Here is a 54,955-nt window from a genome sequence, read left to right as displayed (position 1 = left end):
GAAGCACTCGGTCTTGTGGAAGTACGCCGCGGCCTCGGCCGGGGTGATGCTGGGGATGGCTTGCGCACTCATCGGCCGGTCGGTCGGGTTATGGGCGATGAAGATCATCTGGTTCACCGCACCCGGGTTGACCTCCAACTGGTCGGCGGTGGAGTAGAAGTCCCAGACCATGTCGCTGGCATTGGTCGACATGAACTGCACCCGCACCGAACGCGTCGGGTCGCTGACCTGGCTGCCTTCGTACTGCCCTCCGGTCTTGCCGTTGATGCCGAAGGCCTTGCACATCACGTCATAGATAGGCACCAGGGCGAAGCCGAAGGCGAACATCACCACCGTCAGCATCAACAGGCGCAACACCAGACGTTTCAGCGAAAGGCCGTTCATGGCACGGTTCCTATTTCACTTCCGGTGGCGTCTGGAAGGTGTGGTAGGGCGCAGGCGAAGGGATCGACCACTCCAGGCCCTCGGCGCCATCCCATGGCTTGGCCGGTGCCGGCGCGCCGCCGCGGATGCACTTGATGACGATGAACAGGAAGAAGATCTGCGTGGCGCCGAACATGAACGCGCCGATCGACGACACCATGTTGAAGTCGGCGAACTGCAGGTTGTAGTCGGGGATTCGCCGTGGCATGCCGGCCAGCCCCACGAAGTGCATGGGGAAGAAGGCCATGTTCATGCCGACGAACGATAGCCAGAAGTGCAGCTTGCCAAGGGTTTCGTCGTACATGTGGCCGGTCCATTTCGGCAGCCAGTAGTAGGCCGAGGCGAAGATGCCGAAGATCGCCCCAGGCACCAGCACATAGTGGAAGTGCGCCACCACGAAGTAGGTGTCGTGGTACTGGAAGTCTGCCGGAGCGATGGCAAGCATCAACCCGCTGAAACCGCCGATGGTGAACAAGATGACGAAGGCGATGGCGAACAGCATCGGCGTTTCGAAGGTCAGCGAGCCTTCCCACATGGTGCTGACCCAGTTGAACACCTTCACCCCGGTAGGCACGGCGATCAGCATGGTGGCGTACATGAAGAACAGCTCGCCGACCACGGGAATACCGACCACGAACATGTGGTGGGCCCAGACGATGAACGACAGGAAGGCGATGGCGCCGGTGGCGTACACCATCGAGGTGTAGCCGAACAGCGGCTTGCGCGAGAACGCCGGGATGATCGAGCTGACCGCGCCGAAGGCCGGCAGGATCATGATGTACACCTCGGGGTGGCCGAAGAACCAGAACACGTGCTGGAACAGCACCGGGTCACCACCGCCGGCGGCACTGAAGAAGCTGGTACCGAAGTGGATGTCCATCAGCATCATGGTCACGACGCCGGCCAGCACCGGCATCACCGCAATCAGCAGGAATGCGGTAATCAGCCAGGTCCAGACGAACAGCGGCATCTTCATCAGGGTCATGCCCGGGGCGCGCAGGTTGAGGATGGTGGCGATCACGTTGATCGCGCCCATGATCGAGCTGATGCCCATCAGGTGGATGGCAAAGATGAAGAAGGTGACGCTGGCCGGCGCGTAGGTGGTGGACAGCGGGGCGTAGAAGGTCCAGCCGAAGTTGGGCCCGCCGCCCGGGCTGAACAGGGTCGAGACCAGCAGCAGGAAAGCCGCCGGCAGCAGCCAGAAGCTGAAGTTGTTCATCCGCGGCAGGGCCATGTCGGGCGCGCCGATCATCAGCGGGATCATCCAGTTGGCCAGGCCGACGAAGGCCGGCATCACCGCACCGAACACCATGATCAGGCCGTGCATGGTGGTCATCTGGTTGAAGAACTCCGGCTGGACGATCTGCAGGCCGGGCTGGAACAGTTCGGCGCGGATCACCATGGCGAACGAACCGCCGAGCAGGAACATGATGAAGCTGAACCACAGGTACATCGTGCCGATGTCCTTGTGGTTGGTGGTCAGCACCCAGCGCATCAGGCCCTTGGCCGGGCCGTGCGCATGGTCATGGCCGTGGGCGTGGTCGTCGATCACTGCACTCATGTCCTGTCTCCTGCAATCCATTGATTGCCGCGAGTAACCCGGTTCATTGCGCTTCTGCCTGCTTCAGCGCCAGCACGTCCTTCGGCGTGACCATGTCACCCTTGTTGTTGCCCCAGGCGTTGCGCTCGTAGGTGACCACGGCGGCGATGTCGACTTCCGAGAGCTGCTTGCCGAACGCGGCCATGGCAGTACCGGGCTTGCCGTGGAAGACGATGCCCAGGTGGGCTTCCTTCGGCCCGGTGGCGATCTTCGAGCCCTTCAGCGCCGGGAACATCGGCGGCAGGCCCTGGCCTTCGGCCTGGTGACAGGCCACGCAGGTGGTGTGGTAGACCTTGTCACCACGTTCCACCAGCTCCTCCAGGGTCCATTCCTTGCTGGTCAGCTCCTTGAGCTTGGCAGCTTCGGCCTTGCGCTCGCCCAGCCAGGTGTCGTAGTCGGCCTTGGACTTGACCTCGACCACCACCGGCATGAAGCCGTGGTCCTTGCCGCACAGCTCGGTGCACTGGCCGCGGTAGATGCCGGGCTTCTCGATACGGGTCCAGGCTTCGTTGACGAAGCCGGGGATGGCATCACGCTTGACCGCGAAGGCCGGCACCCACCAGGAGTGGATGACGTCGGCGGCAGTCACCAGGAAACGCACCTTGGCGCCCACCGGCAGCACCAGCGGCTGGTCGACTTCGAGCAGGTAGTGCTCGTCCTTGGGTGCCTTGTTGTGGATCTGCTCGGTGGGGGTGGCCAGGTTGCTGAAGAACTCCACGTCCTGGCCCAGGTATTTGTAGTGCCACTTCCACTGGTAGCCGGTAACCTGGATATCGATGTCCGACTCGCTGGCATCGTAGATGTCGATCAGGGTCTTGGTGGCCGGGATGGCCATGGCCACCAGGATCAGGAAGGGGACCACGGTCCAGAGGATTTCCACCCAGGTGTGCTCGTGGAAATGCGCAGCCTGCTGGCCGGTGGAACGGCGGTGGATGACCATGGACCAGAACATCGCGCCAAAGACAACGATGCCGATGATCACGCAGATCCAGAAGATGGTCATGTGCAGGTCGAAGACGGCGTTGGAGACTTCCGTCGCCCCTGGGTGCATGTTCACGGTCCAGGCGGCGTTCGCCTGACCAAAAACCGACCACAACAGGAGGCCCATCCAGACATGTGGATGTCGCATCATTGCGGGTTCCCCTTCTCGTTCTTGTAGTCCCGGAGGCGTGGCCTGCGGCAAGAGGGAACGGTGGTCAAGACTGCCTGGCTTCGACGACCGAGCCCCTGCTAAAAGCAGTTGGGCCTCATCAACGAATCACGTTCACCGGGAGTATAGACAGCGACCAACGGCACGCAACGAAGGCCGTGAAATGAACTTCATGAAAGGGCCGAACGCCCTGAAAACCGCGCGCTTGATAGGGTATGGCGCAATAATGGCATTTCGATATGCCTGAGCATGCACACGTTTGCGCGACTTATAACAAATGCGTCTTAGGTATTCTGTATACCGAGCTAATTTAGTGTCTTCCGTTTGAAACGTAATGTCCCTGGAGTTGTCATGAACATCGCTGCTGTACGCGAGCAGGTAAGCCAAGCCCATCAACACGAAGGCCAGACCGGCCAACTGAAAAAGCGTCTCGAGCTGCAACTGCCCCACCTGCACCCCTCGATCCAACTGCCTGAGCAGGACGCCCAGGGTACTTTGGCGCGCTTCGTCAGCGCCTACATCGACCAGGTTCCGGAACTGCTGGAGGCCGCCCATGAGGTCGCCCGCGAGGCCGGGATCGAATCGCAGATCAAACCTGTACTGAAAATCGCCGAAGCCTACTTCCTGCAGCCGCCCAGCGTGATGCAAGGGCATGTGGGCCTGGACTGCCTGCTGGATGAGGCCTACCTGGCGCACCGCCTGGTGGAAGAGGTGAACGACCTGTACATCCGTCACTTCCAGCAACCGTTGATCCCGGTCGACACCACCGTCGCCAACCTGATTGCCCACCAGTTGATCGGCGAGACGTTTGCCAACCAGCTGGATGAAGTGGTGCACCACTCGGTGGATGAAATGTTGAATGATGAAAGCTTCGCGGTGGAATCGGTGGAGGCCTACCGCGAGAAATTGAGCAGCCCGGAAACAGGCGCGGCATGGAAGCGCTGGCCGTGCCTGTCACGGCAGCTGGGGGTGGAGCTGGGCCAGCCGGCCTGAAGTTCCTGTCCCGGCCTCTTCGCGGGCACGCCCGCTCCCACAGGGAAAGCACATGCCTTGATGACTGTGGATTACCTGTGGGAGCGGGCGTGCCCGCGAAAGGGCCGGCTCATGCAGCAAAGATTCCGGCTCTAGGCCCCAACCCCGGCCGTAGTCCGCATCCGCCCCTCGATCCGCCGCTTCAAGCGCCGCTGCTCGATCAGCAACCGCGACCCATTTGCTGAATTACTGCGGCCCCAATCTTCAAGCAGCTCAAGGCACGAGTGGTCGATATAGCTCAGGTTACCCAGCGGCACATGCAGCGTGGTCCCCGCCGGCACGCTATCCAGCACCTGGGTCAGCGCCGGCACCTTGAGGAAGGTGGCCGCGCCACTAAGCCGCAATTCCATGTGCCCAGCCTTCTCCAGGCTGACCAGGTTGATCTTCAACCGCGCCGCCTTCAGTGCCAGCTTCAGCAAGGTCAGGGCAAAGCCCAGCAATACGCCAGTCAGCAAGTCGGTAAAGATGATCGCCAGCGCCGTCGCCGCGTAGGTGAACATCGGCATGCGGCCATAGCGGCCCAACCCACGAAACGCCTTGAAATCCACCAGTTTGACCCCGGTAAACACCAGCACACCCGCCAGGCTCGCCACCGGGATCTGCTGCAGCACGCTGCTCAGCGCCACCACGAACGCCAGCAGCCACAAGCCATGGAAGATCGCCGAAGCCCGGGTCTGAGCACCCGCCTGCACATTGGCCGAGCTACGCACGATCACCCCGGTCATCGGCAACGCGCCGAGCACCCCGCACAGCATGTTGCCGATGCCCTGGGCCGACAGCTCACGGTCGAAGTCCGAACGCTGGCCGCTGTGCATGCGGTCAACCGCAGCAGCCGACAACAAGGTTTCGGCGCTGGCGATGAAGGCCAGGGCAAAAGCGGCGACCAACAGGGTAGGGTCGGCCAGTTGCATCAGATCACCAGGGCGGATCCAGTCGATGGCCTCGGACAGGTCGGCCGGCACCTGTACGCGGTTCACCGGCAAGGCCAGCCACATGCTGATGGCCGTCATGGCCGACACGCCCAGCAGGGCACCCGGGACGAAGCGCAGCCGCTGCGGCCGCAGGCGCTCCCAGCCCCACATGATGGCGATGGTGCCCAGGCCCAGCGCACCGGCCATCCAACCGGAGCCGGCGCTTTCCTGCGGCAGGGCCGCGGCCACGGTCGCCGGGAACTCCAGCAGGTTCTGCATGCCGGATGGTTGCGGCGCGGTGTCGAACATCACATGCACCTGCGACAGCACGATCAGCACGCCAATCCCCGCCAGCATGCCGTACACCACCGCCGGCGCGGTAACCCGGAACCAGCAGCCCAGGCGCAGGCGCCCGGCCAGCAACTGCAGCAAGCCGGCCAGCAGCAGGATCGGCCCGAGCATGGCCATGCCATGCTGGCGTACCAGCTCGAACACCAATACCGCCAGGCCGGCGGCCGGGCCACTGACCTGCAGCGGCGAACCGGCAAGGAAACCTACGACAATGCCGCCGATAATGCCGGTAATCAGGCCTTTGGCCGGCGGCATGCCCGAGGCGATCGCAATGCCCATGCACAACGGCAGGGCCACCAGGAAGACCACCACCGACGCCAGCAACTCACGCGGCAGGGCCGCTTTCAACTGTGTAATGTTCACCGTGTTTCTCCTTTCTCTGTCACACAGCCATTCCGCTGGCCGTGGGCACGTTTGCCCCTGACGAGCGCGCAGGCGCGGGCCGCCAGCGGGCGTGCCGGCAGGCAGTCAGGGAATTCAAGGCAGCCGAAGGCCGCGCCACACCCCTTCAGGGTGCAGCCGGCTATCAAGGTTCAAGCGGGTGGATGGGTCGCTTAGTAGCGGCCTCTCGGAGTAGCGCAGGGGACCGGCTCGCCAGCAGCCAGGGGCAGGAAGGTATCGCTGGCGGCGTCGTAGGCTTCGATCTTGCTGGTCTCGATGTCGTAGACCCAGCCATGGATGTACAGCTCACCGGCTGCCAGGCGCGAAGCCACCGAAGGGTGGGTGCGCAGGTGATGCAGCTGGGCGATGACGTTTTCCTTGGTCAGCACTTGCATGGTTTCGTGTTCGCTGCCGCACGAGCAGTTGTTCTCGACCACGGTGCGGGCCACTTCGGCGTGGCGCAACCAGGCGGACACGGTCGGCATCTTGGTCAGCGATTGCGGGTTGAGTACCGCGCGCATGGCGCCACAGTCGGAGTGGCCGCAGACGATGATGTGGTGTACGCCCAATGCCAGCACGGCGTATTCGATGGCGCTGGAAACGCCGCCGTTCATCTGGCCATAAGGCGGTACCACGTTACCGACGTTACGGGTCACGAACAGGTCGCCAGGCGAACTCTGGGTGATCAGCTCGGGGACGATGCGCGAGTCGGCGCAGGTGATGAACATGGCACGCGGGGTTTGCGCGGTGGCGAGCTTCTTGAACAGCTCTTGCTGCTCGGGGAATACGTCATGGTGAAAACGCAGGAAGCCGTCGACGATGTGCTTCAGGGCGGCATCGGCGCTCTCCGCGGGGACCTGCGGTACGACCTTGGATGGGTCCTTGACGGGCATGATTCATCCTCTTGACGGTTTGTAGGTAAATCCATTTTACCGGTGAAAGATTCTGGCTATGCAGGGATTTAGATGACACGCACGGGCCATAGATCACAGTCGGTGAAGACTGATTTCCTACGCTAGCGGGGAAAACTTAACTGAAACTTAATTCGAAGGCTCTAGAACGGGTGTTCCAGATAGGAAAGGCGGGTATTGGATAATAGCAAAAAAACATCAACTGCCAAGAGCCATTACTGCAATTATCAACTTGGATTAGTTGCATTGAGGGCTGGCAATGCGCCCCATGCGGGAACCCGGAACCTGCGCAGAACCTGTGGGAGCGGGCGTGCCCGCGAAGGAGGCAACTCGGTACATGGCACCGGCTGCGCCGGTGTTCGCGGGCGCGCCCGCTCCTACAAAGGCCGTGCTCTGCTCAAGCATCAGAACAGCGCCATCTGCCCCCCCGGCGGGCAAAACGCCGAACAATCCAGCGCCTGCGCTTCTCGCCCCTCGAACTCCAGCCGCTTCATGGCCTTGGCAAAGCGCTGCGCCAGCAACTCGGCAAACACGCCTTCACCGCGCATGCGCGCACCAAACCGGCTGTCATACAGTTCGCCGCCGCGACTCTGGCGGATCAGGCTCAATACATGCGCCGCCCGCTGCGGGTAATGGTCCTGCAGCCATTGCTCGAACAACGGTGCCACTTCCAGCGGCAGGCGCAACATCATGTAGGCTGCGCTCTGTGCACCTGCCTCCCTCGCCGCCTCCAGCAGCCGCTCCAGTTCACTGTCGTTGATCATCGGAATCATCGGCGAACACAACACGCCCACCGGCACTCCCGCCTCGCGCAACACGCGGATCGCCCGCAAGCGCGCCTTGGGTGACGCCGCACGCGGTTCCAGCACCCGTTTCAAGTCATCGTCCAGCGTGGTCAGGCTGATCATCACCCGCACCAGGCGCTGGCGAGCCATCTCGGCCAGCAGGTCGAGGTCGCGCAGCACCAGCGACCCCTTGGTGACGATGGTCACCGGGTGGCGAAAACGCAGCAGCACTTCGAGCAGGCGTCGGGTCAGCAGTTGTTCACGTTCGATCGGCTGGTACGGGTCGGTATTGGAACCCAGGTTGATCGGCGCGCACACGTAACCCGGTTTGCTCAGCTGCTGCGCGAGCACCTCGGCGGCGTTGGTCTTGGCAATCAGCTTGGTCTCGAAATCCAGGCCGGGGGAAAGGTCCCAGTAGGCGTGGGAAGGGCGGGCATAGCAGTAGATGCAACCGTGCTCGCAGCCACGGTAAGGGTTGATGGAGCGGTCGAAGGGCAGGTCGGGCGAGGTGTTGCGGCTGATCACCGACTTGGCCGTCTCTACCCGCACCTCGGTGCCCTGGGTTTGCGGCACCTCCTGGTACCAGCCGTCATCCTCCGCCACCGAATGGCTGGGGGCAAAGCGGTTGTGCGGATTGTGCGCCGTGCCACGGCCCTTTTGCGGTGCTGGAGGAATCATGGCCTACCCCGGATACTGTATTCATATACAGTATATTGCCTGCCTGACTCTTTCCAGCACCTCCGGTCAGCGCACCTTCACTTCAGGCCATGCCAACGCAGAAAGGGCCGCTGGCTCGACTGCCGGCCGAGGAACACCTCGATACCTTCACGCAACGGTCGGGATGCCCCTGGGGCAAGCAATGTCTCCTGCAGCGCCCGGCCTGTGGCCCGGTCCAGCAGGCCTTGGGCCTCGAAGCGGGTGAACAGGTCGAAGGCGTGCACGTCCGACCACAGATAGGCGTAGTAACCGGCATCGTAGCCGTTCACCAGATGGTCGAAGGCATGCGCCGGGTGCTCGAAATCGGCCAGGGGCCAGTAGCCACAATGCTCACGGGCATCGCCCAGGCGCTGCTCGAGGGACCGGCCATCGTTCGGCATGCCATGCAGGTCCAGGTCGAACAGCGCCATGCTCAGGTCGCGCGCGGTTTCTTCCACACCTTGCTGCCGCAAGCGGCGCAGGCACTCATCGACCCGGGTCCGGGAAAGTTTGCTGCCATCCTGGAGGGGCGAAGAGATCTCCACCAGGTAATCCGCGTCCCAGACCCAACGTTCGAGCAGCTTGCCGAACAGCTCCACGCCATCGGTACCGAGCTCGGTGACGTTGGACATCACGTGGTTGGTCGTGCGCACCAGCAAATGGTGCAAGGCATGGCCAAACTCATGGAACAGCTTGCGCAGTGACAGATGGTCCAGCAACGGCTGGCTACCCGGCAGCGCTGCAGGCACGTCGCTGTAGACCACCACCGAGGCCGCCTGGAAGATGCCCTCGGCATCGACCCGGCGGTTGCGAATGTAGGTGGTGAACACCGAGTCAGGTTGCTTGCCGGCATGCTGTACGGCGTCGAGGTACAGGAAACCGATCAAGGCGTTGTCCTGCCACACCTCGAACGGTTGCACGCTGTCATCCCAGGTAGCCAGCGGCTTGGCCAGCAGCGTTACGCCAAACAGATTTTCCGCCAACTGCTGCAATGCGCTGACCACGGCACTCAGCGGGAAGTGTTCGCGCAAGGCTTCGGTGGAAAGCACCTCGCGCGACGAGGCTTGCAGGTAGGCAATGTCCCAGGGTTGGACATTCCCCAGCCCTTTGGCTGCGGCCTGATGCTGCATATCTGCACGCCACTGCAGCACGGCCGGCCGCACATGGTCGGCCAGGTCATGAAGAAAGCCGCGCACCTGGGCAACCGAACCTGCGCTCTTCATCTGCAGGCTCTGCTCCAGATGGCTGGCAAAGCCGAGCAGGTGGGCCTTTTCTTCCAGCAGCCTCGCCAGTTGCTCCAGGTGCGAGCGATTATCCTGCTGTTGGCCGAGGCCGACGCCTCGGGTGTTATAAGCCCGGTACACGCGCTCACGCAGTTGCCGGTTGTCAGCATGTTTGAGCACGGCGTCGGTGGTCGCGCTTTCGCATGCAATCAACCAACCCGGCTCACCCGCCTCCTGTGCCCTTGTAGCCAGCTCGTCACGGATGCGTTGAGGTACACCGCTCAGTTCGGATTCATCCGTGATGCTCAGCCCTGGTCGGTTGATGTTGCTGCGAAACGCCTCCCGCGCAGCGCCAATCTGTTTCAGCAGTTCGGCGAGGCGCAGCTTGCCTGCAGGGTCGAGCGATGCACCACTGGAGGCGAACTTGCGCAGATGCCAGCGCAACGTGGCGCGTTTCTGGGCATCCAGCTGCTTGCCGATGTCGCTGTTGGCCAAGCGCTCATACAGGGCCTGCAGTGCGGAATTGGTGAACTTCTGTTCGAACCGCTCCGTGGCCTTGGCGAAGAAGTCGAAAATGGCACCGGCCCAGGCTTCGTCCCGACCAACCAATGGCGAGGCAGCATACAACACCGTCAGAAGCTGACTATCCAGCCCGTCCACCGCCAGCACCATGTCATCCCAGGTGGGCAGTGCCTGCTGGTCGCGGATGATGCGTTCGATGCCTTGCTCGTGCGCCAACAGCACGTGGTCGAAGGCAACTTGCATGTTTTGAAGCGTGATCGACGGATAATCGACGGGGATATGGCTATTTTGCAGAAGGGGGTTGTCCATGGTGCAACACCTTGCTCGTAGAGAAGAGCAGGCGAGCTTGCATGGCCGGCGTGCAGCAGGTGGCCTGACTATCTACCACCCGGGCATGCCGGCCCGGGCACGACGCCCGGGCGGCACGACGGCTTTATTCAGCCGGTTTCTTCAGCTTCGGGTTGGGGAAGAACTGCACCGTCTGTACCTTGGCCGGCGCGGCTTTCGGCTCCAGATGGTTGACCCGGGTGCCGAGTTCCTTCGGCACCGACAAGCCCTGCTCGTTGAGGGTGTCGGTAAAGCCGCAGGCCACGCACTCGCGGTGCGGTACGCCGTCTTCGTTCCACATCATCAGCTTGTCGGTCTCGCTGCACGCCGGGCATACCGCCCCGGCAATGAAGCGTTTCTTGGTCTTGTTCACGGCTACCTCGCTCATGCTGCAGCGTCCTCGCTCAGGCCACTATGGCGCAGCAAGGCATCGATGGAAGGCTCACGGCCACGGAAGTCGACGAACAGCTCCATCGGCTCGCGCGAACCACCGCGTGCCAGGATAGCCTCGCGGAAGGCACGGCCGGTTTCGGCGTTCAGCACGCCTTCTTCCTCGAAGCGCGAGAAGGCGTCGGCCGACAGCACTTCGGCCCACTTGTAGCTGTAGTAGCCCGCGGCATAACCACCAGCGAAGATGTGCGCAAAGCTGTTGGGGAAGCGGTTGTACGCCGGTGGGCGCATGACCGACACCTCGTCGCGCACGCCTTCGAGCACCTGCAACACGCTGCGGCCGTCGCCATGGGTGGCATGCAGCTCGAAGTCGAACAGCGAGAACTCCAGCTGGCGCACCATCATCATGCCCGACTGGAAGTTCTTCGCCGCCAGCATCTTGTCCAGCAGGTCCTGGGGCAGTGGGGCACCGGTTTCGTAGTGGGCGGAGATCAGTGCCAGGCCTTCCGGCTCCCAGCACCAGTTTTCCATGAACTGGCTCGGCAGTTCGACCGCGTCCCAGGCCACGCCGTTGATGCCGGATACACCGGCATGCTCGATGCGGGTCAGCATGTGGTGCAGGCCGTGGCCGAACTCATGGAACAAGGTGGTGACTTCATCGTGGGTCAACAGCGCCGGCTTGCCGGGCGCGGCCGGGGTGAAGTTGCACACCAGGTTGGCCACCGGGCTCTGCAACTGGCCAGCGGCTGTGCGGCGACGGTCACGCGCGCCATCCATCCAGGCGCCGCCACGCTTGTTGGCGCGGGCGTAGAGGTCGAAGAAGAAGCGGCCGACGTGCTGGCCGTTTTCCTTGATCTCGAACAGGCGCACATCCGGGTGCCAGCTGTCGAAGCCCTTGAGTTCGGCGATCTCGATGCCGTACAGGCGCTGCACGATGCTGAACAGGCCACCCAGCACCTTGTCGATCGGGAAGTAGGCGCGCAGGGCCTCCTGCGACACGCTGTAACGTTGTTCGCGCAGCTTCTCGCCGAAGTAGCCGGCGTCCCAGCTGGCCAGTTCAGGGCAGCCCTGCTCGGCGGCGTAGGCCTTGAGCTGCTCCAGGTCCTGTGCGGCGAACGGCTTGGAACGCTTGGCCAGATCACGCAGGAAGCTCAGCACCTGGTCGCTGGACTCGGCCATCTTGGTGGCCAGGCTCAGCTCGGCGTAGTTCTTGTAGCCCAGCAGTTCGGCCAGTTCCTGGCGCAGGCCGAGGATTTCCTGCATCACCGGGCCGTTGTCGAACTGGCCGGCATTCGGGCCCTGGTCCGAGGCGCGGGTGCAGTAGGCGGCGTACAGCTCTTCGCGCAGGGCGCGGTCGCTGGCGTAGGTCATCACCGCGTAGTAGCTGGGGAATTCCAGGGTGATCAGCCAGCCGTCGAGGCCCTTGGCCTGGGCGGCGGCGGCCATCTGCGCCTTGGCCGAGTCGGTCAGGCCGGCCAGCGCGGCTTCGTCGGTAACGTGCTTGGTCCAGGCCTGGGTAGCGTCGAGCAGCTGGTTGGAGAAACGGCTGCCCAGCTCGCTGAGCTTGCTCTGCACTTCGGCGTAGCGTTGCTGTTTATCCGCCGGCAGGTCGATACCCGACAGGCGGAAGTCACGCAGGGCGTGCTCGAGGATAGTCTTTTGCGCCACGTCGAAACCGGCGGCCTCGGGGCTGTTGATCAGCGCCTGGTAGGCTTCGAACAGCGCACGGTTCTGGCCCAGTTCGGTAGAGTAGGCGCTCAGCGCTGGCAGGCACGACTCGTAGGCTTCGCGCAGCTGCGCGCTGTTGCACACCGCATTGAGGTGGCTGACCGGGCTCCAGGCGGCGCCCAGGCGGTCGTTCAGCTCGTCCATGGCCAGCACCAGGCCAGCCCAGGTAGGGTTCTTGCCCTGCTTTTCGAGGATCTCGGCAATGGCTTTACGGTTGTCGGCCAGGATCGCTTCGATTGCCGGCAATACGTGTTCGGCACGGATTTGCGAGAAGGGCGGCAGATCGTAGGACTGCAGAAGCGGGTTGTTCGCACTCACGGTTTGGATACCTTGGCAGAAGAAACACTGCCCCATCTTAATTACAATCGACGCCGACCGCAGCAGGCAGCCTGCCTATCGGCACAGATGAGAGACGCTATCATGGCTATCCGAAGCTTCCAGCAACACACTCCGAAAGTTGGGCCCAGGGCCTTCGTCGACCGATCGGCGGTAGTGCTGGGCGACGTGGAAATCGGTGAAGACAGCTCCGTCTGGCCGTTGACCGTGATACGCGGCGACATGCACCGCATCCGCATTGGCGCGCGTACCAGCGTGCAGGACGGCAGCGTGCTGCACATCACCCATGCCGGCCCGTTCAACCCGGACGGCTTCCCGCTGATCATCGGTGACGAAGTGACCATCGGCCACAAGGTCATGCTGCATGGCTGCACCCTGGGCAACCGCATCCTGGTCGGCATGGGCAGCACCATCATGGACGGCGCCATCGTCGAGGACGAAGTGATCATCGGCGCCGGCAGCCTGGTACCACCGGGCAAGCGCCTGGTCAGTGGCTACCTGTACATGGGCAGCCCGGTGAAACAGGCCAGACTGCTGAACGACCAGGAACACGCATTTTTTGCCTACAGCGCCAGTAACTACGTGAAGCTCAAGGACCAGCACCTGGCCGAAGGCTACGATCAACCGGAATAACCCCTTCGCGGGCGCGCCCGCTCCCACAGGTCTAGCGAAGCCTTCAAGGCCAGTGCCGTACCTGTGGGAGCGGGCAAGCCCGCGAAGAAGGCCACGCAGCACTCAAGTGGAACCCGCAAATGCACCAGCAAAACATCCTCTTCGACCTCGACGGCACCCTGACCGACCCGCGCCAGGGCATCACCCTCTCGATCCAGTATGCCCTGGCCAAACTGGGCATCGACGAGCCGGACCTGACCCGCCTCGAGCACTTCATCGGCCCACCCCTGCTGCAGGCCTTCATGCAGTTCTACAGCTTCGACGAAGCCAAGGCCTGGGAGGCGGTGAACTTCTATCGGGAACGCTTCAGCGTCACCGGCCTGTACGAAAACCTGGTGTTCGAAGGTGTGCCGGAGCTGCTCGAGGCCCTGAACGGCCAAGGTCGCACGCTGTACATCGCCACCTCCAAGCCATGGGAGTTCGCCCGTGAAATCGCCCGGCACTTCGCCTTCGACCACCACTTCAAGGTGATCTATGGCAGTGAACTGGATGGCACGCGCACCAACAAGGTCGAGCTGATTCGCCACCTGCTTGATGAAGAAGGGCTGGACCCGGCGCAGACGCTGATGATCGGCGACCGCAAGCATGACCTGATCGGTGCGCGCAGCAATGGCTTGCAGGCGGTGGCGGTGGGGTACGGGTTTGGTAGCCAGGAAGAACTGATGGCGGAAGAGCCAGCCTACCACTTTGCTACTTTGGCCGAGATGCATCAGGCATTTCTCAAGGCTTGATGGCCATTGGGGCTGCTTTGCAGCCCATCGCCGGCAAGCCAGCTCCCACAGGGGTAGCACATGGCTTGAGGTCAATGCGGTCGAGGTGGGAGCTGGCTTGCCGGCGATGGGCCGCAAGGCGGCCCCAAAATCTCACCGGCTAACCATCAACCGCCGTAACGCCGCCTTCCTCTCATCGATCGGCAACCGCCCCAATTGCTCGACCCGTTGATAAAACCGCGCCCAGTCCCCTCCCACCTCACCGAACACCGCCGCAAACGCCGGTACCCACTGGTCATACAGCCCGAACGGCAGCAACTTGGCATTGCTCATCGGCCCATACATCCAGGCGTCATAGCGCTTGTCACCACCCCACTGGGCATCACGCACTTGCCGGTATTCCCGCCTAAGCCGCTCGAACTCCGCCTGCTTGGCCACCCGCTTCTGCGCATCATCCAGAGGCCCGGCATAAATTGCCTGCAACCGCTCGCGGCTGGCCAGCACCAACCGTACGAATTGCTCACGCTGCTGCCCCTGCTCCCCGCCAGAGGCAGCCAGGCCCCGCGCCACGCGCCATTGCCGCGTGCCTTCCTGCTCGACGAAGGAAGCAAACGACTCGTTGAACTCGGTGTCGTCCTGCACATAGAAGCGCTGGTGGGCCAGCTCATGGAAGATCAGCGTGGCCAGGCGCTCGTCGCTCCAACCCACCATCGACGACAGAATCGGGTCGTCGAACCAGCCCAGGGTCGAATAGGCCTCCACGCCGCCCACGTATACATCCATGCCGTCCTGGCGCATCAACGCCGCCGCCCCACGCGCCGCGCCTTGCTGGTAATAGCCGCGATAGGCCACACACCCTGCGATCGGGAAGCAGTGCGTCACTGGCTGCAACGACAGCTCGGGGGTGGCGAACACATTCCATACCACGTAAGGCCGGCCAAGGTCGGCGTACACCCGGTAGCTGCGGTTGTCCGGCAGCTTCAGCTGCTGGCTGGCAAATGCCCGTGCCTGCTTGGCGTGTTCCAGGCGCGCGCGCAATTGCGCTGAAGTGGCCGGGTTGGCCACTACCTGATCCACCGGCTGCCGTGCGCGTAGCAGCTGCCACTGGCCCTCGGCCAACTGCCCATAGTAGGCGGCGCTGCTGCAACCGTTCAGCAGGAGCACCGCCAGCAGGGGAACCAAACGGGTGAAAACAAGGTCGAGTGGCCCAGGGCCTGAGCGCTGCATAAGAATAAGTCGAAGCATCCGGGACTGTCTGACTCGCTCAAGGCCGATTCACTCCAAGACTATCTCGCCAAGGGGGAGTTTCGCCATGCGTGCACTGTTGGTCACCGGCTCACTGTTGCTGATATCCGCCTGTTCGACCTTGCCAGACCCGGACCCGAACCAGGCCTGGATCGACCTCACGCCCTACGACAACACCTCGCTGCACGCCGTGCAGGTAGATGAGCGCGACTGGGCCGACAGCCGTTACTTCGAAGTACAGCCCGGCAGCCACGAGCTGACCGTGCGCTACCAGTTTCCGGTTACCCCCAGCAATATCGGCCCGGTCGAGGAGCCGTTGTGGCGGGATTGCCAGGTCAAGCTGACCTTCAAGGATTTCAGTGCCGGCCAGCGCTACCAGCTGCAGGCTGGCAGCATCGGTTTCCGCCCCTGGATCAAACTCTACGACCATCAGCAAAAACTGGTTGGCCAGGGCTTGCCTGCAGGCTGCCAGCGCACCTGAAACGCACAAACGGCGCTATGCTTGTAGCCTATGAATCGCAAGTGGGAGTCTTGCCATGCGCCAGCCCATGATGCTGATCGCCCTCAGTGCACTGGGGGCTTGCGCCAGCCCCTTGCCGCCCGTCGACCCCAAGCAGGCCTGGGTCGACCTGTACACCATGACTCCCGGCAGGGTGATCATGGCCGACCGCCTCGACGGCAAGCGCCTGGAGGATGGCCGCTACTTCCAGGTGACGCCAGGCAAGCACGAACTGGTAGTGCGCTTCGATTACGAGATATATGGGGGCGGCCTCATGACCCAGCCCAGGGACCGTACCTGCTACCTGACCGTGCGCTTTGACAACTTCAAGGCCGGTGAACGCTATCGCCTGGAGGCACGGGCGCCGGTGATGGAACCGCAGGTGCTGCTGTATGACGGCAGCCGCAAGGTGGTGGTGAACGAGCCTAGCGAGGTGTTCTGCATTCCTTGACCTGGGGGCTGCATGCTCCTACAGGAGATACGCGATCCCTGTAGGAGCGGCCTTGTGTCGCGATAGGGCCGCAAAGCGGCCCCCAAAATCCTGAACCTACCGATCATTCTTCTGATAAATGATCTTCTTGGTCCCACCATCGCAGGTCCCGACGACCATGTTCTGGTCCTTGACCTCGCTGTTGGGCACGATCTCCAGGGTATAGGACGAAACACCCTGGGCCTGGATCTTGGCCTCGATCTCGGCTTTGAGCTCCTCGCACGGCTTGACCGCCGCCAACGCAGATGTGGCGACCAGGGAAGCCAACACGGTGATTGCTACGCGAATCATGAAACGGCTCCTGAAAGGGCAGCGTGCTGCCGACGCTGTTTAGACTACAACAAACCGCCCTCATTGCACTGCTTCAACCCACCAGCGCCGCATCCAGGCTGATCTTCGCGTTCAGCACCTTGGACACCGGGCACCCGGCCTTGGCCTTGTCGGCGATCTGCAAGAACTGCGCTTCACTCGCCCCAGGCACCTTGGCCCTGAGCACCAGATGCACCGCCGTAATGGCAAAGCCATCAGCTTGCTTGTCGAGTGTCACTTCGGCAGCGGTGTCGATCCTGTCCGGGGTGAAACCCGCTTCGCCCAGCATCATCGACAGTGCCATCGAGAAGCAGCCGGCGTGCGCCGCGCCGATCAGCTCCTCCGGGTTGGTCCCGGGCGAGCCCTCGAAACGGGTATTGAAGCCGTAGGGGTTCTGCTTTAGCGCGCCGCTTTCGGTAGAAAGCAGGCCTTTGCCGTCCTTCAGGCCACCTTGCCAGATCGCCGATGCTGTCTTTTTCATGATGCCTCCTGGTCTCGGGTTACATGCTTATGGCTTCAGAGGTCAGCCGCCTACGGCAAGTTCAGAGCAATCGCACGGCAAGCATTGAATCCGTCGAATGTGCCCATACAGAGTTGAAAAGGCCTGTGGCCAAATACCTTTGCGGAGGCTCCATGACGCAGCTGCGTGACCTGAAGATTTCCACCCTCGACCTGGTGCCAGTACGCGCCGACGCCGGCCCGGCGCAGTCGCTGCGCAACTCGCTGGACCTGGCGCAGCACGTCGAGCGCTTTGGCTACAACCGCTTCTGGGTGGCCGAGCACCACAACATGGACGGCATCGCCAGTTCGGCGACTTCGGTGCTGATCGGCTATCTGGCGGGGGGTACCTCGAGCATTCGCGTGGGCTCTGGCGGGGTCATGCTGCCCAACCATGCGCCGCTGGTGATCGCCGAGCAGTTCGGCACCCTGGCCAGCCTGTACCCGGGGCGCATCGACCTGGGGTTGGGCCGCGCGCCGGGTTCCGACCAGATGACCGCCTACGCCCTGCGCCGCGACCGCGCCGGCGGCCCGGATGACTTCCCGGACGATGTCGAGGAACTGTCACGCTACCTCGGCCCGCGTACCGATGATCAAAAAGTGATCGCCGTACCAGGGCACGACACCGACGTACCGATGTGGCTGCTCGGCTCCAGCCTGTTCAGCGCTCAACTGGCCGGCATGCGCGGCATGCCCTACGCCTTCGCCTCGCACTTTGCGCCGCGCTACATGCACGAGGCGATCCGCGTGTACCGCAACCACTTCAAGCCCTCGACCACATTGGACAAGCCGTATGTGATGCTGGGCATCCCCATGGTGGTGGCGGAAACCGACGAAAAGGCCGAGTACCTGGCCACGTCGGTGTACCAGCGCATCCTCGCGCTGATTCGTGGGCAGAGCCTGATGCAGAAGCCGCCGGTGGAAAGCATGGACGGGTTGTGGCTACCCCATGAACGGGATGCGGTGGGCAGCTTCCTCGGCCTGGCGATGATCGGCAGCCCGCAGAAGGTGCGGGCCAAGGTGGAAGTGCTGCTGGAGCAGACCGGGGCGGATGAGCTGATCTTCACCTGTGATTTGTATGAGCATGCGGACCGTATTCGGTCCTATGAACTGATGGCGCAGGCTCTCAAGACCGCGTGATCTTCTTCGCGGGTAAACCCGCTCCCACAGGTACAGCGTCGCTCTCAGGCCCTGTGATATCCCTGTGGGAGCGGGCGAGCCCGCGAAGAAGCCAGCACATTAGCCGCGCCGGTACACAATCTCCTTGGTACCAGCCTCGCAGCTGCCAATCACCTTGCCGGCCGGGTCGCCCTTGTCGACGATCTCCAGCTTGTAGCCGGTAACACCCTTGGCATCCAGCTTGGCCGCAATCTCTGCCTTGAGTTCCTCGCACGGCTTGCCCGCCGCCAGCGCACCACCGGCCAGGGTCATCAGGCCCAGCGCCAGAATCAGTTTGTTCATCACTCGCTTTCCTTGTGCAGATGAAATCAGAAAGGGCGCCCGCCAAGGCGCCCCCTCCCTAAATACCCCATCATGCCGGGCTCATCCAGCCCGGCAGTGTTTCAGCTATTGGCGATACGGAAGCCGACCTTCAGCGTGACCTGGAAGTGCGCCGCCTTGTTGTCACGGATATGGCCACGGGTATCTATCACTTCGAACCACTCCAGGTGCTTGATGCTCTTGCCGGCTTCGGCCAGGGCATTGTTGATCGCCTCTTCGATGCTGGTGGTCGAAGACCCCACCAGTTCGATCTTCTTGTAGGTGTGATGATCGGTCATGAGCGCTCTCCTCGGATGATGGTGAGATTGAGCCTAGCAGCGCAGGCCTGGTTTACCTGCGAGCGATCACCATTGGCGAAAGTTCGATCGCACTTTCCCGCGGGCCCAAGGTCGCAATCCTTACAGTCCATACTGCAAAGGAGAGTCAACATGCACCGCAATTCGCTGCGTAGAACGTCCCTGGAAAGCATGGAAGCGGAGATCGAGAGCCTTCTGAAAAGCCTGGAAAACCTCAAGCATGATGCGTCGGAGGAGTCCCAGAAATCGGTGAAGGCAATCCGCAGCAACGCCGAGAGTGCCCTGCGTCATTCGCGCCACCTGTTGAGCGATGCCTACGAGGAAGTGAAGCACCGCACCCGCCAGACCGGCATCGCCACCCGCGACTATGCCCAGGAACACCCGTACACCACCGCCGGCGTCGCCATTGGCGCGCTAGGCCTGCTGGCGGCGTACCTGATGTGCAAACGCAACTAAGCGCCCTGTCGCGCCAGCTCTGCCCTTAGCCACTGCGCCAACTGCTCGGCGCGCCCGTCCGCGGCGCGCCTGGGCACCCACAGCGCCAATGCCGCAGGGGTAGGTGAAAAGCCCCACGGCGCACTCAAACGGCCCGCCCGCAGGTCATCAGCGACCAGCGGCTGCGGCGCAATCGCCACACCCAACCCGGCCACCGCAGCTTCCAGCAGGTAATACAGGTGCTCGAAAGCCTGGCCATAGTGCAGGGTCGCCGGCTCCAACCCCTGTTCCAGCGCCCAGGTCGGCCAAGCCTGCGGGCGCGAGGTGGTGTGCAGCAACGCTTCGCCCAGCAAAGCCTTGGCCGGCGCGCCCTGCAAGCGCTCGAAACCGGTGAAATGCGGGCTGAGCACCGGCCCGATGCGCTCCTCGGCCAGCACATGCACCTGCATGTCCGCCGGCCATGGCGGCTCGGCATACACCAGCAGCGCATCCAGCCCTGGCCGCCGCGGGTCCAGGTCGCCTTCACCGGCCGACAGGTGCAAGCGCAGCTCAGGCAAATCCGCCTGCAACCGCCCCAACCGCGGGATGAACCAGCGCGCCAGCAGGCTGCCCGAGCAGCCCAGCACGAACGGCGCCTCGCTGACATCGTGGCTGAGCTCGGTGCACACGCTGCGCAGGCGGTCGAAGGCTTCGCTACTGGCATCGCGCAGGCGTACGCCGGCATCTGTGAGTTTGATGCCACGCCCGTCCTTCACGAACAGCGCGACGCCCAGGTGCTCTTCAAGTACCTTGATCTGCCGGCTGACGGCGCCATGGGTGACGTGCAGCGCTTCGGCCGCCTGGCTGACGCTGTTGAGCCGTGCGGTAGCCTCGAAGGCCCGCAGGGCGTTTAGGGGAGGGAGGTCGTGGGCCATTTTACCTGTGAGTTTTTCTGACAAGTTTGCGCAATCTTATCGGTTTTCAGCCGGGCTTGCCGTGGTTAGAGTAAAGCCCATCACTCATTCATTACGCCCTGGAGCGCCCCATGACCCAGTCCCAATACCGCCCCGGCCCCGACGCCAACGGCCTGTTCGGCTCGTTCGGCGGCCGCTACGTGGCCGAAACCCTGATGCCACTGGTGCTGGACCTGGCCCGCGAATACGAAGCGGCCAAGGCAGACCCCAAGTTCCTCGAAGAGCTGGCCTACTTCCAGCGCGACTACATCGGCCGCCCCAACCCGCTGTACTTCGCCGAGCGCCTGACCGAGCACTGCGGCGGCGCGAAGATCTTCTTCAAGCGTGAAGAACTCAACCACACCGGCGCGCACAAGGTGAACAACTGCATTGGCCAGGTGCTGCTGGCCAAGCGCATGGGCAAGAAGCGCCTGATCGCCGAAACCGGCGCCGGCATGCACGGCGTGGCCACCGCCACCGTCGCTGCCCGCTTCGGCCTGCCTTGCGTGATCTACATGGGCGCCACCGACATCGAGCGCCAGCAGGCCAACGTGTTCCGCATGAAGCTGCTGGGCGCCGAGATCGTCCCGGTCACCGCCGGCACCGGCACCCTGAAGGACGCCATGAACGAGGCCCTGCGCGACTGGGTCACCAACGTCGAAGACACCTTCTACCTGATCGGCACCGTGGCCGGCCCGCACCCGTACCCGGCCATGGTCCGCGACTTCCAGTCGATCATCGGCAAGGAAACCCGCGCCCAGCTGCAAGAGAAGGAAGGCCGCCTGCCAGACAGCCTGGTTGCCTGCGTCGGTGGCGGCTCCAACGCCATGGGCCTGTTCCATGAGTTCCTCGAAGAGCCAAGCGTGCAGATCATCGGCGTCGAAGCCGGTGGCCATGGCGTGAACACCGACAAGCACGCCGCCAGCCTGAACGGCGGGGTACCGGGCGTGCTGCACGGCAACCGCACCTACCTGCTGCAGGACGAAGACGGCCAGATCACCGACGCCCACTCGATTTCCGCCGGCCTGGACTACCCGGGCATCGGCCCGGAGCACGCCTACCTGCACGAAGTTAAGCGTGTCGAGTACGTCAGCATCACCGACAACGAAGCGCTGGATGCGTTCCACGCCACCTGTCGCCTGGAAGGCATCATCCCGGCCCTGGAAAGCTCCCACGCCCTGGCCGAGGCGATCAAGCGCGCACCGAAGCTGCCCAAGGACCACCTGATGGTCGTGTGCCTGTCGGGCCGCGGCGACAAAGACATGCAAACCGTCATGAACCACATGGCCGCCCAGGAGAAACAGGCATGAGCCGTCTTGAACAACGCTTCGCCGAGCTGAAGGCCGAAGGCCGCTCGGCACTGGTCACCTTCGTCACTGCGGGCGACCCGGGCTATGACGCCTCGCTGCAGATCCTCAAAGGCCTGCCGGCAGCCGGTGCCGACGTGATCGAGCTGGGCATGCCGTTCACCGACCCGATGGCAGACGGCGTGGCCATCCAGCTGGCCACCCTGCGTGCCCTGGAAGCCGGCCAGACCCTGGCCAAGACCCTGCAGATGGTTCGCGAATTCCGTGTGGATAACCAGGCCACACCGATCGTACTGATGGGTTACTACAACCCGATCCACCGCTTTGGCGTGGAGAAGTTCGTGGCCGAAGCCAAGCAAGCGGGTGTCGATGGCCTGATCATCGTCGACCTGCCGCCAGAGCACGACGCCGAACTGGCGACCCCGGCCCAGGCTGCGGGTATCGACTTCATCCGCCTGACCACCCCGACCACAGACGACGCGCGCCTGCCGCGCGTGCTGGAGCGCAGCTCCGGGTTCGTCTACTACGTGTCGGTGGCCGGTGTGACCGGCGCCGGCTCGGCGACCACCGAGCACGTGACCGAAGCCATTGCCCGCCTGCGTCGGCATACCGATCTGCCGATCAGCGTTGGTTTCGGCATTCGTACGCCGGAGCAGGCTGCGGCCATTGCCCGCCTGTCGGACGGCGTGGTGGTGGGCTCGGCACTGGTCGACAAGATTGCCCAGGCCAAAGATGCCGATCAGGCCGTGAACGATGTATTGAGCCTGTGCTCGGCACTGGCTGAAGGGGTGCGCGGCGCCCGCCGTTAAACCGCGTCGCCTTCATCGCCGGCAAGCCAGCTCCCACAGGTACAGCGCCGCCCTCAGGCCCTGTGATATCCCTGTGGGAGCTGGCTTGCCGGCGATGAGGCCAGTACAGACCATGAAGATCTAACCCCCGAAAATCGACAGATCCAGCGGCCGCACCGCCCCCATCCAGATCGCATGGTCACGGTGGTCCGCCAGTTCATCACCGGTCAGCGGGTGCATGAACACCACCAACCCCTTCCGATACAGCGCCAACCACGGCAGCACCACCCCCACAAACTCCGGCTCGAAGGCCAGCTGGCAGCTCCAGTCCGGGTGCGGCCCCACCGGTTTCTGGTGCATGCGCCCCATGGTCACGGGAAACAGCCGCGCCGCCTCCTCGCACAGTTCACGGGCCTGGTCCATGGTCGCTGCGTCGTAGTAAACGTGGGCGTGGTAACCCTTGATCCTCTGCACGATAACTCCTGATTGCGGTCCAACCATCACCACCTGCAAAGGGAGTGATGCAGTGAAAAACGCCGAAACCCCAGTGTTCAAACTGGTCCTGTTCGGGCCTGAAAGCAGCCTGGGCAACGCCCTGATGGTAGAGCTGCTGTCGCGCCAGCACGAAGTCACCGCCGTGGTCGACGACCTCAACCGCCACGCGCCGCGCCCCGGCCTGCATTTCAAGATAGGCGGGCTGGGCGATGCCGACCAGGCGGAGCAGGGCGCGGCAGGCGGGTCGGCAGTAATTGCCCTGTTGTCTACGCTGGCGCCGGGCGATCTGCCCGGGCAAGCCCGCATGAGCGAGGCGCTGGTGGCGGGGCTGAAGCGTACGACTATACGCCGGCTGCTGCTGGTGGGCGATTTCGATGTGCTGGATGAGCCGGGCAAGTACAGCGAGGCGGAGCGGGAGTGTGTGGACCAGGTGGTGGACGGGTTACAGCGCAGTGCGTTGCACTGGACGCTGATCAATGCCCCGCAGGAACTGGCCGGGTTGGGGATGGAGCATTTTCGCAGCACCGAAGGTACGCTGGAGCCGGGGTTGGCCGAGCCGTTGCGGCACCTGGCCAGGGTCGCGGCAGGGATGGTGGATATGCTGGAGCTGGATTTGCACCGGGGCGAGCATCTGAACTTCGTGGTCTAGATTGCCGGGGCTGCTGTGCAGCCCATCGCCGGCAAGCCAGCTCCCACAGGGACGGCGCCATGCCCCAGGCTTGTACAGCACCTGTGGGAGCTGGCTTGCCGGCGATGGGCCGCAAAGCGGCCCCGGGGATGTCACAGGCTGCGCTCGCGCTCCAGCCAATCCACAAACCGCTCGATCAACGCCCCACGCCGCTTGCGTGGTGGCAGCACCGCGTAATACCCGCGCGCCGAGCGCAAACTCCCCTCCAACGGCCGGCACAGCAACCCTTGCTCCACCAGCCCATCCACCAAGTGCCCCCAGCCAATCGCCACCCCTTGCCCGGCAATCGCCGCCTGGATCAGCAACGTATAGTTATCAAACCGCAACTGCCCGGCCGGCGGCGGGCTGGCCACACCAAACCCGCGAAACACCCCCGCCCAGTCAAACCAACGGCTAGCCTGCTCGCCCTTCAAGTGCAGCAAGGGCAATCGTTGCAAAGCCACGGCTGACAAGGGTTTGCCATGAATCAGCCGGGGGCTGCACACAGGGAAAACCTCCTCATCGAACAGCCAGCGGCTCTCGCCCTGGTGAAAACGCCCGTCGCCAAACAGCACCGCCACATCGATGTCCGGTCGCAACATGCCCTGGCTGCGCTCACCGGTCACCAGGCTCACGTCCACCTGTGGATAAGCCTCGTGAAAACGCTGCAGCCGTGGCATCAGCCAGAACGCCGCAAAGGCGAAGTCGGTAGCCACCTGCAGCACTTCGCGCTGGCCGCGTCCACTGGCCTGGGCGATGCCGTCCTCCATGGCCTGCAGGCCCTGATGCACCTGTTCGAACAGCACCTGGCCAGCCTCGGTCAGCTCGATACCCCGGTAAATGCGGTCGAACAGGCGCGTGCCCAACTGTGCCTCCAGCCGTTTTACTTGCTGGCTCACCGCTGGTTGCGTGGTACCCAGCTCCAGTGCCGCGGCGGTAAAGCCGCGCAACCGTGCGGCGGCCTCGAACACGCGCAAGGTATCCAGCGACAGCTCGGCAAGGTGCTCAAACATAAGCGTGGCTAATCCCAGTCATTGCCCGCCATGGGCTTTACCCATGTTATCCACAGTCGCATCTTGATAGGCAAGCGGTTCGCATAACCCTCAACGATGGAAGCCACCATGACGCGCCCGAATATCCTGTTCATCATGGCCGACCAGATGGCCGCGCCCTTGCTGCCGATCTACGCCTCTTCGCCGATCCAGATGCCGCACCTGAGCCGCCTTGCCGAACAGGCGGTGGTGTTCGACTCGGCTTACTGCAACAGCCCGTTGTGCGCGCCGTCGCGCTTCACCCTGGTCAGCGGCCAGTTACCCAGTCGCATCGGCGCCTACGACAACGCCGCCGACTTCCCCGCCGACGTGCCGACCTACGCCCACTATCTGCGCCGCCTTGGCTACCGCACCGCGCTGTCGGGCAAGATGCACTTCTGCGGCCCGGACCAACTGCATGGCTACGAAGAACGCCTGACCAGCGATATCTACCCGGCCGACTACGGATGGGCGGTGAACTGGGATGAGCCGGATGTGCGCCCGAGCTGGTATCACAACATGTCCTCGGTACTGCAGGCCGGCCCGTGCGTGCGCACCAACCAGCTGGATTTCGACGAGGAGGTGGTGTTCAAGGCGCGCCAGTACCTGTACGACCATGTGCGCGAAAACGATGGCCGACCGTTCTGCCTGACCGTGTCGATGACCCACCCGCACGACCCCTACACCATCCCCCGGCGCTATTGGGATCGCTACGAGGGTGTGGATATCCCCATGCCCCGCGCCGAATTCGACCAGGCAGAACTCGACCCGCACTCGCAGCGCCTGCTGAAGGTCTACGACTTGTGGAACAAGCCGCTGCCTGTGGACAAGATCCGTGACGCCCGCCGTGCCTACTTCGGCGCCTGCAGCTACATCGATGACAACATCGGCCTGCTGCTGCAGACCCTGGAGGAATGCAACCTGGCCGACGACACCCTGATCGTGTTCTCCGGCGACCACGGCGACATGCTTGGCGAGCGTGGCCTCTGGTACAAGATGCACTGGTTCGAGATGTCGGCGCGGGTGCCGCTGCTGGTGCACGCGCCGAAGCGCTTCGCGCCAGCCCGGGTCAGCGCCTCGGTGTCGACCTGCGACCTGCTGCCGACCCTGGTCGAGCTGGGCGGAGGTGCTGTGGATAACCACCTGCACCTGGATGGCCGCTCGCTGGTCGGCCACCTGCAAGGGCAGGGCGGCCATGACGAAGTGATCGGCGAATACATGGCCGAAGGCACCGTCGGCCCGCTGATGATGATCCGCCGGGGGCCGTACAAGTTCGTGTACAGCGAGGACGACCCATGCCTACTCTATGACCTGAGTCGCGACCCGCACGAGCGGGAGAACCTCACCGGCAGCCCGGAACACAAGGCGCTGCTGCAGGCATTTGTCGATGAAGCACAGCAACGTTGGGATATCCCCAGCCTGCGCCAGCAGGTTCTTGCCAGCCAGCGGCGCCGCCGCCTGGTGGCCGAGGCGCTGGCCATCGGCAAGCTGAAAAGCTGGGACCACCAACCGCTGGTGGACGCCAGCCAACAGTACATGCGCAACCACATCGATCTCGACGACCTCGAGCGCAAGGCACGTTATCCACAGCCCGCCCCCCTGGATTGAGAAGAGAGGCCGCCATGCACAAGTTCTCCGCCGCCGTGTTCGCCCTGGCCCTGAGCCTGGGTACCGCCACGGCCCACGCCGCCGACAGCGACGCGCAATGCACCACCGTGAAGATGGCCGACCCCGGCTGGAGCGACATCGCCACGACCAACGCCTTGGCCCGCCTGCTTCTGGAAAGCCTGGGTTACCAGGTGAAAATCGACAGCCTGGCCGTGCCGATCATCTACGGCGGCCTCAAGGATGGCCGCGTCGATGCCTTCCTCGGCAACTGGATGCCGGCACAGCAGGGCTTTCATGACAAGTTCATCGCCAACGGCGATGTGCAGCAGCTTTCACGCAACCTGGAAGGAACCGAGTTCACCCTGGCAGTGCCCGACTATGTGTGGAATGCCGGGGTGAAGGATTTTGCCGACTTGCAGAAACACGCCGACCAGTTCGACAAGAAGCTGTACGGGATCGGTTCCGGGGCACCGGCCAACCTGTCGTTGAAGGAAATCATCGACAAGAATGAATTCAACCTCGGCCAGTGGAAGCTGGTGGAGTCCAGCGAGCAGGCGATGCTGGCGCAGGTCGACCGGGCGGTGAAGAAACAGCAGTTCATCACCTTCCTCGGCTGGACCCCGCACCCGATGAACGTGAAGCTGAAGATGCATTACCTGAGCGGCGGGGAGAAGTGGTTTGGCAGCAAGGGCGAGGTGTATACCCTGACCCGCAAGGGTTATCCACAAGCCTGCCCGAATGCGGCCAAGCTGCTGGGCAACCTGAAGTTCACGCTGGACATGGAAAACACCATCATGGCCGAAGTTGTGGACAAGAAGATCAGCTTCGATGATGCGGCCAAGGCTTGGCTGAAGGCGCACCCCGAGTTGCTGGAAGGGTGGTTGGCCGGGGTGACGACCAAGGCCGATGGCAATGCGCTGGAGGCCGTCAAAGCCAAACTGTAACCTCACAAGCAAACCTCTATCCCTGTGGGAGCGGGCATGCCCGCGAACACCGGCGAAGCCGGTGCCATCCACCGCGGCGGCTTCTTCGCGGGCGCGCCCGCTCCCACAGGGATTGGCGAAACAGTAAGGAATGTGGATAACCCATGCATCGCCTCACTCACCTGCTGCCCTTCCTCTCCTGGCTCCCCCGCCAATCGGGCCGCAGCCTGCGCCAGGACCTGCTGGTGGGCCTGAGCGGTGCAATCCTCGCCCTGCCGCAATCCATCGCCTACGCCCTGATCGCCGGCCTGCCGGCCGAGTACGGGCTGTACGCCGCCATCGTGCCAGTGCTGATCGCCTGCCTGTGGGGCTCGTCCTGGCACCTGATCTGTGGCCCGACGGCTGCCATCTCCATCGTCCTCTACGCCAGCATCAGCCCGCTGGCCGTGGCCGGCAGCGCCGACTATGTCACCTTGGTGCTGCTGCTGACCTTCGTCGGCGGCATCTTTCAGTTGTTGCTGGGGCTTTTGCGCTTCGGCGCACTGGTCAATTTCGTCTCCCATTCCGTGGTGCTCGGCTTCACCCTGGGCGCCGCTGTCGTCATTGCCCTGGGCCAGCTGCCCAACCTGCTGGGCATGGACCTGCCAAGCCAGGCCACGGCGTTGAAGACCGTGCAGGACCTGGCCAGCCATGCCGGCGAGGTCGACCTGCCTTCCTTGATTCTGGGCCTGGCCACAGTGGCGATCGGCGTGGCCTTCAAGCTCTGGCGCCCACGCTGGCCCAGCCTGTTGATAAGCCTGATTTTGGTAAGCCTGCTGGCCTGGCTGCTGCCTGGGTTCTTTGGCCATGTGCCGCGTGTGCCGGCATTCACCGGCCAGCTGCCACCCTTCAGCCCACTGCCCTTGCTGGATGTGGAACTGATCCTGCGCCTGCTGCCCAGCGCCGTGGCAGTGGGCATGCTCGGGCTGGTCACGAGCCTGTCGATCGCCCGCTCGTTGTCGGCACGTTCGGAGCAGTTGATCGACGCAGACCAGGAAATACGCGCACAGGGCCTGTCGAACATCGTCGGTGCGTTTTTCTCTGGCTACCTGTCTTCCGGCTCCTTCACCCGCTCCGGGCTGAGCTACGACGCCGGCGCCCGCTCGCCCATGGCCGGGGTATTCTCGGCGCTGTGGGTGGCTGTGTTCGCCGTTGCCGGGGCCGGTCTGATCGCGCACCTGCCGATTCCGGCCATGGCCGGCAGCATCCTGCTGATCTGCTGGGGGTTGGTGGACCACCGGGGGATTCGTGCGCTGTTCCGGGTCAGCCGCTCGGAGTTTCTGGTAATGGCGCTGACGGCGGCAGCGACCTTGTTGCTGGAGCTGCAGACGGCGATCTATGCCGGAGTGCTGGCGTCGCTGTTCTTCTATCTGAAGCGCACTTCACGGCCACGGGTACAGCAGAGCCGCGAAGGGGAGGCGGACGTGCTGCGGGTGGGCGGGTCGATCTTCTTTGGTGCGGCGCATTACCTGCAGGTGCGCTTGCAGCGCTGCCAGGGGCCGCATGTGGTGATCGATGCGCGGCAGGTGAACTTCATCGATTACTCGGGTGTGGATATGTTGCACCGCGAGGCGCGGCGGTTGCGGCGGGCGGGGGGGAGTCTGACCCTGCACCGGGCCAGGCCGCAGGTGATCGAGGAGTTGCAGAAGCTGGAAGGGGTGGAGCTGTGCCCGATCCGGTTTGAGGAGTGAGGCTGAGATATTGGGGCTGCTTTGCAGCCCATCGCAGGCAAGCCAGCTCCTACAGGGACAGCGCCGGCCTCAGGCCTTGTGATATCCCTGTGGGAGCTGGCTTGCCTGCGATGGGCCGCAAAGCGGCCCCCAACAATCTCAGCCCCGAGCCAGCTGCCGGCGCAACTCAGCCAACACTGGCGCCGTATCCGGCCGCACCCCACGCCAGATAAAGAAAGCCTCAGCCGCCTGCTCAGCCAGCATCCCCAGCCCATCCAGCACCTTGGCCGCCCCCAGCTTCTCTGCCCACTGGCAAAACGGCGTAGGCTCCTTGCCATACATCATGTCGTAGCAAACCGTGCGCCCCGCCTCGACCAGGCTGTCGGCAATCGGCGGCAACTCACCGGCCAGGCTCGCCGAGGTGGCATTGATGATCACATCCACCGGTTCCTGCAACCAGGCAAACCCGCTGGCTACCACCGGCCCCAGCTCATCGAACTCACGCGCCAGCTGCTCGGCCTTCTCCACAGTCCGGTTGGCAATCACCAGCGACTGCGGCTTGTGCGCCAGGATCGGCTCCAGCACGCCACGCACCGCGCCACCAGCACCCAGGATCAGAATGCGTTTGCCCGCCAGCTCGACCCCCGCATTCACCGTCAGGTCGCGCACCAGGCCAGCGCCATCGGTGTTGTCGCCCTGCAGGCTGCCATCGGCCAGCTTGCTCAGCGTGTTCACCGCGCCAGCGCGCTGGGCACGCGGGGTCAGGCTGTCGCACAGGCGGAAGGCCTCTTCCTTGAACGGCACGGTGACGTTGCCACCGCGGCCTTGCTTGAAGAAGCCGCGCGCGCAGTCGCTGAACTCGTCCAGCGGCGCCAGCAGGGTGGCGTATTCCAGGTCCTGGCCGGTCTGTTCGGCGAACAGGCGATGGATCAGCGGCGACTTGCTGTGGCCGATGGGGTTACCAAAAACGACGTACTGGTCCATGACGGCTCCTTGATTATCCACAGGCTTACTGGCCGAGCCAGTCGCGGTCCTGCAGGAAGTACTCGGTCAGGCGCGCTTCTTCACTGCCGGGCGCGGCCTTCCAGTCGTAGCCCCAGCGCACCTGCGGCGGCAGCGACATGAGGATGGACTCGGTGCGGCCACCGGACTGCAGGCCGAACAGGGTGCCACGGTCGTAGACCAGGTTGAACTCCACGTAGCGGCCACGGCGGTATTCCTGGAACTCACGCTGCTGCGGGGTGTAAGGGGTGTCCTTGCGGCGCTGGATGATCGGCAGGTAGGCGTTGACGTAGGCGTCGCCGATGGCGCGGATGAAGGCGAAGCAGGTGTCGAAGTCCCACTCGTTCAGGTCATCGAAGAACAGGCCACCGATGCCGCGTGGCTCGCCACGGTGCTTGAGGTGGAAGTAGCGGTCGCACCAGGCCTTGTAGCGCGGGTACACGTCGGCGCCGAACGGCGCACAGGCCTGCTCGGCCACACGGTGCCAGTGGATGCAGTCTTCCTCATTGCCATAGTACGGGGTCAGGTCGAAGCCGCCGCCGAACCACCAGACCGCCTCTTCACCTTCCTTTTCGGCGATGAAGAAGCGCACGTTGGCGTGGGAAGTGGGCACATGCGGGTTGTGCGGGTGGATCACCAGCGACACGCCCAGGGCCTCGAAGCCACGGCCCGCCAGCTCGGGGCGGTGGGCACTGGCCGACGGCGGCAGACCAGCGCCGAACACGTGGGAAAAGTTGACCCCGCCTTTCTCGATCACCTTGCCATCGCCGATCACCCGCGTGCGGCCCCCGCCACCGGCTTCGCGCACCCAGGCGTCCTCGACGAAGCGGGCGCCGCCGTCTTCAGCTTCGAGGGCAGAGCAGATGCGGTCTTGCAGGTCGAGCAGGTAGGCTTTCACGGCCTCGGTGCGGCTAGTCATCGGGTCACCAGGAACGGGCAGGGAAGAATTCGCCGCGTAGCATACCACCCCCAGCCCGCGCGCCGCAGTTGACGGCGATCAAGCAAAGGCGTCCGATAGAAGGCCTTTCCCGACCCATACGACAGGAGTGCGAGATGGCCAAGCGTATCCAGTTCAGCCAGCATGGCGGCCCGGAAGTGCTGCAGTTTGTGGAATTCGAACCAGCCCCGCCAGGGCCACAGCAGGTGCGTGTGCGTAACCATGCGATCGGCCTGAACTTCATCGATACCTACTTCCGCAGCGGGCTGTATGCACCGCCATCCCTGCCTTCGGGGCTGGGCACTGAAGCGGCTGGCGTGGTCGAGGCCGTGGGCGAGGGCGTGACCCGGCTGAAAGTGGGTGACCGCGTGGCCCATGCCGGCGGCCCGCTGGGCGCGTACAGCGAGGTGCATACGCTGCCGGAAGCCAACCTGGTGAAGCTGCCCGACAACATCAGCTTCGAGCAGGCGGCGGCGGTGATGCTCAAGGGTTTGACCGTGCAGTACCTGCTGAAGCAGACCTATGAGGTGAAGGCGGGTGACGTGATCCTGTTCCACGCAGCAGCTGGCGGCGTGGGTTCGTTGGCGTGCCAGTGGGCCAAGGCCTTGGGCGCCAAGCTGATCGGGACAGTGAGTTCTGCCGAAAAGGCCGAGCGGGCCAAGGCGCTGGGGGCGTGGGCGACCATCGATTACAGCCGTGAAGACGTGGCCCAGCGGGTGCTGGAGCTGACCGACGGCAAGAAATGCCCGGTGGTGTATGACGGTGTGGGTGCCGACACCTGGCTGACCTCGCTGGACTGCCTGCAGCCGCGCGGATTGATGGTGAGCTTTGGCAATGCCTCGGGGGCAGTGAGCGGGGTGAATCTGGGGATTCTGGCGCAGAAAGGGTCGCTGTATGTGACCCGGCCGACTTTGGCGACCTATGCCAACAATGCCGAGAATACCCAGGCCATGGCCGATGACCTGTTTGCGATGATTGGCAGCGGCAAGCTGGTTGTGGATATCCAACAGCGGTATCCGCTCAGCGAGGCGGCCAAAGCACAGGCGGAGCTGTCGGCTCGGCGGACTGTGGGTTCCACAATTCTGCTTCCTTGAGTTCACTCCCACAGGTACTGCGTCGGCGTTGAATACAGCGCTATCCCTGTGGGAGCGGGCATGCCCGCGAAGCAAGCACCGCGGTGCATGGCACCGGCTGCGCCGGTGTTCGCGGGCGCGCCCGCTCCCACAGGTACTGCGTCGGCCTTGAATATGGCGCTATGCCTGTGGAGGACGGGTGGTTGGCATCGACTCGATACCATCGAGAATCGCCTCCACCAATCCCTCCGCCAATTCAATGGAATGCAGGCTCGACCAATACATGCCACGGCCTTCTTCGCGCAGGTACTCGAGGGCTTTCGAACCCGTTTCGTAGGCGCCTCGCAGATACAGAGCTACATGAACCAAGGCGTCCTCGGCGGAAATGTTCGGGTTTACGGTGAACAGCGGTTCGTGGCCGGCGTCGCAGCGGCCGAAGGGGCGGGTGGATGTGCAGGGTAGGGGTGGATCGGGGACAATCTTCTTCATCACTAGATCTCGCTTCATGGCACCACCCAGTCGTTACCACACGAATAGGTGGCAGCTGTACGCAGGGTGGTAAACCGGGTGGGAGATCTAAAACCCAGCAGGCACGAAGCCTCCTGCGAACAGCCGCCATGGACTGCCAAGATCACCCAGAACCCGGGTTACCACACCCGATCGCCGAGTTATTCGGCGACGGCTGAAGCCTAAGGGCAGAGGTTCCCAGTGAGAAGGTGATGGCAGAGGACGCGGCTCGTAGGATATTTCCCAAGCCGCAAGCTGGACAGCCATTCGAGACAAAATCAGAAAAATCTGCGGGGTTCTGGGGCCGCTTTGCAGCCCAATCGCCGGCAAGCCAGCTCCCACACCGACCGCACCGATTTCAAGTCATGTGCAGTACCTGTGGGAGCTGGCTTGCCGGCGATCGAGGGCGAAGCCCTCGCCAGCGGTATCAGCCCGGGCGAACGACTTCGCCAGTCACCAGGTCACGAATCACACTCGGGTTCTTCCTTCCACCCAACGCCCCACCCAGCACCAGATCCAGCTGGCCATGGAAGTACTGCTCCACCCGCAACCGGGTCTTCGCCGCCGGGCGCCCGCCCGGGTTGCACGAAGTGGAAATCAACGGCCCCACCAACGCACACAGCTCGCGCACCAACGGGTGGTCACTGACCCGCAGTGCCACGGTGTCATGTTGCCCGGTAACCCATTCGGGCAACAGGTCCTGGTGCGGCACCAGCCAGGTGTTCGGCCCCGGCCAGGTGCTGCCCATGCGGTCTATCCAGTCTTCGGGGAAGTCCTCGAACAAGAAGTCGAACTGGCGGATGTTGTCGGCTACCAGGATCAGGCCTTTATCCACAGGCCGCGACTTCAGCGCCAGCAGGCGATACACCGCGTCCTCGTTCCACGGGTCGCAGCCCAGGCCCCAGACCGCTTCCGTCGGGTAGGCGATCACTGCGCCCGCCCGGATCTCACGTGCGGCTTGTTGCACACGAAAACTGCTCACCATTTCTGTTACTCCGCCTATATACCTTGCTTGTGAGCAGTGTACTTAGCCCGCGCGGGCAAACCAACGCCCGGCTTCATTGCTGACCCGGCCTTCCAGCTCCAGTTCGGTCAGCTGCGCCAGCACGTCGGCCAACGGCAGCTCGCTGCAGTGGGCCAGGCTTTCGCTGGTTTGTGGCGCAGCATGCAGCAGGGCGAGCAAGGGATGGTCGAATTTATCCACAACCGCAGGCGGCAGGTTCTGCCAGCCCTGCAGGCTTTCCAATATCTGCTCCACGCTCTCCACCAGCAGCGCACCGTCACGTATCAACTGGTGGCAGCCCTTGGCTCCGGGGTGGTGAATGGAGCCCGGTATGGCATACACCTCGCGGCCTTGCTCGGCAGCCAGGCGTGCGGTGATCAGCGAACCACTGGCCAGGCTGGCCTCTACCACCAGCACGCCCAACGACAGGCCACTGATGATGCGATTGCGCCGCGGGAAGTTGCCGGGCAGCGGCCCGGCATCCAGCGGGTACTCGGAAACCAGCGCGCTACCGTTGTCGATCATCGCTTGCGCGAGCGACTTGTGGCGCTGTGGATAAAGTTTTTGCAACCCCGTACCGAGCACGCCAACCGTGCCCCCACCAGCCTGCAATGCGGCCCGATGAGCGGCACCATCGATGCCCACGGCCAAGCCGCTGGTAATGGTGAAACCGGCCTGCGCCAGGTAGCGGGAAAATGCCGCAGCAGTATCGAGCGCCGGGGGTGAAGCACGCCTGCTGCCCACAATTGCCAGCTGTGGGCGCTCGAGCAAGGCCGGGTTGCCAGCGACGAAAAGCAGCGGAGGGGCATCGTCGATTTCCGCCAATAGTGGCGGGTAGCCAGGGCCGTCCCACATCAGTAAATGCTGGCCCGGGCGCTCTAACCAGGCCATTGCGGCCAGTGCGCCTTCACGTACTTCGGCACTGCGCCGGACATCGATGGTGGCCTGTGGTATGCCCAATGCGCGCCACGCGCCGGCCGGTGCGCACAGTGCCGAAGAGGCACTGCCAAAGGCCTCCAACAAGGTGTTAAAACGACGCAATCCCGTTTCCGGCAGCCGGTGCAGGCGTAATCGCGCCTCCAGTTCGGCAGGCGGAAGAGGCGACGAATGGTAGGTCTGCATGGGGATCATCCTTGATCGAATTGGGGCCATCGACGTGGCACAAACTGTGGATAACTTTGTTGATAACGCTTTGACAACCTGTCCATCGAATGGGCTATAAGCGGCCCTTGAAAACCCTAGCCGAGCTTTGCCAGGTGCTGAAATCCCCGTTTCCCTTTATTATGTGTGCTCAGTTTTCAACCGAACGCACAGTGACTGCCTGACCTTATGGCCATCTTGAACATTCTCGAATTCCCGGACCCGCGCCTGCGCACCATCGCCAAGCCGGTGACGGTGTTCGACGACGCCCTGCGTCAGCTGATCGACGACATGTTTGAAACCATGTACGAAGCCCCTGGCATCGGCCTGGCCGCCACCCAGGTCAACGTGCACCAGCAGGTCGTGGTCATGGACCTCAGTGAAGACCGCAGCGAGCCGCGCGTCTTCATCAACCCCACGGTCGAAGAGCTGACCCATGACATGGGCCAGTACCAGGAAGGCTGCCTGTCGGTACCTGGCTTCTACGAGAACGTCGACCGCCCGCTGCGTGTGCGTGTCAAGGCCCAGGACCGTGAGGGCAAGCCATACGAGCTGGAGTGCGAAGGCCTGCTGGCGGTATGCGTACAGCATGAATTCGATCACCTCAACGGCAAGCTGTTCGTCGACTACCTGTCGCAGCTCAAGCGCGACCGGATCAAGAAAAAGCTGGAAAAGCAGCACCGCCAGCAAGCCTGATCCCCACCTTCCAGAAGGCTTGCTCCGGCAAGCCTTTTTCTTTTTTGAAGCGAGAACTCCATGCGCATCGTCTTTGCAGGCACTCCAGAGTTTGCCGCCGAACACCTCAAGGCCTTGCTCGACAGCCCCTACGAGATCGTGGCCGTCTACACCCAGCCCGACCGCCCGGCCGGCCGCGGCCAGAAGCTGATGCCGAGCGCGGTCAAGCAACTGGCTGTGGCCCATGATATCCCGGTGTTCCAGCCGCCGACCCTGCGCAACGCCGAAGCCCAGGCCGAACTGGCCGCGCTGAAGCCGGACCTGATGGTGGTGGTCGCCTATGGCCTGATCCTGCCGCAGGTGGTGCTGGATATCCCGCGCCTGGGCTGCATCAACAGCCATGCCTCCCTGCTGCCACGCTGGCGCGGTGCCGCACCGATCCAGCGCGCCGTGGAAGCCGGCGACGCCGAGAGCGGTGTGACCGTGATGCGTATGGAAGCGGGCCTGGACACCGGCCCGATGCTGCTCAAGGTGGTCACCCCGATCAGCGCCGAAGACACCGGCGGCAGCCTGCACGACCGCTTGGCCGAGATGGGCCCGCCCGCAGTCGTCCAGGCCATTGCCGGCCTGGCCGACGGTTCGCTGCAAGGCGAAGTGCAGGACGATGCCCTGGCCACCTACGCGCACAAGCTGAACAAGGACGAAGCGCGCATCGACTGGAGCCGCCCGGCCGTCGAGCTGGAACGCCTGATCCGTGCCTTCAACCCGTGGCCGGTTTGCCACAGCACCCTCGATGGCGAAAGTGTGAAAGTGCTGGCCGCCAACTTGTCCACAGCGACAGGCACCCCCGGCGAGATCCTCTCCGCCAGCAAGGACGGCCTGGTGGTCGCCTGCGGTGATCGGGCGCTGAGCCTGACCCGCCTGCAACTGCCCGGCGGCAAGCCGCTGAACTTCAGCGACCTGTTCAACAGCCGTCGCGAGAAATTCGCCAGTGGCAAGGTGCTGGGCCAATGAACCCACGCCTCGCCGCCGCCCGTGCCCTTGCCGCTGTGCTCAGTGGCAAGGCCTCGCTGAACAGCTCGCTGCCGGCGCAACTGGACAAGGTCGATGAACGCGACCGCGGCCTGACCCAGGACCTGGCGTTCGGCACCGCGCGCTGGCAGCCACGCCTCGACCTGCTGGCCGCGCAACTGCTGCAGAAGCCGTTCAAGGCCGCCGATGCCGATGTGCAGGCGCTGCTGCTGGTCGGCCTGTACCAGCTGTTCTACAGCCGTATCCCGGCCCACGCGGCCATTGGCGAGACTGTCGGATGTGCCGACAAGCTGAAGAAGCCGTGGGCCAAGGGCCTGCTCAATGCCGTGCTGCGCCGTGCCCAACGCGAAGGCGAAGAGTTGCTGGCCGGCATGGAGCGCGACCCGGTGGTACGCACCGCCCACCCGCGCTGGCTGCAGAAGTCGCTCAAGGCCTTCTGGCCGGAGCAGTGGGAGGCCATCTGCGCCGCCAACAACGCCCACCCGCCGATGATCCTGCGGGTCAACCGCCGCCACCACAGCCGCGATGCCTACCTGGCACTGCTGGCCGAGGCAGGTGTTGGCGCCAGCGCCTGCCAGTACAGCCGTGACGGTATCGTGTTGGCCGAAGCCTGCGATGTGCGCGGCCTGCCAGGCTTTGCCGAAGGCTGGGTGAGCGTTCAGGACGAAGCCGCGCAACTGTCCGCCGACCTGCTGGAACTGGCCCCCGGCCAGCGCGTGCTCGACGCCTGCTGTGCACCAGGCGGCAAAACCTGCCACCTGCTGGAAGCCGAAGCCGGCCTGGCCCACGTGGTGGCCATCGACCTCGAAGCCAAGCGTCTGACCCGCGTGCGCGAGAACCTCCACCGCCTGCAACTGGACGCCGAGCTGATCGCCTGCGATGCCCGCGACACCGCCAGCTGGTGGGACGGCAAGCCGTTCCAGCGCATCCTCCTCGACGCACCATGCTCGGCCACCGGCGTGATCCGCCGTCACCCGGACATCAAGCTGACCCGTCAGGCCGACGACATCCCGGCCCTGGCCACGCTACAAGGCGAGCTGCTCGATGCCCTGTGGCCGACCCTGGAAGTGGGCGGCATGCTGCTGTACGCCACCTGCTCCAGCCTGCCGACCGAGAACACCGAAGTGATCGATGCCTTCCTCGCCCGCACCCCGGGCGCCCGTGAGCTGGACCTGGCCACCGAAGCCGGCCTGCGCCAGCCCCACGGCCGCCAGTTGCTGGCCCAGGAAGGCGGCCACGACGGTTTCTACTATGCCAAGCTGATCAAGATCGCCGCTTCGCGCGGATAAGAACAAAAGGTAGGGAGTAGCGGATGAAGATCATCATCCTCGGCGCAGGGCAGGTAGGCGGTACGCTGGCGGAGCACCTGGCCAGCGAAGCCAACGACATCACCGTGGTCGACACGGACGGCGACCGCCTGCGCGACCTGGGCGACCGCCTGGACATCCGCACCGTGCAAGGCCGCGGCTCGCTGCCTACGGTGCTGCGCCAGGCCGGTGCCGACGACGCCGACATGCTGGTGGCGGTAACCAACAGTGACGAGACTAACATGGTCGCCTGCCAGGTGGCCTATTCGCTGTTCCACACGCCGACCAAGATCGCCCGGGTGCGCGAGTCGGCCTACCTGACCCGCGAAGAGCTGTTCGACAACGACCATATCCCGGTCGATGTGCTGATCAGCCCCGAGCAGGTAGTGACCAACTACATCAAGCGCCTGATCGAGCACCCGGGCTCGCTGCAGGTGATCGACTTCGCCGAAGGCAAGGCCCAGCTGGTGGCAGTGAAGGCGTACTACGGTGGCCCGCTGGTAGGCCAGCAACTGCGCCAGATCCGCGCGCACATGCCCAACGTCGACACCCGCGTGGCGGCCATCTTCCGCCGCGACCGCCCGATCACCCCGCGGGGCGACACGGTGATCGAAGCCGACGACGAAGTGTTCTTCATCGCCGCGAAGAAGGACATCCGCGCGGTGATGGGTGAGCTGCGCCGTATCGACGAAACCAACAAACGTGTGGTCATCGCCGGTGGCGGGCAGATCGGCGAACGCCTGGCCGAGGCTATCGAAAGCCGCTACCAGGTGAAGATCATCGAGATGAGTCCGGCCCGTTGCCGACACCTTTCCGACACCCTGGAAAGCACCGTGGTGCTGCAGGGCAGCGCCTCGGACAAGGACCTGATGCTGGAGGAGAACATCGCCGACGCCGACATCTTCCTGGCCCTGACCAACGACGACGAGGCCAACATCATGTCGTCGCTGCTGGCCAAGCGCCTGGGTGCGCGCAAGGTGATGACCATCATCAACAACCCGGCCTATGTCGACCTGGTGCAGGGTGGCGACATCGACATCGCCATCAGCCCGCAGCTGGCCACCATCGGCACCTTGCTGGCGCACGTGCGCCGGGGCGACATCGTCAGCGTGCACTCGCTGCGCCGTGGCGCTGCCGAAGCTATCGAAGCGGTGGCGCACGGGGATTCGAAGTCGAGCAAGGTGGTCGGCAAGGCGATCGAAGACATCGCCCTGCCGCCAGGCACTACCATCGGCGCGATCATTCGTGACGAAGAGGTGATGATTGCCCACGACGACACCATGATCGAATCGGGCGACCATGTGATCCTGTTCGTTGTGGATAAAAAGCATATTCGGGATGTGGAGAAGCTGTTCCACGTCGGCTTGAGTTTCTTCTAGGAGCACAGGGCATGCGCGAATCGCTGGAGAAGATGCTGGCCAAGGGTGTGGATAACCCGTTGTTGAGGTTCGGCCTGGGCAAGGCCTGGCTGGACGAAGGCAATGGTGCTGAAGCGGCGGTGCATCTGGCACGGTGCGTGGAACAGGACCCGAAGTACTCGGCGGCGTGGAAGCTGCTGGGCAAGGCGCATCAGCAGCAGGGTGACCTGGCGGCGGCGCGCAAGGCCTGGGAGGAGGGGATCGTGGCGGCGCAGGCCCATGGCGACAAGCAAGCCGAAAAAGAAATGACCGTTTTTCTCAAGAAGCTCAACAAAATATCAGGTTAACGCGGCCCCTGTGGGAGCGGGCGTGCCCGCGAAGAATTCAACGCGGTGACTGGCACCGGCTGCGCCGGTGTTCGCGGGCACGCCCGCTCCCACAGGGTCCCTGCTAAAACAGGCAGAGTTGTATTCAGCCTGCTACAGGGACAGTTGAAATCTCAATACCAGCGCGGCTCGCCAGCCGGGCGCTTCTTGAAGCGTTTCATGCTCCACATGTACTGGCTCGGGTACTCGCGCACATAGCGCTCGACTACCTTGCTCATCGCCGCTGCCGACACGGTCACGTCGGTGCTGTACATCTCTTCCGGCGCCGCCTCCAGGAACACCTTGAAGCCCGAGCCATCCGGCAGCCGCAGGGCATGCAGGAACACCCCCACCGCCTTGCCCCCGGCCAGCATGTTCGGCACGAACTTGCTGGTCAGCGCCTGGGTACCCAGGAACGGCACGAACACCCCCGCCGACTCTGCCGGCTCCGGGTCGGCAGGAATACCCACCTGGCCACCACGGCGCACCTCCTTGATCACGCTGAGGATGCCTTCCTTGGTCGAAGGCGCCACGCGGTTGCCCATCTGCACCCGCTGCTCGCGCAGCAGGTCATCCACCGCCTTCAGCTTCGGCGGGCGGTAGAAGATGATCGGTTTGCACTGGTTGCAGTAGAAGTGGTTCAGCACTTCCCAGTTGCCCAGGTGGCTGGTGATGCCGACCACGCCCTTGCCTGAGGCCAGGGCCTGCTCCAGCACTTCCAGGCCGTGCACTTCCTTGACCAGCTCCAGCGAGCGCTGCGGCGGCCAGATCCAGGCACAGGCACTTTCGACGAAGGATTTACCGATATCCTTCAACGCGCGGCCAACAAGCTGCTCGCGCTCGGCCGGGTCCATCTCCGGGAAGCACTTGGCCAGGTTGATGCGCACGACATTGCGCGAGCCGTTGGGGACCTTCCACATCAGCCAGCCGATACCGGCGCCGACGCGCTGCACAGCGCCCCAGGGCAGCTTGGCAAACAGACGCAGCACCCCGACCATCAGGGCGCCCTTGAACTTTTCCACAGGCGAATTCCTTATTTCAGCAAGGCGCGCATTGTAACCCCTCAGCGCAACAAGGCGGCGTAGCGATCGCAATCGGTGGTGTGGTCCATGACCATGCCGGTGGCCTGCATGAAGGCATAGCAGATGGTCGGGCCAACAAACGTGAAGCCGGCTTTCTGCAGGGCTTTGCTCATCGCCTTGGCTTCATCGGTAACCGCTGGCACCTCGCTGCGGCCCGTGAAGTGGTTGATCTTCGGCGCACCACCAACGAATGACCAGAGCCAGTCGGCGGGGTTGTCCACAGCCAGCCAGGCCTGGGCATTGCGCCTGGCAGCCTTGAGCTTGAGGCGGTTGCGGATGATGCCGGCATCCTGCATCAGCTCCTCGATGCGTTCGTCGCTCATGACGGCGAGTTTCACCGGATCGAAGCCGTGCATCACCTCGCGATAACGCTCGCGTTTACGCAATACAGTGATCCACGAAAGCCCCGCCTGGAACCCTTCGAGCAAAAGCATCTCGAACAGCAACGCCGGGTCACGCTGGGGCGTTCCCCATTCCTGGTCATGGTAGGCCTGGTACAACGGATCGTCGGTACACCAAAAGCAGCGTGGCATAAGGCTCCAATGAGTAGAGGGCGAGGCGAATCAGGTTATACTCCCGCTCTTTACATCCGCATCCCCAGATACAGGTGAATTTCGTGAGCCAGCCTACGCCAGCCGTGCGTACCTTCCAAGACCTGATCCTCGCCCTGCAGAACTACTGGGCCGAGCAAGGTTGTGTGGTGCTTCAGCCCTACGATATGGAAGTAGGCGCCGGCACTTTCCACACCGCTACATTCCTGCGCGCCGTGGGTCCAGAAACCTGGAACGCCGCCTATGTGCAGCCTAGCCGTCGCCCTGCCGACGGGCGGTATGGCGAAAACCCCAACCGCCTGCAGCACTACTACCAGTTCCAGGTGGTACTGAAGCCCAACCCGGCCAACTTCCAGGAGCTGTACCTCGGCTCGCTGAAAGCCATCGGCCTGGACCCGCTGGTCCACGACATTCGCTTCGTCGAAGACAACTGGGAATCGCCGACCCTCGGCGCCTGGGGCCTGGGCTGGGAAATCTGGCTCAACGGCATGGAAGTCACCCAGTTCACCTACTTCCAGCAGGTAGGCGGTATCGAGTGCTACCCGGTCACCGGTGAAATCACCTACGGCCTGGAGCGCCTGGCCATGTACATCCAGGGCGTCGACTCGGTGTACGACCTGGTGTGGGCCGACGGCCCGTTCGGCAAGGTCACCTACGGCGATGTGTTCCACCAGAACGAGGTGGAACAGTCGACCTACAACTTCGAGCACGCCAACGTCGAGAAGCTGTTCGAGCTGTTCGACTTCTACGAAAGCGAAGCCAACCGCCTGATCAAGCTGGACCTGCCGCTGCCGACCTATGAAATGGTGCTGAAGGCCTCGCACACCTTCAACCTGCTGGACGCCCGCCGCGCCATCTCGGTAACCGAGCGCCAGCGCTACATCCTGCGTGTACGTACCCTGGCCCGGGACGTGGCGCAAAGCTATCTGCAAGCCCGCGCACGCCTGGGCTTCCCGATGGCCACCCCTGAACTGCGTGACGAAGTGTTGGCTAAGCTGGAGGCTGCACAATGAGTGCTCAAGATTTCCTGGTAGAACTGGGCACCGAAGAGCTGCCACCGAAGGCCCTCGCCAGCCTCGGCGAAGCCTTCCTGGCTGGTATCGAGAAAGGCCTGCAGGCCGCTGGCCTGAACTACACCGGCAAGCAGGTTTACGCCGCGCCGCGTCGCCTGGCCGTGCTGATCCGCCAGCTGGACGTGCAGCAGCCTGACCGCAGCATCAATATCGACGGCCCGCCCCTGCAGGCTGCTTTCAAAGACGGCGAGCCGACCCAGGCTGCCTTGGGCTTTGCCAAGAAATGCGGTGTGGATCTGTCGGAAATCGACCAGACCGGCGCCAAGCTGCGTTTCTCCCAGCACATCCCGGGCAAGGCCACCGCTGGCCTGCTGCCGACCATCGTCGAAGATTCGCTCAACGACCTGCCGATCCCCAAGCGCATGCGCTGGGCGGCCAGCCGTGAAGAGTTCGTGCGCCCGACCCAATGGCTGGTGATGCTGCTGGGCGACCAGGTGGTCGACTGCACCATCCTGTCGCAGAAGGCCGGCCGTGAATCCCGTGGCCATCGCTTCCACCACCCGGAAAACGTGGTCATCACCACCCCGGCCAACTACGTCGAGGACCTGCGCAAAGCCTACGTGCTGGCCGACTTCGCCGAGCGCCGCGAGCTGATCAGCAAGCGTACCGCCGAACTGGCCATGCAGCAGGAAGGCAGCGCCATCGTGCCGCCGGCACTGCTGGACGAAGTGACCGCCCTGGTCGAGTGGCCAGTGCCGCTGGTGTGCTCGTTCGAGGAGCGTTTCCTCGAAGTGCCACAGGAAGCCCTGATCACCACCATGCAGGACAACCAGAAGTACTTCTGCCTGCTGGACAGCGAAGGCAAGCTGCTGCCGCGCTTCATCACCGTGGCCAACGTCGAGAGCCGCGACCCGAAGCAGATCGTGCAAGGCAACGAGAAGGTCGTGCGCCCACGCCTGACCGACGCCGAGTTCTTCTTCAAGCAGGACAAGAAGCAGCCGCTGGAAACCTTCAACGAGCGCCTGAAGAACGTGGTGTTCCAGGCTCAGTTGGGTACCGTGTACGACAAGGCCGAGCGCGTTTCCAGGCTGGCCGCCTTCATCGCCCCGCTGATCGGCGGCGACGCCCAGCGCGCCGGCCGTGCCGGCCTGCTGTCGAAGTGCGACCTGGCCACCGAGATGGTCGGCGAATTCCCTGAGATGCAGGGTGTTGCCGGTTACTACTACGCGCTCAACGACGGTGAGCCGGAAGACGTGGCCCTGGCCCTGAACGAGCAGTACATGCCGCGCGGTGCCGGCGCCGAGCTGCCGCAGACCCTCACCGGTGCTGCCGTGGCCATCGCCGACAAGCTCGACACCCTGGTCGGCATTTTCGGCATCGGCATGCTGCCTACCGGCAGCAAGGACCCGTACGCCCTGCGCCGTGCCGCCCTGGGCGTGCTGCGTATCCTGATCGAGAAGCAGCTGGACCTGGACCTGACCGGTGCGGTCGAGTTCGCGGTCAAGCAGTTCGGCACCAAGGTCAAGGCCGCCGGCCTGGCCGAACAGGTGCTGGAGTTCATCTTCGACCGCCTGCGTGCGCGTTACGAAGACGAAGGCATCGACGTGGCCACCTACCTGTCGGTACGTGCCCTGCAGCCAGGTTCTGCCCTGGACTTCGACCAGCGCGTGCAGGCTGTACAAGCCTTCCGCAAGCTGCCGGAAGCCGAAGCTCTGGCCGCGGTGAACAAGCGCGTGTCGAACCTGCTGAGCAAGGCCGAAGGCGCCATCGCCGATCACGTCGAGCCGAAGTACTTCGACAACGCCAACGAGTTCTCCCTGTACTCGGCCATCCAGCAGGCCGACCAGGCCGTGCAACCGATGGCTGCTGCACGCCAGTACAGCGAATCGCTGGCCCGCCTGGCGGCCCTGCGTGACCCGGTCGACGCCTTCTTCGAGGCGGTGATGGTCAACGCCGAGGATGCCAAGGTACGCGCCAACCGTTATGCCCTGCTCAGCCGCCTGCGCGGCCTGTTCCTGGGCGTGGCCGACATTTCGCTGCTGGGGTAAGCCTTGAAACTGCTGATTCTCGACCGTGACGGAGTAATCAACTACGACTCCGACGCCTACATCAAGACGCTGGACGAGTGGGTGCCGATCCCTGGCTCGGTCGAAGCGATCGCGCAGTTGAGCAAGGCGGGCTGGACGGTGGCCGTGGCCACCAACCAGTCCGGCATTGCCCGTGGCTACTATGCGCTGGCAACCCTCGAGGCCATGCACGCGCGCCTGCGCGCGCTGGTGGCCGAGCAGGGCGGCGAGGTGGGTCACATCGTGTATTGCCCGCACGGGCCGGACGAAGGCTGCGATTGCCGCAAGCCCAAGCCTGGCATGCTGCGGGCGATCGCCGAGCATTATCAGGTCGGCCTGGAAGGCGTCTGGTTCGTTGGCGACAGCAAAGGTGACCTGGAGGCCGCCCTGGCCGTCGGTGCACAACCCGTGCTGGTGAAAACCGGCAAGGGCGAGCGGACCCTGGAAAAAGGCGTCCCGGAAACTACACTGATTTTCGACGATCTGGCAGCTATCGCCAGAGAACTAATTTAAACAGTGCGCCTTCGGGCGCATTTTTCTCAGGCGGGCATGCCCCGCAATGGTACAAGCCACTATGTCGATCCTGCAGGCGATCAGAATCTTTCTTTTTTACCTGCTGCTGGGCACCAGTTCGCTGCTGTGGTGCTCGCTGAGCTTCTTCGTCGCGCCGTTCCTGTCGTTCCCCAAGCGCTACAAGTTCATCAACGTGTACTGGTGCCGTTGCGCGTTGTTCCTGGTGCGCACCATCCTGGGTATCGACTACAAGATCACTGGCGCCGAGAACGTGCCTGATGAGCCTTGCGTGATCCTGTCCAACCACCAGAGCACCTGGGAAACCTTCTTCCTTTCCCAGTATTTCTCGCCACTGAGCCAGGTGCTCAAGCGCGAGTTGCTGTACGTGCCGTTCTTCGGTTGGGCCATGGCCATGCTGCGGCCGATCGCGATCAACCGCGATAACCCCAAGGAAGCCCTGCGCCAGGTAGCCAGCAAGGGTGACGAGCTGCTCAAGCAGAAGACCTGGGTGCTGATCTTCCCGGAAGGCACCCGCGTGCCATTCGGCACCATGGGCAAGTTCTCCCGTGGCGGTACCGCGCTGGCAGTGAATGCCGGGCTGCCGGTGCTGCCGATTGCCCATAACGCCGGCAAGTTCTGGCCGAAGACCGGTTGGGGCAAGCGCGCTGGCACCATCGAGGTGGTGATTGGCGAACCGATGTACGCCAACGGCACCGGGCCACGGGCCATCGCCGAGCTCAACGACCGCGCTGCGGCGTGGAACGAAGCGACCCAGCGGGCCATGGGTTCGCTGCCGCCAGCAGAGGAAAAACCCCAGGAACAGATGGCCTGACCATCTGTGGATAACTTGTGAACTGTTTTTGGATTAAAAGCCTGAAGTGATAGCTAAGTGTTTGAATTAGCTGTTTATTTCTGTGTATGACATTTTTCTGAAAATCGTGCATAAGTTTTTTTGGGGCATAAGAAAACCGGCTTTTACAGCCGGTTTTTTTATGGGCTCATGCGGGTGTGGGTGATCGGTGTAGGAGCGGCCTTGTGTCGCGATAGGGCTGCAAGGCAGCCCCAGCAATTTGCGCATCACTGCTGATGCCCCGGGGCCGCTTTGCGGCCCTTTCGCGACACAAGGCCGCTCCTACAAGAAGCCCGTGCCAACCGTCAGATCTTGTCGATATCCACGTCCTTGGTTTCCTTCAGGCAGAAGATCCCCACCACCAGGCTGACCCCGGTCACCAGCACCGGGTACCACAGCCCGTAGAAGATATCCCCGGTATACACCACCAGCGCGAACGACACCGTTGGCAGGAAGCCACCGAACCAGCCGTTGCCAATGTGGTAGGGCAGCGACATCGAGGTGTAGCGGATGCGGGTCGGGAACAGCTCGACCATCACCGCCGCCAGCGGGCCATAGGTCATGGTCGCGATCAGGATCATCGCCACGATCAGCACCACCACCATCACCTGGTTGACCTGCCCAGGGTCGGCCTTGGCCGGGTAGCCGGCCTGTTCCACCGCAGCACGCATGGCTGCTTCGTCAAAGCCGTTGATAGTCTTGTCACCGATGTTAACCACCACATCGCTGCCGACCACATCCACAGAGCTGTACGGTAGGCCTTGCTTGACCAGGAAGGTCTTGACCTTGTCGCACGGGCTGTCGAATCGCGCCTTGCCCACCGGGTCGAACTGGAAGGTGCAGCCTTGCGGGTCGGCAGTGACAACGATCGGCGCCTGGCGGCTGGCCGCGTCGATCTGTGGGTTGGCGTAATGGCTCAGCGCCTTGAACAGCGGGAAGTACAGCACCGTGGCCAGGAGCAGGCCGAGCATCAGGATCGGCTTGCGGCCAATACGGTCGGACAACCAGCCGAACAACACGAAGAACGGCGCACCAATGACCACGCTGATGATCAGCAGGGTGTTGGCCTGGGCCGGGTCCATCTTCAGCATCTGGGTCATGAAGAACAGCACGTAGAACTGCGCCGTGTAGAAGGTCACGGCCTGCCCGGCGTTGATGCTGAACAGGGCGGTGAGCACCACTTTAAGGTTCGGCCAGGAGGTGAACGACTCACGGATCGGCGACTTGCTGACCTTGCCCTGGGCCTTCATTTTCACGAAGGCCGGCGACTCGTGCATGCTCATGCGGATCCAGGTGGAAATCGCCAGCAGCACGATCGACAACAGGAACGGCAGGCGCCAACCCCAGGTTTCGAACTGGTCGCCACTGATATAGCGGCTGCCCAGCACCACCACCAGCGACAACAACAGGCCAAGGGTGGCGGTGGACTGGATGAAACCCGTGTGGAAACCGCGCTTGCCGGGCGGCGCATGCTCGGCCACATAGGTGGCCGCACCGCCGTATTCACCACCCAGCGCCAGCCCCTGCAGCATGCGCAGGACCACCAGGATGATCGGTGCCGCGATGCCGATGCTGGCGTAGGTGGGCAACAACCCCACAGCGAAGGTGGACAGGCCCATCAGCACGATGGTGACCAGGAAGGTGTACTTGCGCCCGATCATGTCGCCTAGCCGGCCGAACACAAGCGCACCGAATGGCCGCACCAGGAAGCCGGCGGCAAAGGCCATGAGGGCGAAGATGAAGGCGGTGGTGTCGTTCACGCCAGCGAAGAACTGCTTGCTGATGACCGCTGCCAGCGCACCATAGAGAAAAAAGTCATACCACTCGAAAACTGTCCCGAGGGATGACGCGAAAATGATCTTGCGTTCTTCACGACGGCTGGAGCTGCTGGCCGCCGCACCCTGCTCTTGGATGTAATCCGACATCGTTGCTGTCCTCGGCCCGCAGGCCACAGTGATTATTCTTGTTGTTCCACTGTCGGCAGCTTCTGACCACCAGCTGCCGGTACTGCACGCACCCGGGGTCAGGGCGTCGGTATCGCGTCTTCGTTCAGATAGGTCTGGGTGGCAGCTCCTTTGAGGATCAGTTGCGCCGCCTTCTCGGCGATCATCAGGGTGGGTGAACAGGTATTGCCGGAGGTGATCTGCGGCATGATCGAGGCGTCCGCCACGCGCAGGCCAGGGATGCCGTGTACGCGCAACTGGTTATCCACAACGTCCAGTTCGCCATTGCCCATGCGGCAGGTGCCTACCGGGTGGAAGATGGTGGTGCCGATCTTGCCGGCGGCTTCGAACAGCTCTTGTTCGGTTTGCAGGGCTGGGCCCGGCAGGTATTCCTTTGGGTCGAACGCAGCGAGGGCAGGGGCCTGGACGATCCGCCGGGTAAGGCGAATGGAATCGGCGGCGACGCGCAGGTCCTGGGGGTCGCTGAGGTAGTTGGGGTCGATCAGCGGTGTGCTGTTCATGTCGCTGCTGCGGATATCGATACGCCCGCGGCTGGCCGGGCGCAGGTTGCACACCGAGGCGGTAAAGGCCGGGAACCTGTGCAGTGGCTCGCCGAAGCGTTCAAGTGACAGCGGCTGCACGTGGTACTGCAGGTTGGCAGTGGCCTGCTCCGGGCTCGAACGCACGAACGCGCCCAGTTGGCTCGGCGCCATGGCCAGCGGGCCACTGCGGTCATAGAGGTAGCGCAGGCCCATGCCCATCTTGCCCCACAGGCTGTTGGCCATCTGGTTCAGGGTACGGGTATTGCGGATCTGGTAGATCAGGCGCAGTTGCAGGTGATCCTGCAGGTTGCCGCCAACACCGGGCATGTCGTGACGCACGCCAATGCCCAGGTTTTCCAGTAACTGCCGCGGGCCGATGCCGGAGCGCTGCAGGATACCGGGAGAGCCCACAGCGCCCGCACAGAGGATGATCTCGCGACGTGCCACAAACTCGTGCCAGGCACCCTGCCAGAACGCCTTCACCGCCCGTGCACGGGTGTTGTTGAGCAGCACCTGGTCAACCTGAACGCCGGTCAGCACGGTGAGGTTGGGGCGATCCTTGATCGGCCGCAGGAAAGCCTTGGAAGCGTTCCAGCGCACACCGCTGCGCTGGTTGACCTGGAAATATCCACAGCCCTGGTTGTCGCCGGTATTGAAGTCATCGACCTTGCCGATGCCGCTTTGCTCGGCGGCATCACGGAAGGCATCGAGGATCGGCCAGCTATAGCGCTGGCGCTCGACCCGCCATTCGCCATCACCACCGTGGTGCTCGCTGGCGCCGGCAAAGTGGCTTTCGCTGGCCTTGAACAGCGGCAGTACGTCCTTCCAGCCCCAGCCGTCGTTGCCTTGCTCTGCCCAACGGTCGTAGTCGGCGGCCTGGCCGCGCATGTAGATCATGCCGTTGATCGAGGAGCAGCCACCCAGCACCTTGCCGCGTGGATAACCCAGCGCACGACCGCCCAGGCCGGGCTGCGCCTCGGTCTTGAAGCACCAATCGGTGCGCGGGTTGCCGATGCAATAGAGGTAACCGACGGGGATATGGATCCAGGGATAGTTGTCGCGCCCACCCGCTTCCAGCAGCAGCACTCGGCAGGAAGGGTCGGCGGACAAACGATTGGCCAACAGGCAACCGGCGGGACCGGCCCCTACGACCACGTAGTCGAAGACAGAATCGGCTGATGGCATGTGCAACCTCGGGCCTGATTATTATTCTTGTCCCGATCCATCTTAGTGAGTAATTTCGTGGAGGAAACACGAGATTTCGCGCAGCCGCTGTGCGTTTTAGCACAGTGGTAAGTCTGTACTGGCCTCTTCGCGGGCACGCCCGCTCCCACAAGGTAACGCGATCCCTGTGGGAGCGGGCGTGCCCGCGAAGAGACCGGAACGAACTGCCAAAAAGGATCAGCATGTTCGACTGGAACGATCTGCGGTTTTTCCTCGAGTTGCAGCGCAGCGGCCGCCTGCTTACCGCCGCCAAGCGCCTCAACACCACCCACAGCACCGTGGCCCGGCACATCGAGAGCATCGAGCAAAGCCTGGGTACTGCGCTGTTCGTGCAGCATGCCCAGGGCTATGAACTGACCCCCTCGGGCCAGGCCCTGCTCAAGCACGCCGAAGCCATGGAAAACGTCGCCCTGCTGGCGCAGGAAGAAATCACTCAGGCCATCACGCCGCTGGGCAAGATTCGCCTGGGGGTGACCGAAGGCATCGGCATCATGTTCTTCACCCCGCGCATGAATGCGCTGTTCGACCGCTACCCCGGCCTGGAAGTGGAGTTGGTGGCGGTGCCGCGCTTCGTCAGCATCCTCAACCGCGAGGCGGAGATCAGCATCCACCTGGAACGGCCCAACGCCGACCTGCTGATCACCCGCAAGCTCACCGACTATCGCCTGGCCCTGTACGCCAGCCAGGACTACCTGGATCGCGCGCCCCCGCTGCGCAACCGCGAGGACCTGGCCCGGCACAGCTGGATCGGCTACGTCGACGACTTGCTGTTCAGCCAGGAACTGCTGTTTCTCAACAGCTTCTGCCGGGCCCCCAACGTGGTGTTTCGCAGCACCAGCGTGATCGCCCAGCAAACCGCCGCCCGCGCCGGGTTGGGCATCGCCGTACTGCCCAACTACATGGCCCGCCACGACCCGACACTAGTGCGCGTGCTGCCTGGCGAAACCATCCAGCGCAGCTACTGGATCTGTACCCGCCGCGAACTGCACAAGTCGGTGCGCCTGCGGGTAGTTTGGGACTACCTGCTGGCGCTGTGCGCGGCAGAACAGAGCGAGCTGCTAGCCCAGTAGCGCCTTGCCGGCCAGCAGTAGGGCCGCAGCCCAACCGGCCACGGCAAACATCTGCTGCAAGCGCGGCCCGGCCAGCCTGGCCGCCAATGGCCGCGCCAGCAGCAGGCCGAGCACCGCACCGACGGCGAACGGGGCGCCAACCTGCCAGTGCATGACCCCTGCCAGGCTGGCGCTGACCACACTGCCGGTGGACACCAGCGCGATCACCGCCAGCGAGGTGGAGACGATGCTGGCCATGCGCAGGTTGGTGTAGCGGTTAAGGGCCGGGATGATGACAAAGCCACCGCCCACGCCGAGCAGGCCGGATAGCAGCCCTGACAATGCACCGGTGAAGGCCAAGGCGCGCGCGCAGGGCAGGGTCCAGCGCAAACGGCCGTGCAGCGGGTTCAGCACGCAGGGTTCGATGTAGCGATGGGCATCATTGGCTTCGCCGCGCAGTTCCTTGGCCGCCTTGCGCCAGATGCGCAGGCAGGCATAAACCAGCACCCCGGCGAACACCAACTGCAGTGGCGTGTTCGGCAAGCGGTGCGCCAGCATCAGCCCGAACGGCGCCGCTGCCACACCGATCAATGCGATGAACAGCGCCGCCCGGTAGCGCACCAGGCCCTGACGCAAGCCCAGCACAGCACCCACCGCCGCCGCCATGCCTACGGCCAGCAGGCCGACCGGTGCCGCCTCGACCATCGACAGCCCCAGGCCGAACACCAGCAAAGGCACTGCGAGAATGCCACCGCCGGCACCGGTCAACGCCAGCACGGCACCGATGATCGCGCCCAGGCCCGCTCCCAGTATTTGATGTTCGATCACCGCCGGCCCTCGGTTACCAACGGCTGTGGCCGTGCCAGCCACTCGCGGCCCTTGAGCATGCCTTTCCAGTACAAGGGTGGCAGCACCTGCGCCTTGAGCAACCAGGCCAGACGTGTCGGCTTGCGGCCATCCAGCAACCAGTTGGGGAAGCTTGGAGCCAGCTTGCCGCCATAGGTGAACTCGGCAAGGACGATCTTGCCGCGCTCGACGGTGAGCGGGCACGAGCCATAACCATCGTACTGGGCCAGGGTAGGCAACCTGCCCAGGGCCACCAACACGTTGTTGGCCACGACCGGGGCCTGCTTGCGTGCAGCGGCGGCGGTCTTGGCATTGCTGGTGTTGGTCACGTCCCCAAGGGCATGGACGTTGGTGAAGTGGCGATGGCGCAGGGTGTGCGGGTCGACATCGACCCAACCGGCACTGTCGGCCAACGGGCTTTCACGAATGAAGTCCGGTGCCACCTGCGGCGGTACCACGTGCAGCATGTCGAAGGCCTCGATACGGGTTTCGCTGCTGCCATCGACCAAGGTGCGCACGAAGGTGGCGCGCTTGTTCGGGCCGTCCACGGCGACCAGGCGGTGGGAAAAATTGAGGTCCACGGCGTACTTGTCGATGTACTTCATCAGTGCGGGCACGTAGTCCGCCACTCCGAACAAGACTGCGCCGGCATTGAAGAAACTGGCTTTCACAGCCCCCAGGTGACCGTGCCGCAGCCAGTGGTCGCAAGACAGGTACAACGCCTTCTGCGGCGCGCCTGCGCATTTGATCGGCATGGGCGGCTGGCAAAACAGGGCTCGGCCTTGCTTGAGCTTCTGTACCAGTTCCCAGGTGTAGGGCGCCAGGTCGTAGCGGTAGTTGGAGGTGACGCCGTTGCGGCCCAAGGTCTCGCTGAGGCCATCAATGGCCGCCCAATCCAGCTTGAGGCCGGGGCAGACCACCAACTGTTCATAACTGATGGCGCGGCCGCCTTCGAGGAGGACCAGTTGGCCCAGCGGGTCGAACCCCTGCACACGTGCCTTTATCCAGCGCACGCCGCGCGGAATGGTCGAGGCCATGGTGCGGGCAGTGCTTGGCGCCTTGAACACACCGGCACCGACCATGGTCCAGCCGGGCTGGTAGTAATGCACTTCGGCGGGGTCGATCAAGGTCACATCCAGCGACGGGTCACGGCTGATCAGGCTGGAAGCGGTGGCGATTCCGGCAGCGCCGGCACCGACGATGACCACTTTGTGGTGGTCGGTATTGGCAGGGGACAACAAGGCAGGCATGGCGGTAAATCCTGTAAATCTGGTTATGGGGCAGGGCAGTCATAGCTTGTTCAGCGGAATCTTCAGGTAGCTCACACCGTTATCTTCCGGCGCGGGGAACTGGCCGCTGCGCATGTTCACCTGCACCGAAGGCAGGATCAGCACGGGCATGTCGAGGGTCTTGTCGCGGGCTTCACGCATGGCGACGAAGCTGTCCTCATCGATGCCCTGGTGGATATGAATATTGTTGGCGCGCTGCTCGGCCACGGTGGTGACGTACTGCATGTCACGGCCACCTGGCAGGTAGTCGTGGCACATGAACAGCCGGGTCTGGTCGGGGAAGGCCAGCAGGCGACGGATCGAGCGGTACAGGGTGCGGGCATCGGCCCCAGGGAAGTCGCAACGGGCGGTACCGTAGTCGGGCATGAACAAGGTGTCGCCGACGAACACCGCAGTCTCGCCGGCGTCCTCGATCATGAAGCTCATGCACGCAGGCGTGTGCCCCGGGGTGTGCAACGCGCGGGCATGCAGGTTGCCAATGCGGAAACCTTCCTCGTCCTCGAACAGCACATCGAACTGGCTGCCATCGCGGGCGAAGCCAGGCTCGGCGTTGAACAGGGCACCGAACACTTTCTGTACCTGGGTGATGTGCGCGCCGATGGCGGTATGGCCGCCGAGCTTTTCCTTCAAATAGGCCGCTGCCGAAAGGTGGTCGGCATGCACATGGGTTTCCAGCACCCACTGCACGTCAGCTCGCAGCTCCTTCACCCGGTCAATCAACTGGTCCGCAGAAGCAGTGCAGGTACGCCCCGACTTGGGGTCATAGTCCAGGACACTGTCGATCAACGCACACTTGCGCGTTTCGCAGTCCATGAGCAGGTAGCTGATGGTCGAGGTCGCCTTGTCGTAAAAGGCGTCCACGTGCAGGTTGTTGCCGATGATCATCGCATTCTCCAATTTATCCGCCCAGCCTTGTACAGGCGTAGGCAGTGCCAGGAGGTTTATCAAGATGCATGCCAGGCATTTTCCTACGCTTGGGCCAATAAAACCGGCCCGTTGCTGACAATTGCCGACGACAGTGGCAGCGCAGGTGGCAGTCGACTGTCAGCCAATGGCAGTGTTTGGCAGTCCTTGTTACCCTGCGCCGGTCATCCAATCGGTGCCGTCATGCCTGAAGCCCATCCCCTCATCCTAGCTTTGGTTTCCTATCTTGAGCACGATGCCCTGCCAACCATCGTGCTGGATACCGACTACAACATCCTGGCGGCCAACGCCGCCTATCGCCGCCAGTTCGGTCGCCACGAGCAGGCGCCGCTGGGTGAGAAATGCCACAAGGTCTCGCACCACTATGCCGTGCCTTGCGACCAGGCCGGCGAGCATTGCCCGATGCGCAAGGCGTGGCAAAGCAAGGTTCCGGAGCGGGTGTTGCACATTCATCACACGCCACGCGGCCCCGAGCATGTGGATGTCGAGCTGCGGCCGATCCTGGATGAACAGGGCAGGGTGGTGGCCTTTGTCGAACGCCTGACCAGCATCACCCTCGCGTCGGCGCAGCCTCAGGAACAAGGCCTGGTCGGCCGCGCGCCAGCGTTCAAGGCGGCCCTGGCCAGCCTGCAACGCGCGGCGCCGGCGCAGATCCCGGTGTTGCTGCAGGGTGAGTCAGGTACCGGCAAGGAACTGTTCGCCCGTGCGGTGCACATGGGCAGCCCCAGGGCCAACGGCCCGTTGGTGGTGGTCGACTGTACCGGCCTGACCGAGTCGTTGTTCGAGAGCGAGTTGTTCGGCTACGAGAAGGGCGCGTTCACCGGCGCCAACCAGCGCAAGATCGGCCTGGCTGAAGCGGCGCATGGCGGCACCCTGTTCCTCGATGAAATTGGCGAGGTACCGCTGGCGATGCAGGTGAAGCTGCTGCGCCTGATCGAGTCCGGCAGCTTCCGCCCGGTGGGTAGCCTGCGCACGGTGCATTCGGATTTCCGCCTGGTGTCGGCAACCCATAAACCGCTCAGGCAAATGGTCGCGGACGGCACCTTCCGCGAAGACCTGTACTACCGCATCAGCGGCTTCCCGATCCGTCTGCCGGCGTTGCGCGAACGGGTGGAAGACCTGCCCTTGCTCGCCCAGAGCCTGCTGCAGCGCATGGCAGGCAAGCCGACGCCCAGGCTGAGCGACGATGCCTTGCAGCAGCTTGGGCTGCATCCATTCCCGGGCAACATTCGCGAGCTGCGCAACATTCTGGAAAGGGCGCGCTTGTTTGCCGATGACGGGCTGATCCGGCCCGAGCATTTGCCGGAGGATATCGGCCCGGCGGGGGCGATCACGGCAGGTGGCCGGCGCAATCACCTGGGTGAGCTGGCGCAGGCACTGGAACAGTTCAAGGGCTCGCGCAGTGAACTGGCCCGTCACCTTGGCCTGAGCGAGCGCACGCTGTATCGCCGGTTGAAGGAGCTTGGCCTGAATTGACGCGTTCGGTTAACGCGGTCTACAAGGGCCCGCGTATCCCCGAGGGCAACACACATCCTGTGGGAGCGGGTTCACCCGCGAACACCGGCAAAGCCGGTGCCATCCACCGCGCCTCCTCAGACCTTTACCGGACCTTTACCTCTGTCCTGACATTAAGCGGGAATGATTGTGGTCTGATCAGTTAACCGAACCTGGCAGCCAGTCAGCTCTCGCCAGGCGTCAACATGCAGAGGACCGCAAAATGAAGAAAACCCTGACCGTGATCTGCGCCGCGCTCATGCTCAGCGCCCCCTTGGCCAGTTTCGCGC

At 63.5% G+C, this 54,955-nt stretch carries 55 protein-coding genes (2 of these 55 only partly in view); 26 read left to right on the top strand and 29 right to left on the bottom strand.

Annotated elements, in window-relative coordinates:
- The 3 genes in view from CAG34_RS07005 to coxB are tightly spaced (at most 43 nt apart) and all read right to left on the bottom strand, a layout consistent with a single transcriptional unit that may run on beyond the window.
- Positions 1-384, bottom strand: the 5' portion of a protein-coding gene (locus tag CAG34_RS07005; protein WP_015268464.1) for a cytochrome c oxidase assembly protein. It extends 183 nt beyond the left edge of the window; only the first 384 of its 567 coding nucleotides appear in the window; its start codon is at positions 382-384; its stop codon lies beyond the left edge, outside the window.
- A gap of 10 nt (positions 385-394) precedes the next feature.
- A complete protein-coding gene (gene ctaD / locus CAG34_RS07000) occupies positions 395-1,984 on the bottom strand; it encodes a cytochrome c oxidase subunit I (protein WP_015268463.1) in 1,590 nt (529 codons plus the stop codon).
- A gap of 43 nt (positions 1,985-2,027) precedes the next feature.
- A complete protein-coding gene (gene coxB / locus CAG34_RS06995; protein WP_015268462.1) occupies positions 2,028-3,155 on the bottom strand; it encodes a cytochrome c oxidase subunit II in 1,128 nt (375 codons plus the stop codon).
- 369 nt (positions 3,156-3,524) lie between these two features.
- On the opposite strand from coxB, the gene CAG34_RS06990 reads away from it, so the two are divergent.
- Complete coding sequence (locus CAG34_RS06990; RefSeq protein ID WP_043935172.1) at positions 3,525-4,166, top strand: hypothetical protein; 642 nt, start codon at positions 3,525-3,527, stop codon at positions 4,164-4,166.
- 131 nt (positions 4,167-4,297) lie between these two features.
- Here CAG34_RS06990 and CAG34_RS06980 read toward each other — a convergent pair whose 3' ends face one another.
- The 6 genes from CAG34_RS06980 to prlC form a co-directional block, all read right to left on the bottom strand.
- Positions 4,298-5,830 carry a SulP family inorganic anion transporter gene (locus CAG34_RS06980; protein WP_085588915.1) on the bottom strand — a complete coding sequence of 511 codons (1,533 nt, stop codon included), beginning with the start codon at positions 5,828-5,830 and terminating at the stop codon, positions 4,298-4,300.
- A gap of 191 nt (positions 5,831-6,021) precedes the next feature.
- Complete coding sequence (locus CAG34_RS06975; RefSeq protein WP_085588913.1) at positions 6,022-6,741, bottom strand: carbonic anhydrase; 720 nt, start codon at positions 6,739-6,741, stop codon at positions 6,022-6,024.
- A gap of 422 nt (positions 6,742-7,163) precedes the next feature.
- The gene (locus tag CAG34_RS06970) at positions 7,164-8,222 is read right to left on the bottom strand and encodes a PA0069 family radical SAM protein (protein ID WP_085588911.1); all 1,059 of its coding nucleotides are present in this window, start codon (positions 8,220-8,222) and stop codon (positions 7,164-7,166) included.
- Positions 8,223-8,299: 77 nt separating this feature from the next.
- Entirely contained in the window at positions 8,300-10,294 is a 1,995-nt protein-coding gene (locus CAG34_RS06965; RefSeq protein ID WP_085588908.1) for a M3 family metallopeptidase, read from the bottom strand.
- Positions 10,295-10,418: 124 nt separating this feature from the next.
- Positions 10,419-10,700 (bottom strand): YheV family putative zinc ribbon protein, encoded by a 282-nt coding sequence (locus CAG34_RS06960; protein ID WP_013970292.1) that lies wholly within the window; start codon positions 10,698-10,700, stop codon positions 10,419-10,421.
- The gene (gene prlC, locus CAG34_RS06955) at positions 10,697-12,784 is read right to left on the bottom strand and encodes an oligopeptidase A (RefSeq protein ID WP_085588906.1); all 2,088 of its coding nucleotides are present in this window, start codon (positions 12,782-12,784) and stop codon (positions 10,697-10,699) included. Before prlC ends, CAG34_RS06960 begins: the two co-directional genes overlap by 4 nt.
- Positions 12,785-12,850: 66 nt before the next feature.
- On the opposite strand from prlC, the gene CAG34_RS06950 reads away from it, so the two are divergent.
- Together CAG34_RS06950 and CAG34_RS06945 are read left to right on the top strand one after the other, a co-directional pair.
- Positions 12,851-13,399 (top strand): gamma carbonic anhydrase family protein, encoded by a 549-nt coding sequence (locus CAG34_RS06950; protein WP_003261048.1) that lies wholly within the window; start codon positions 12,851-12,853, stop codon positions 13,397-13,399.
- A 119-nt stretch (positions 13,400-13,518) separates the two neighbouring features.
- A complete protein-coding gene (locus tag CAG34_RS06945; RefSeq protein ID WP_085588904.1) occupies positions 13,519-14,169 on the top strand; it encodes an HAD family hydrolase in 651 nt (216 codons plus the stop codon).
- 132 nt (positions 14,170-14,301) lie between these two features.
- Here CAG34_RS06945 and CAG34_RS06940 read toward each other — a convergent pair whose 3' ends face one another.
- Positions 14,302-15,375 (bottom strand): aminopeptidase, encoded by a 1,074-nt coding sequence (locus tag CAG34_RS06940; protein WP_085588902.1) that lies wholly within the window; start codon positions 15,373-15,375, stop codon positions 14,302-14,304.
- A gap of 85 nt (positions 15,376-15,460) precedes the next feature.
- Between CAG34_RS06940 and CAG34_RS06935 the strand changes: the two genes are divergently transcribed.
- Both CAG34_RS06935 and CAG34_RS06930 read left to right on the top strand, forming a co-directional pair.
- Positions 15,461-15,874: a hypothetical protein gene (locus tag CAG34_RS06935; protein ID WP_015268455.1), complete on the top strand. Its 414-nt coding sequence runs from the start codon at positions 15,461-15,463 to the stop codon at positions 15,872-15,874.
- Between the two features lie 55 nt (positions 15,875-15,929).
- Positions 15,930-16,343 (top strand): hypothetical protein, encoded by a 414-nt coding sequence (locus CAG34_RS06930; RefSeq protein WP_013970286.1) that lies wholly within the window; start codon positions 15,930-15,932, stop codon positions 16,341-16,343.
- A 96-nt stretch (positions 16,344-16,439) separates the two neighbouring features.
- Here the strand turns inward: CAG34_RS06930 and CAG34_RS06925 are convergent, their stop codons facing one another.
- Entirely contained in the window at positions 16,440-16,673 is a 234-nt protein-coding gene (locus tag CAG34_RS06925; protein ID WP_003261043.1) for a DUF1161 domain-containing protein, read from the bottom strand.
- 73 nt (positions 16,674-16,746) lie between these two features.
- Positions 16,747-17,172: an OsmC family protein gene (locus CAG34_RS06920; RefSeq protein WP_013970285.1), complete on the bottom strand. Its 426-nt coding sequence runs from the start codon at positions 17,170-17,172 to the stop codon at positions 16,747-16,749.
- Positions 17,173-17,324: 152 nt separating this feature from the next.
- Here CAG34_RS06920 and CAG34_RS06915 point away from each other — a divergent pair, with 152 nt between their 5' ends.
- On the top strand, positions 17,325-18,329 hold the full coding sequence (locus CAG34_RS06915; protein WP_085588901.1) for an LLM class flavin-dependent oxidoreductase: 1,005 nt from the start codon (positions 17,325-17,327) through the stop codon (positions 18,327-18,329).
- 99 nt (positions 18,330-18,428) lie between these two features.
- Here CAG34_RS06915 and CAG34_RS06910 read toward each other — a convergent pair whose 3' ends face one another.
- Positions 18,429-18,650 carry a DUF1161 domain-containing protein gene (locus CAG34_RS06910; RefSeq protein WP_003261041.1) on the bottom strand — a complete coding sequence of 74 codons (222 nt, stop codon included), beginning with the start codon at positions 18,648-18,650 and terminating at the stop codon, positions 18,429-18,431.
- Between the two features lie 101 nt (positions 18,651-18,751).
- On the bottom strand, positions 18,752-18,967 hold the full coding sequence (locus CAG34_RS06905) for a dodecin (RefSeq protein WP_013970282.1): 216 nt from the start codon (positions 18,965-18,967) through the stop codon (positions 18,752-18,754).
- A gap of 150 nt (positions 18,968-19,117) precedes the next feature.
- Here CAG34_RS06905 and CAG34_RS06900 point away from each other — a divergent pair, with 150 nt between their 5' ends.
- On the top strand, positions 19,118-19,441 hold the full coding sequence (locus tag CAG34_RS06900; RefSeq protein ID WP_003261039.1) for a YqjD family protein: 324 nt from the start codon (positions 19,118-19,120) through the stop codon (positions 19,439-19,441).
- Here the strand turns inward: CAG34_RS06900 and CAG34_RS06895 are convergent.
- Positions 19,438-20,334: a LysR family transcriptional regulator gene (locus tag CAG34_RS06895; protein ID WP_085588900.1), complete on the bottom strand. Its 897-nt coding sequence runs from the start codon at positions 20,332-20,334 to the stop codon at positions 19,438-19,440. The genes CAG34_RS06900 and CAG34_RS06895 overlap by 4 nt on opposite strands.
- 110 nt (positions 20,335-20,444) lie before the next feature.
- Between CAG34_RS06895 and trpB the strand changes: the two genes are divergently transcribed.
- Positions 20,445-21,662: a tryptophan synthase subunit beta gene (gene trpB, locus CAG34_RS06890; protein ID WP_085588899.1), complete on the top strand. Its 1,218-nt coding sequence runs from the start codon at positions 20,445-20,447 to the stop codon at positions 21,660-21,662.
- The gene (gene trpA / locus CAG34_RS06885; protein WP_085588898.1) at positions 21,659-22,468 is read left to right on the top strand and encodes a tryptophan synthase subunit alpha; all 810 of its coding nucleotides are present in this window, start codon (positions 21,659-21,661) and stop codon (positions 22,466-22,468) included. The genes trpB and trpA overlap by 4 nt, the downstream gene beginning before the upstream one ends.
- A gap of 120 nt (positions 22,469-22,588) precedes the next feature.
- On the opposite strand, the gene CAG34_RS06880 is transcribed toward trpA, so the two are convergent.
- Positions 22,589-22,921 carry a DOPA 4,5-dioxygenase family protein gene (locus tag CAG34_RS06880; protein ID WP_013970278.1) on the bottom strand — a complete coding sequence of 111 codons (333 nt, stop codon included), beginning with the start codon at positions 22,919-22,921 and terminating at the stop codon, positions 22,589-22,591.
- Positions 22,922-22,973: 52 nt separating this feature from the next.
- On the opposite strand from CAG34_RS06880, the gene CAG34_RS06875 reads away from it, so the two are divergent.
- A complete protein-coding gene (locus tag CAG34_RS06875; protein ID WP_085588897.1) occupies positions 22,974-23,591 on the top strand; it encodes an NAD(P)-dependent oxidoreductase in 618 nt (205 codons plus the stop codon).
- A gap of 131 nt (positions 23,592-23,722) precedes the next feature.
- On the opposite strand, the gene CAG34_RS06870 is transcribed toward CAG34_RS06875, so the two are convergent.
- The gene (locus CAG34_RS06870) at positions 23,723-24,622 is read right to left on the bottom strand and encodes a LysR family transcriptional regulator (RefSeq protein WP_085588896.1); all 900 of its coding nucleotides are present in this window, start codon (positions 24,620-24,622) and stop codon (positions 23,723-23,725) included.
- 108 nt (positions 24,623-24,730) lie between these two features.
- On the opposite strand from CAG34_RS06870, the gene betC reads away from it, so the two are divergent.
- The 3 genes from betC to CAG34_RS06850 all read left to right on the top strand — a co-directional run bounded on the left by betC (position 24,731) and on the right by CAG34_RS06850 (position 28,901).
- A complete protein-coding gene (gene betC, locus CAG34_RS06865) occupies positions 24,731-26,248 on the top strand; it encodes a choline-sulfatase (RefSeq protein ID WP_085588895.1) in 1,518 nt (505 codons plus the stop codon).
- Positions 26,249-26,262: 14 nt separating this feature from the next.
- A complete protein-coding gene (gene choX / locus CAG34_RS06860) occupies positions 26,263-27,192 on the top strand; it encodes a choline ABC transporter substrate-binding protein (protein ID WP_013970274.1) in 930 nt (309 codons plus the stop codon).
- A 143-nt stretch (positions 27,193-27,335) separates the two neighbouring features.
- Positions 27,336-28,901, top strand: a complete 1,566-nt coding sequence (locus CAG34_RS06850; protein WP_085588894.1) for a SulP family inorganic anion transporter — start codon at positions 27,336-27,338, stop codon at positions 28,899-28,901.
- 138 nt (positions 28,902-29,039) lie between these two features.
- Here the strand turns inward: CAG34_RS06850 and aroE are convergent, their stop codons facing one another.
- Positions 29,040-29,864 (bottom strand): shikimate dehydrogenase, encoded by an 825-nt coding sequence (gene aroE, locus CAG34_RS06845; RefSeq protein WP_025337190.1) that lies wholly within the window; start codon positions 29,862-29,864, stop codon positions 29,040-29,042.
- Between the two features lie 25 nt (positions 29,865-29,889).
- Positions 29,890-30,801, bottom strand: coding sequence for an oxygen-dependent coproporphyrinogen oxidase (hemF, locus tag CAG34_RS06840; RefSeq protein ID WP_019098072.1), 912 nt, complete (start codon positions 30,799-30,801; stop codon positions 29,890-29,892).
- 134 nt (positions 30,802-30,935) lie between these two features.
- Between hemF and CAG34_RS06835 the strand changes: the two genes are divergently transcribed.
- On the top strand, positions 30,936-31,913 hold the full coding sequence (locus CAG34_RS06835; protein ID WP_025337189.1) for an NADPH:quinone reductase: 978 nt from the start codon (positions 30,936-30,938) through the stop codon (positions 31,911-31,913).
- Positions 31,914-32,072: 159 nt separating this feature from the next.
- On the opposite strand, the gene CAG34_RS06825 is transcribed toward CAG34_RS06835, so the two are convergent.
- The 3 genes from CAG34_RS06825 to dprA form a co-directional block, all read right to left on the bottom strand.
- Complete coding sequence (locus CAG34_RS06825; protein ID WP_178076904.1) at positions 32,073-32,381, bottom strand: hypothetical protein; 309 nt, start codon at positions 32,379-32,381, stop codon at positions 32,073-32,075.
- Between the two features lie 445 nt (positions 32,382-32,826).
- Entirely contained in the window at positions 32,827-33,384 is a 558-nt protein-coding gene (locus tag CAG34_RS06820) for an L-threonylcarbamoyladenylate synthase (RefSeq protein WP_085588893.1), read from the bottom strand.
- A gap of 42 nt (positions 33,385-33,426) precedes the next feature.
- The gene (dprA, locus tag CAG34_RS06815; RefSeq protein WP_085588892.1) at positions 33,427-34,524 is read right to left on the bottom strand and encodes a DNA-processing protein DprA; all 1,098 of its coding nucleotides are present in this window, start codon (positions 34,522-34,524) and stop codon (positions 33,427-33,429) included.
- 207 nt (positions 34,525-34,731) lie between these two features.
- Between dprA and def the strand changes: the two genes are divergently transcribed.
- From def to CAG34_RS06790, 5 genes are read left to right on the top strand one after another with little or no spacing between them, the layout of a single operon-like run.
- Positions 34,732-35,238 (top strand): peptide deformylase, encoded by a 507-nt coding sequence (gene def / locus CAG34_RS06810; protein ID WP_085588891.1) that lies wholly within the window; start codon positions 34,732-34,734, stop codon positions 35,236-35,238.
- Positions 35,239-35,298: 60 nt separating this feature from the next.
- Positions 35,299-36,231 (top strand): methionyl-tRNA formyltransferase, encoded by a 933-nt coding sequence (gene fmt / locus CAG34_RS06805; protein WP_085588890.1) that lies wholly within the window; start codon positions 35,299-35,301, stop codon positions 36,229-36,231.
- Complete coding sequence (gene rsmB, locus CAG34_RS06800; RefSeq protein ID WP_085588889.1) at positions 36,228-37,538, top strand: 16S rRNA (cytosine(967)-C(5))-methyltransferase RsmB; 1,311 nt, start codon at positions 36,228-36,230, stop codon at positions 37,536-37,538. The genes fmt and rsmB overlap by 4 nt, the downstream gene beginning before the upstream one ends.
- Positions 37,539-37,561: 23 nt before the next feature.
- Positions 37,562-38,935 carry a Trk system potassium transporter TrkA gene (gene trkA, locus CAG34_RS06795; RefSeq protein ID WP_013970264.1) on the top strand — a complete coding sequence of 458 codons (1,374 nt, stop codon included), beginning with the start codon at positions 37,562-37,564 and terminating at the stop codon, positions 38,933-38,935.
- 11 nt (positions 38,936-38,946) lie between these two features.
- Positions 38,947-39,261 (top strand): tetratricopeptide repeat protein, encoded by a 315-nt coding sequence (locus CAG34_RS06790; protein ID WP_085588888.1) that lies wholly within the window; start codon positions 38,947-38,949, stop codon positions 39,259-39,261.
- Positions 39,262-39,413: 152 nt separating this feature from the next.
- On the opposite strand, the gene CAG34_RS06780 is transcribed toward CAG34_RS06790, so the two are convergent.
- Both CAG34_RS06780 and CAG34_RS06775 read right to left on the bottom strand, forming a co-directional pair.
- A complete protein-coding gene (locus CAG34_RS06780) occupies positions 39,414-40,301 on the bottom strand; it encodes a lysophospholipid acyltransferase (RefSeq protein ID WP_085588886.1) in 888 nt (295 codons plus the stop codon).
- Between the two features lie 41 nt (positions 40,302-40,342).
- Entirely contained in the window at positions 40,343-40,894 is a 552-nt protein-coding gene (locus CAG34_RS06775; RefSeq protein WP_003260004.1) for a DNA-3-methyladenine glycosylase I, read from the bottom strand.
- Positions 40,895-40,977: 83 nt separating this feature from the next.
- On the opposite strand from CAG34_RS06775, the gene glyQ reads away from it, so the two are divergent.
- The 4 genes from glyQ to CAG34_RS06755 are packed head-to-tail and all read left to right on the top strand — an operon-like array spanning position 40,978 to position 45,336.
- Positions 40,978-41,925: a glycine--tRNA ligase subunit alpha gene (gene glyQ, locus CAG34_RS06770; RefSeq protein ID WP_025337182.1), complete on the top strand. Its 948-nt coding sequence runs from the start codon at positions 40,978-40,980 to the stop codon at positions 41,923-41,925.
- A complete protein-coding gene (gene glyS, locus CAG34_RS06765; RefSeq protein ID WP_085588885.1) occupies positions 41,922-43,973 on the top strand; it encodes a glycine--tRNA ligase subunit beta in 2,052 nt (683 codons plus the stop codon). Before glyQ ends, glyS begins: the two co-directional genes overlap by 4 nt.
- Before the next feature lie 3 nt (positions 43,974-43,976).
- Positions 43,977-44,504 carry a D-glycero-beta-D-manno-heptose 1,7-bisphosphate 7-phosphatase gene (gene gmhB, locus CAG34_RS06760; RefSeq protein ID WP_025337180.1) on the top strand — a complete coding sequence of 176 codons (528 nt, stop codon included), beginning with the start codon at positions 43,977-43,979 and terminating at the stop codon, positions 44,502-44,504.
- Positions 44,505-44,550: 46 nt separating this feature from the next.
- A complete protein-coding gene (locus tag CAG34_RS06755; RefSeq protein WP_025337179.1) occupies positions 44,551-45,336 on the top strand; it encodes a 1-acyl-sn-glycerol-3-phosphate acyltransferase in 786 nt (261 codons plus the stop codon).
- A gap of 323 nt (positions 45,337-45,659) precedes the next feature.
- Here the strand turns inward: CAG34_RS06755 and CAG34_RS06750 are convergent, their stop codons facing one another.
- Both CAG34_RS06750 and CAG34_RS06745 read right to left on the bottom strand, forming a co-directional pair.
- On the bottom strand, positions 45,660-47,279 hold the full coding sequence (locus CAG34_RS06750) for an MFS transporter (RefSeq protein ID WP_085588884.1): 1,620 nt from the start codon (positions 47,277-47,279) through the stop codon (positions 45,660-45,662).
- A 98-nt stretch (positions 47,280-47,377) separates the two neighbouring features.
- Positions 47,378-49,024 carry a GMC family oxidoreductase gene (locus CAG34_RS06745; protein ID WP_085588883.1) on the bottom strand — a complete coding sequence of 549 codons (1,647 nt, stop codon included), beginning with the start codon at positions 49,022-49,024 and terminating at the stop codon, positions 47,378-47,380.
- Positions 49,025-49,245: 221 nt separating this feature from the next.
- On the opposite strand from CAG34_RS06745, the gene CAG34_RS06740 reads away from it, so the two are divergent.
- Positions 49,246-50,133 carry a LysR family transcriptional regulator gene (locus CAG34_RS06740; protein WP_013970255.1) on the top strand — a complete coding sequence of 296 codons (888 nt, stop codon included), beginning with the start codon at positions 49,246-49,248 and terminating at the stop codon, positions 50,131-50,133.
- On the opposite strand, the gene CAG34_RS06735 is transcribed toward CAG34_RS06740, so the two are convergent.
- From CAG34_RS06735 to CAG34_RS06725, 3 genes are read right to left on the bottom strand one after another with little or no spacing between them, the layout of a single operon-like run.
- A complete protein-coding gene (locus CAG34_RS06735; RefSeq protein ID WP_085588882.1) occupies positions 50,122-50,940 on the bottom strand; it encodes a sulfite exporter TauE/SafE family protein in 819 nt (272 codons plus the stop codon). The genes CAG34_RS06740 and CAG34_RS06735 overlap by 12 nt on opposite strands.
- Positions 50,937-52,208: an FAD/NAD(P)-binding oxidoreductase gene (locus tag CAG34_RS06730; protein WP_085588881.1), complete on the bottom strand. Its 1,272-nt coding sequence runs from the start codon at positions 52,206-52,208 to the stop codon at positions 50,937-50,939. Before CAG34_RS06730 ends, CAG34_RS06735 begins: the two co-directional genes overlap by 4 nt.
- A 39-nt stretch (positions 52,209-52,247) precedes the next feature.
- On the bottom strand, positions 52,248-53,132 hold the full coding sequence (locus CAG34_RS06725; protein WP_085588880.1) for an MBL fold metallo-hydrolase: 885 nt from the start codon (positions 53,130-53,132) through the stop codon (positions 52,248-52,250).
- Between the two features lie 222 nt (positions 53,133-53,354).
- On the opposite strand from CAG34_RS06725, the gene CAG34_RS06720 reads away from it, so the two are divergent.
- Both CAG34_RS06720 and CAG34_RS06710 read left to right on the top strand, forming a co-directional pair.
- Complete coding sequence (locus tag CAG34_RS06720) at positions 53,355-54,647, top strand: sigma-54-dependent Fis family transcriptional regulator (RefSeq protein WP_085588879.1); 1,293 nt, start codon at positions 53,355-53,357, stop codon at positions 54,645-54,647.
- A gap of 241 nt (positions 54,648-54,888) precedes the next feature.
- On the top strand, positions 54,889-54,955 hold the beginning of the coding sequence (locus tag CAG34_RS06710; RefSeq protein WP_085588877.1) for an RcnB family protein. Its footprint extends 341 nt past the window's final position; the window shows 67 of its 408 coding nt (coding positions 1-67); the start codon lies at positions 54,889-54,891; the stop codon falls past the right edge of the window.

This window comes from Pseudomonas sp. B14(2017) (assembly GCF_002113255.1).
Classification (GTDB): Bacteria; Pseudomonadota; Gammaproteobacteria; order Pseudomonadales; family Pseudomonadaceae; genus Aquipseudomonas; species Aquipseudomonas putida_Z.
The sequence above is the reverse complement of the archived record's forward strand: the minus strand, read 5'-3'. Positions and strand labels throughout refer to the sequence as shown.

Excerpts from the sequence above, each read along its gene's own strand:
- CAG34_RS06945 (WP_085588904.1), top strand. The coding sequence starts at position 13,519 with ATGCACCAGCAAAACATCCTCTTCGACCTCGACGGCACCCTGACCGAC.
- rsmB (WP_085588889.1), top strand. The coding sequence starts at position 36,228 with ATGAACCCACGCCTCGCCGCCGCCCGTGCCCTTGCCGCTGTGCTCAGT.
- choX (WP_013970274.1), top strand. The coding sequence starts at position 26,263 with ATGCACAAGTTCTCCGCCGCCGTGTTCGCCCTGGCCCTGAGCCTGGGT.
- CAG34_RS06870 (WP_085588896.1), bottom strand. The coding sequence starts at position 24,622 with ATGTTTGAGCACCTTGCCGAGCTGTCGCTGGATACCTTGCGCGTGTTC.
- CAG34_RS06920 (WP_013970285.1), bottom strand. The coding sequence starts at position 17,172 with ATGAAAAAGACAGCATCGGCGATCTGGCAAGGTGGCCTGAAGGACGGC.
- CAG34_RS06925 (WP_003261043.1), bottom strand. The coding sequence starts at position 16,673 with ATGATTCGCGTAGCAATCACCGTGTTGGCTTCCCTGGTCGCCACATCT.
- hemF (WP_019098072.1), bottom strand. The coding sequence starts at position 30,801 with ATGACTAGCCGCACCGAGGCCGTGAAAGCCTACCTGCTCGACCTGCAA.
- coxB (WP_015268462.1), bottom strand. The coding sequence starts at position 3,155 with ATGATGCGACATCCACATGTCTGGATGGGCCTCCTGTTGTGGTCGGTT.
- CAG34_RS06970 (WP_085588911.1), bottom strand. The coding sequence starts at position 8,222 with ATGATTCCTCCAGCACCGCAAAAGGGCCGTGGCACGGCGCACAATCCG.
- CAG34_RS06740 (WP_013970255.1), top strand. The coding sequence starts at position 49,246 with ATGTTCGACTGGAACGATCTGCGGTTTTTCCTCGAGTTGCAGCGCAGC.
- CAG34_RS06950 (WP_003261048.1), top strand. The coding sequence starts at position 12,851 with ATGGCTATCCGAAGCTTCCAGCAACACACTCCGAAAGTTGGGCCCAGG.
- trpA (WP_085588898.1), top strand. The coding sequence starts at position 21,659 with ATGAGCCGTCTTGAACAACGCTTCGCCGAGCTGAAGGCCGAAGGCCGC.
- CAG34_RS06965 (WP_085588908.1), bottom strand. The coding sequence starts at position 10,294 with ATGGACAACCCCCTTCTGCAAAATAGCCATATCCCCGTCGATTATCCG.
- CAG34_RS06915 (WP_085588901.1), top strand. The coding sequence starts at position 17,325 with ATGACGCAGCTGCGTGACCTGAAGATTTCCACCCTCGACCTGGTGCCA.
- def (WP_085588891.1), top strand. The coding sequence starts at position 34,732 with ATGGCCATCTTGAACATTCTCGAATTCCCGGACCCGCGCCTGCGCACC.
- CAG34_RS06930 (WP_013970286.1), top strand. The coding sequence starts at position 15,930 with ATGCGCCAGCCCATGATGCTGATCGCCCTCAGTGCACTGGGGGCTTGC.
- CAG34_RS06910 (WP_003261041.1), bottom strand. The coding sequence starts at position 18,650 with ATGAACAAACTGATTCTGGCGCTGGGCCTGATGACCCTGGCCGGTGGT.
- glyS (WP_085588885.1), top strand. The coding sequence starts at position 41,922 with ATGAGTGCTCAAGATTTCCTGGTAGAACTGGGCACCGAAGAGCTGCCA.
- aroE (WP_025337190.1), bottom strand. The coding sequence starts at position 29,864 with ATGGACCAGTACGTCGTTTTTGGTAACCCCATCGGCCACAGCAAGTCG.
- CAG34_RS06975 (WP_085588913.1), bottom strand. The coding sequence starts at position 6,741 with ATGCCCGTCAAGGACCCATCCAAGGTCGTACCGCAGGTCCCCGCGGAG.
- CAG34_RS06790 (WP_085588888.1), top strand. The coding sequence starts at position 38,947 with ATGCGCGAATCGCTGGAGAAGATGCTGGCCAAGGGTGTGGATAACCCG.
- CAG34_RS06895 (WP_085588900.1), bottom strand. The coding sequence starts at position 20,334 with ATGGCCCACGACCTCCCTCCCCTAAACGCCCTGCGGGCCTTCGAGGCT.
- CAG34_RS06990 (WP_043935172.1), top strand. The coding sequence starts at position 3,525 with ATGAACATCGCTGCTGTACGCGAGCAGGTAAGCCAAGCCCATCAACAC.
- fmt (WP_085588890.1), top strand. The coding sequence starts at position 35,299 with ATGCGCATCGTCTTTGCAGGCACTCCAGAGTTTGCCGCCGAACACCTC.
- prlC (WP_085588906.1), bottom strand. The coding sequence starts at position 12,784 with ATGGGGCAGTGTTTCTTCTGCCAAGGTATCCAAACCGTGAGTGCGAAC.
- CAG34_RS06725 (WP_085588880.1), bottom strand. The coding sequence starts at position 53,132 with ATGATCATCGGCAACAACCTGCACGTGGACGCCTTTTACGACAAGGCG.
- CAG34_RS06850 (WP_085588894.1), top strand. The coding sequence starts at position 27,336 with ATGCATCGCCTCACTCACCTGCTGCCCTTCCTCTCCTGGCTCCCCCGC.
- CAG34_RS06960 (WP_013970292.1), bottom strand. The coding sequence starts at position 10,700 with ATGAGCGAGGTAGCCGTGAACAAGACCAAGAAACGCTTCATTGCCGGG.
- CAG34_RS06720 (WP_085588879.1), top strand. The coding sequence starts at position 53,355 with ATGCCTGAAGCCCATCCCCTCATCCTAGCTTTGGTTTCCTATCTTGAG.
- CAG34_RS06820 (WP_085588893.1), bottom strand. The coding sequence starts at position 33,384 with ATGGTGAGCAGTTTTCGTGTGCAACAAGCCGCACGTGAGATCCGGGCG.
- trkA (WP_013970264.1), top strand. The coding sequence starts at position 37,562 with ATGAAGATCATCATCCTCGGCGCAGGGCAGGTAGGCGGTACGCTGGCG.
- CAG34_RS06900 (WP_003261039.1), top strand. The coding sequence starts at position 19,118 with ATGCACCGCAATTCGCTGCGTAGAACGTCCCTGGAAAGCATGGAAGCG.
- CAG34_RS06905 (WP_013970282.1), bottom strand. The coding sequence starts at position 18,967 with ATGACCGATCATCACACCTACAAGAAGATCGAACTGGTGGGGTCTTCG.
- ctaD (WP_015268463.1), bottom strand. The coding sequence starts at position 1,984 with ATGAGTGCAGTGATCGACGACCACGCCCACGGCCATGACCATGCGCAC.
- trpB (WP_085588899.1), top strand. The coding sequence starts at position 20,445 with ATGACCCAGTCCCAATACCGCCCCGGCCCCGACGCCAACGGCCTGTTC.
- CAG34_RS06835 (WP_025337189.1), top strand. The coding sequence starts at position 30,936 with ATGGCCAAGCGTATCCAGTTCAGCCAGCATGGCGGCCCGGAAGTGCTG.
- CAG34_RS06745 (WP_085588883.1), bottom strand. The coding sequence starts at position 49,024 with ATGCCATCAGCCGATTCTGTCTTCGACTACGTGGTCGTAGGGGCCGGT.
- CAG34_RS06750 (WP_085588884.1), bottom strand. The coding sequence starts at position 47,279 with ATGTCGGATTACATCCAAGAGCAGGGTGCGGCGGCCAGCAGCTCCAGC.
- dprA (WP_085588892.1), bottom strand. The coding sequence starts at position 34,524 with ATGCAGACCTACCATTCGTCGCCTCTTCCGCCTGCCGAACTGGAGGCG.
- CAG34_RS06755 (WP_025337179.1), top strand. The coding sequence starts at position 44,551 with ATGGTACAAGCCACTATGTCGATCCTGCAGGCGATCAGAATCTTTCTT.
- betC (WP_085588895.1), top strand. The coding sequence starts at position 24,731 with ATGACGCGCCCGAATATCCTGTTCATCATGGCCGACCAGATGGCCGCG.
- CAG34_RS06935 (WP_015268455.1), top strand. The coding sequence starts at position 15,461 with ATGCGTGCACTGTTGGTCACCGGCTCACTGTTGCTGATATCCGCCTGT.
- CAG34_RS06730 (WP_085588881.1), bottom strand. The coding sequence starts at position 52,208 with ATGCCTGCCTTGTTGTCCCCTGCCAATACCGACCACCACAAAGTGGTC.
- CAG34_RS06825 (WP_178076904.1), bottom strand. The coding sequence starts at position 32,381 with ATGAAGAAGATTGTCCCCGATCCACCCCTACCCTGCACATCCACCCGC.
- CAG34_RS06775 (WP_003260004.1), bottom strand. The coding sequence starts at position 40,894 with ATGCCACGCTGCTTTTGGTGTACCGACGATCCGTTGTACCAGGCCTAC.
- CAG34_RS06940 (WP_085588902.1), bottom strand. The coding sequence starts at position 15,375 with ATGCAGCGCTCAGGCCCTGGGCCACTCGACCTTGTTTTCACCCGTTTG.